At 46.2% G+C, this 57,671-nt stretch carries 46 protein-coding genes and 2 riboswitches (1 of these 48 only partly in view); of the genes, 27 read left to right on the top strand and 19 right to left on the bottom strand.

Going from position 1 to position 57,671, the window contains the following annotated elements; all coding sequences use genetic code 11:
• The 5 genes from ptsG to PUW25_RS19635 form a co-directional block, all read left to right on the top strand.
• A protein-coding gene (ptsG, locus tag PUW25_RS19655; RefSeq protein ID WP_047913274.1) for a glucose-specific PTS transporter subunit IIBC crosses the window boundary here: on the top strand, positions 1-935 show its 3' end. 1,117 nt of this gene lie to the left of the window's left edge; only the last 935 of its 2,052 coding nucleotides appear in the window; the start codon falls outside the window, past its left edge; the stop codon is at positions 933-935.
• 219 nt (positions 936-1,154) lie between these two features.
• Positions 1,155-1,430 carry an HPr family phosphocarrier protein gene (locus PUW25_RS19650; protein ID WP_047913273.1) on the top strand — a complete coding sequence of 92 codons (276 nt, stop codon included), beginning with the start codon at positions 1,155-1,157 and terminating at the stop codon, positions 1,428-1,430.
• A complete protein-coding gene (gene ptsP / locus PUW25_RS19645; protein WP_047913272.1) occupies positions 1,423-3,135 on the top strand; it encodes a phosphoenolpyruvate--protein phosphotransferase in 1,713 nt (570 codons plus the stop codon). The genes PUW25_RS19650 and ptsP overlap by 8 nt, the downstream gene beginning before the upstream one ends.
• A gap of 321 nt (positions 3,136-3,456) precedes the next feature.
• The gene (locus tag PUW25_RS19640; protein WP_047913271.1) at positions 3,457-3,987 is read left to right on the top strand and encodes a GNAT family N-acetyltransferase; all 531 of its coding nucleotides are present in this window, start codon (positions 3,457-3,459) and stop codon (positions 3,985-3,987) included.
• Between the two features lie 89 nt (positions 3,988-4,076).
• Positions 4,077-6,365 (top strand): preprotein translocase subunit SecA, encoded by a 2,289-nt coding sequence (locus PUW25_RS19635; RefSeq protein WP_205054842.1) that lies wholly within the window; start codon positions 4,077-4,079, stop codon positions 6,363-6,365.
• A 152-nt stretch (positions 6,366-6,517) separates the two neighbouring features.
• On the opposite strand, the gene PUW25_RS19630 is transcribed toward PUW25_RS19635, so the two are convergent.
• The 5 genes from PUW25_RS19630 to gcvT form a co-directional block, all read right to left on the bottom strand.
• Entirely contained in the window at positions 6,518-7,372 is an 855-nt protein-coding gene (locus PUW25_RS19630) for an IS3 family transposase (protein WP_081872853.1), read from the bottom strand.
• Positions 7,373-7,392: 20 nt separating this feature from the next.
• Complete coding sequence (locus PUW25_RS19625; RefSeq protein WP_047914513.1) at positions 7,393-8,082, bottom strand: helix-turn-helix domain-containing protein; 690 nt, start codon at positions 8,080-8,082, stop codon at positions 7,393-7,395.
• A 149-nt stretch (positions 8,083-8,231) separates the two neighbouring features.
• Positions 8,232-9,716, bottom strand: coding sequence for an aminomethyl-transferring glycine dehydrogenase subunit GcvPB (gene gcvPB, locus PUW25_RS19620; RefSeq protein WP_047913349.1), 1,485 nt, complete (start codon positions 9,714-9,716; stop codon positions 8,232-8,234).
• A gap of 47 nt (positions 9,717-9,763) precedes the next feature.
• A complete protein-coding gene (gene gcvPA, locus PUW25_RS19615) occupies positions 9,764-11,116 on the bottom strand; it encodes an aminomethyl-transferring glycine dehydrogenase subunit GcvPA (protein ID WP_047913269.1) in 1,353 nt (450 codons plus the stop codon).
• Positions 11,116-12,249, bottom strand: coding sequence for a glycine cleavage system aminomethyltransferase GcvT (gene gcvT, locus PUW25_RS19610; protein WP_274338432.1), 1,134 nt, complete (start codon positions 12,247-12,249; stop codon positions 11,116-11,118). Before gcvT ends, gcvPA begins: the two co-directional genes overlap by 1 nt.
• 170 nt (positions 12,250-12,419) lie before the next feature.
• A riboswitch (glycine riboswitch) is annotated at positions 12,420-12,544 on the bottom strand.
• 1 nt (position 12,545) lies between these two features.
• A riboswitch (glycine riboswitch) is annotated at positions 12,546-12,687 on the bottom strand.
• A gap of 235 nt (positions 12,688-12,922) precedes the next feature.
• On the opposite strand from gcvT, the gene gcvH reads away from it, so the two are divergent.
• Complete coding sequence (gene gcvH / locus PUW25_RS19605) at positions 12,923-13,315, top strand: glycine cleavage system protein GcvH (RefSeq protein ID WP_047913267.1); 393 nt, start codon at positions 12,923-12,925, stop codon at positions 13,313-13,315.
• 176 nt (positions 13,316-13,491) lie between these two features.
• Here gcvH and PUW25_RS19600 read toward each other — a convergent pair whose 3' ends face one another.
• From PUW25_RS19600 to PUW25_RS19585, 4 genes are all read right to left on the bottom strand, one after another.
• The gene (locus PUW25_RS19600; protein WP_274337436.1) at positions 13,492-14,004 is read right to left on the bottom strand and encodes a hypothetical protein; all 513 of its coding nucleotides are present in this window, start codon (positions 14,002-14,004) and stop codon (positions 13,492-13,494) included.
• A 108-nt stretch (positions 14,005-14,112) separates the two neighbouring features.
• The gene (locus tag PUW25_RS19595; RefSeq protein ID WP_274337435.1) at positions 14,113-14,337 is read right to left on the bottom strand and encodes a cysteine-rich CWC family protein; all 225 of its coding nucleotides are present in this window, start codon (positions 14,335-14,337) and stop codon (positions 14,113-14,115) included.
• Positions 14,338-14,393: 56 nt separating this feature from the next.
• A complete protein-coding gene (locus PUW25_RS19590) occupies positions 14,394-15,008 on the bottom strand; it encodes a hypothetical protein (RefSeq protein WP_274337434.1) in 615 nt (204 codons plus the stop codon).
• Positions 15,009-15,214: 206 nt separating this feature from the next.
• The gene (locus tag PUW25_RS19585; protein ID WP_274337433.1) at positions 15,215-17,215 is read right to left on the bottom strand and encodes an endonuclease MutS2; all 2,001 of its coding nucleotides are present in this window, start codon (positions 17,213-17,215) and stop codon (positions 15,215-15,217) included.
• Positions 17,216-18,005: 790 nt separating this feature from the next.
• Here PUW25_RS19585 and thiM point away from each other — a divergent pair.
• From thiM to PUW25_RS19485, 20 genes are all read left to right on the top strand, one after another.
• Positions 18,006-18,848 (top strand): hydroxyethylthiazole kinase, encoded by an 843-nt coding sequence (gene thiM, locus PUW25_RS19580; RefSeq protein WP_274337432.1) that lies wholly within the window; start codon positions 18,006-18,008, stop codon positions 18,846-18,848.
• 3 nt (positions 18,849-18,851) lie between these two features.
• On the top strand, positions 18,852-19,664 hold the full coding sequence (gene thiD, locus PUW25_RS19575) for a bifunctional hydroxymethylpyrimidine kinase/phosphomethylpyrimidine kinase (protein WP_274337431.1): 813 nt from the start codon (positions 18,852-18,854) through the stop codon (positions 19,662-19,664).
• Entirely contained in the window at positions 19,661-20,314 is a 654-nt protein-coding gene (thiE, locus tag PUW25_RS19570) for a thiamine phosphate synthase (RefSeq protein ID WP_274337430.1), read from the top strand. Before thiD ends, thiE begins: the two co-directional genes overlap by 4 nt.
• Before the next feature lie 350 nt (positions 20,315-20,664).
• Positions 20,665-21,480 carry a creatininase family protein gene (locus tag PUW25_RS19565; protein ID WP_274337429.1) on the top strand — a complete coding sequence of 272 codons (816 nt, stop codon included), beginning with the start codon at positions 20,665-20,667 and terminating at the stop codon, positions 21,478-21,480.
• Positions 21,481-21,497: 17 nt separating this feature from the next.
• Positions 21,498-22,304 carry an ABC transporter ATP-binding protein gene (locus PUW25_RS19560; RefSeq protein WP_274337428.1) on the top strand — a complete coding sequence of 269 codons (807 nt, stop codon included), beginning with the start codon at positions 21,498-21,500 and terminating at the stop codon, positions 22,302-22,304.
• 39 nt (positions 22,305-22,343) lie between these two features.
• On the top strand, positions 22,344-23,663 hold the full coding sequence (locus PUW25_RS19555; RefSeq protein WP_274337427.1) for an FAD-binding oxidoreductase: 1,320 nt from the start codon (positions 22,344-22,346) through the stop codon (positions 23,661-23,663).
• A 150-nt stretch (positions 23,664-23,813) separates the two neighbouring features.
• Positions 23,814-24,587, top strand: a complete 774-nt coding sequence (locus tag PUW25_RS19550; RefSeq protein WP_370510370.1) for an ABC transporter permease — start codon at positions 23,814-23,816, stop codon at positions 24,585-24,587.
• Positions 24,588-24,629: 42 nt separating this feature from the next.
• Positions 24,630-25,667: an ABC transporter substrate-binding protein gene (locus PUW25_RS19545; protein WP_274337426.1), complete on the top strand. Its 1,038-nt coding sequence runs from the start codon at positions 24,630-24,632 to the stop codon at positions 25,665-25,667.
• A 136-nt stretch (positions 25,668-25,803) separates the two neighbouring features.
• A complete protein-coding gene (locus tag PUW25_RS19540; RefSeq protein WP_274337424.1) occupies positions 25,804-27,186 on the top strand; it encodes an amidohydrolase family protein in 1,383 nt (460 codons plus the stop codon).
• Entirely contained in the window at positions 27,177-28,460 is a 1,284-nt protein-coding gene (locus tag PUW25_RS19535) for an amidohydrolase family protein (RefSeq protein ID WP_274337423.1), read from the top strand. Before PUW25_RS19540 ends, PUW25_RS19535 begins: the two co-directional genes overlap by 10 nt.
• A gap of 411 nt (positions 28,461-28,871) precedes the next feature.
• The gene (pulA, locus tag PUW25_RS19530) at positions 28,872-31,757 is read left to right on the top strand and encodes a type I pullulanase (RefSeq protein WP_274337422.1); all 2,886 of its coding nucleotides are present in this window, start codon (positions 28,872-28,874) and stop codon (positions 31,755-31,757) included.
• Positions 31,758-32,003: 246 nt separating this feature from the next.
• Positions 32,004-32,630 (top strand): 50S ribosomal protein L25, encoded by a 627-nt coding sequence (locus PUW25_RS19525; protein ID WP_047913253.1) that lies wholly within the window; start codon positions 32,004-32,006, stop codon positions 32,628-32,630.
• Positions 32,631-32,812: 182 nt separating this feature from the next.
• The gene (locus tag PUW25_RS19520; protein WP_274337421.1) at positions 32,813-33,283 is read left to right on the top strand and encodes an Imm26 family immunity protein; all 471 of its coding nucleotides are present in this window, start codon (positions 32,813-32,815) and stop codon (positions 33,281-33,283) included.
• Positions 33,284-33,452: 169 nt separating this feature from the next.
• Positions 33,453-34,421, top strand: coding sequence for a LacI family DNA-binding transcriptional regulator (locus tag PUW25_RS19515; RefSeq protein ID WP_274337420.1), 969 nt, complete (start codon positions 33,453-33,455; stop codon positions 34,419-34,421).
• A 183-nt stretch (positions 34,422-34,604) separates the two neighbouring features.
• Positions 34,605-35,555 carry an ABC transporter permease gene (locus PUW25_RS19510; protein WP_274337418.1) on the top strand — a complete coding sequence of 317 codons (951 nt, stop codon included), beginning with the start codon at positions 34,605-34,607 and terminating at the stop codon, positions 35,553-35,555.
• Positions 35,556-35,568: 13 nt separating this feature from the next.
• Positions 35,569-36,465, top strand: coding sequence for a carbohydrate ABC transporter permease (locus PUW25_RS19505; protein WP_274337416.1), 897 nt, complete (start codon positions 35,569-35,571; stop codon positions 36,463-36,465).
• A gap of 121 nt (positions 36,466-36,586) precedes the next feature.
• Entirely contained in the window at positions 36,587-38,209 is a 1,623-nt protein-coding gene (locus PUW25_RS19500) for an ABC transporter substrate-binding protein (RefSeq protein WP_274337415.1), read from the top strand.
• A 24-nt stretch (positions 38,210-38,233) separates the two neighbouring features.
• On the top strand, positions 38,234-40,702 hold the full coding sequence (locus PUW25_RS19495) for a PfkB family carbohydrate kinase (RefSeq protein WP_274337413.1): 2,469 nt from the start codon (positions 38,234-38,236) through the stop codon (positions 40,700-40,702).
• Positions 40,699-42,978, top strand: a complete 2,280-nt coding sequence (locus PUW25_RS19490; protein WP_274337412.1) for a GH32 C-terminal domain-containing protein — start codon at positions 40,699-40,701, stop codon at positions 42,976-42,978. Before PUW25_RS19495 ends, PUW25_RS19490 begins: the two co-directional genes overlap by 4 nt.
• Before the next feature lie 189 nt (positions 42,979-43,167).
• Complete coding sequence (locus PUW25_RS19485; protein WP_274337411.1) at positions 43,168-47,658, top strand: GH32 C-terminal domain-containing protein; 4,491 nt, start codon at positions 43,168-43,170, stop codon at positions 47,656-47,658.
• A gap of 163 nt (positions 47,659-47,821) precedes the next feature.
• Here PUW25_RS19485 and PUW25_RS19480 read toward each other — a convergent pair whose 3' ends face one another.
• From PUW25_RS19480 to PUW25_RS19470, 3 genes are read right to left on the bottom strand one after another with little or no spacing between them, the layout of a single operon-like run.
• A complete protein-coding gene (locus tag PUW25_RS19480) occupies positions 47,822-48,391 on the bottom strand; it encodes a manganese catalase family protein (RefSeq protein WP_090725167.1) in 570 nt (189 codons plus the stop codon).
• A 23-nt stretch (positions 48,392-48,414) separates the two neighbouring features.
• Positions 48,415-48,681: a spore coat protein CotJB gene (locus PUW25_RS19475; RefSeq protein ID WP_274337410.1), complete on the bottom strand. Its 267-nt coding sequence runs from the start codon at positions 48,679-48,681 to the stop codon at positions 48,415-48,417.
• Between the two features lie 40 nt (positions 48,682-48,721).
• Entirely contained in the window at positions 48,722-48,940 is a 219-nt protein-coding gene (locus PUW25_RS19470) for a spore coat associated protein CotJA (protein WP_081872672.1), read from the bottom strand.
• A gap of 314 nt (positions 48,941-49,254) precedes the next feature.
• Between PUW25_RS19470 and PUW25_RS19465 the strand changes: the two genes are divergently transcribed.
• On the top strand, positions 49,255-49,617 hold the full coding sequence (locus PUW25_RS19465) for an HIRAN domain-containing protein (protein ID WP_081872670.1): 363 nt from the start codon (positions 49,255-49,257) through the stop codon (positions 49,615-49,617).
• An 11-nt stretch (positions 49,618-49,628) separates the two neighbouring features.
• On the opposite strand, the gene PUW25_RS19460 is transcribed toward PUW25_RS19465, so the two are convergent.
• From PUW25_RS19460 to PUW25_RS19430, 7 genes are all read right to left on the bottom strand, one after another.
• Positions 49,629-50,747, bottom strand: a complete 1,119-nt coding sequence (locus PUW25_RS19460) for a glycosyltransferase family 4 protein (RefSeq protein ID WP_274337409.1) — start codon at positions 50,745-50,747, stop codon at positions 49,629-49,631.
• A 195-nt stretch (positions 50,748-50,942) separates the two neighbouring features.
• The gene (locus PUW25_RS19455; protein WP_274337408.1) at positions 50,943-52,229 is read right to left on the bottom strand and encodes a glycoside hydrolase family 27 protein; all 1,287 of its coding nucleotides are present in this window, start codon (positions 52,227-52,229) and stop codon (positions 50,943-50,945) included.
• A gap of 130 nt (positions 52,230-52,359) precedes the next feature.
• On the bottom strand, positions 52,360-53,244 hold the full coding sequence (locus tag PUW25_RS19450) for a helix-turn-helix transcriptional regulator (protein WP_205054832.1): 885 nt from the start codon (positions 53,242-53,244) through the stop codon (positions 52,360-52,362).
• A 128-nt stretch (positions 53,245-53,372) separates the two neighbouring features.
• On the bottom strand, positions 53,373-54,437 hold the full coding sequence (locus tag PUW25_RS19445) for an aliphatic sulfonate ABC transporter substrate-binding protein (protein ID WP_274337407.1): 1,065 nt from the start codon (positions 54,435-54,437) through the stop codon (positions 53,373-53,375).
• A gap of 20 nt (positions 54,438-54,457) precedes the next feature.
• Positions 54,458-55,306 (bottom strand): ABC transporter permease, encoded by an 849-nt coding sequence (locus PUW25_RS19440; protein ID WP_047913243.1) that lies wholly within the window; start codon positions 55,304-55,306, stop codon positions 54,458-54,460.
• Positions 55,307-55,625: 319 nt separating this feature from the next.
• Positions 55,626-56,828: an enoyl-ACP reductase FabV gene (gene fabV, locus PUW25_RS19435; protein WP_274337406.1), complete on the bottom strand. Its 1,203-nt coding sequence runs from the start codon at positions 56,826-56,828 to the stop codon at positions 55,626-55,628.
• Between the two features lie 104 nt (positions 56,829-56,932).
• Positions 56,933-57,523, bottom strand: a complete 591-nt coding sequence (locus tag PUW25_RS19430) for a TetR/AcrR family transcriptional regulator (protein WP_274337405.1) — start codon at positions 57,521-57,523, stop codon at positions 56,933-56,935.
• Positions 57,524-57,671: the final 148 nt, after the last annotated feature.

The following is a 57,671-nucleotide window of genomic DNA, read 5'->3' as shown; positions in this document are numbered from 1 at the left end:
TATTGCCAAACCGTACGCCTTGGTGGCTGGTTATTGTCGTAGGTCTTGTATTTGCGGTAATCTACTACTTCGGTTTCCGTTTCGTCATTCAGAAATTCAATCTGAAAACACCGGGACGCGAGGACAAAGTAGTAGAGACGGGATCGAACAATACAGGATCGAAGGACGAGCTCCCGCATCAAATTCTAAAAGCCTTTGGTGGTTCAGATAACATCAAGCATTTGGATGCATGTATCACAAGACTTCGTATCGAGGTTAAAGATAAAGGCAACGTCAATAAAGGGCGTTTGAAAGACCTTGGTGCTTCTGGAGTATTGGAAGTTGGTAACAACGTACAGGCGATCTTCGGGACACGTTCCGATACGATCAAGTCCCAAATGAAGGACATCATGGAGGGGCGTACACCGGCACCAGCTCCAGCAGCTGAAGAGCCTAAACCTGAAGAAGAGCAGGCACAAGGTGAAGCAGGTGAAGCGATCATCAACGAGCAGATCGTGATGCCGGTCAACGGTGAGCTTCTCGATATTACGACAGTTCCAGACCCTGTATTTTCGGAGAAAATGACAGGTGATGGATTCGCGATTCTGCCGCATGATGGAACGATTGTATCACCAGTGAACGGTAAAGTGTTCAATGTATTCCCAAGCAAGCATGCGGTCGGCATCATGTCTGACGGCGGCAAGGAAGTACTTGTTCACATTGGAGTTAACACGGTGAAGCTGAAAGGCCAAGGCTTTAATGTTCTGGTTGCTGAGGGAGATCTTGTCTCTGCAGGTCAACCGATCATGGAAGTTGACGTGAATTATGTTAAGGAGCATGCTCCTTCCATTATTTCACCAATTATTTTCTCTAACCTGCCGGAAGGATCCACAGTTACACTGAATAAATCCGGTGTACTGAAAGCAGGCGAAGAGGGAATTATAACAATCAAATAAGACGAGATTTTTACGTTTGAATGTATAGCGCCGTAAAAGAGCTCATGCAAGGTCTAGTTCAAACTTAAGGTTTGGCTAGATCTTGCACTCATTTACCAGCTGCATGATTCGATGTGAAAAATCAGTCTATTGTGGTTCGATACTCCTGTGTAACAGGTAATATACGTATATGACGTAATCACAACCAACTAAAAAAATGACGAAAGTGGGATGAAAACTATGCAACAAACATTCAGAATTACTGACGAAGATGGAATCCATGCACGCCCTGCAACAGCACTTGTAAACACAGCTAATAAATTTAAAGGTGCTGAGTCTTTTGCAGAAGCGAAAGGCAAAAAAGTAACATTGAAATCCATTCTGGGTGTTCTCTCCCTTGGTCTTGAAAAAGGCGACACAATCAGCATCATCGTTGAAGGCGAAGGAGAAGCACAAGCGATTCAAGCCCTGACAGACGTGATGGTTAACGAAGGGCTGGGCGAAGTTCATGCCTAATGTTTCCGGGATTGCTGCCTCGGCGGGTATTGCCATTGCCCGGGCGTTTATCTTGGAGCACCCTGATTACTCTGTAGAAAAACGCTCGATCACCGACGTTGATGCGGAGATTGCTAAACTGGAAGCGGCTTTGGAGAAATCCGAAGCCGAGCTCCAGGCAATCAAAGCACGTACCTTGCAAGAATTGGGTGAGAAAAAAGCAGAAATTTTTGAATCTCACTTGCTGATATTGAATGACCCAGAACTTATTGATCCTGTTAAATCGAAAATTTCGGATGAAAAAGTAAACGCTGAATTCGCTCTTGAAGAGACAGCTGCTACATTCATTCAAATGTTTGAAAATATGAAGAGTGCATATCTTCAAGAACGTGCAGCTGACATGCGCGACGTTACAAAACGTGTGCTTGGTCACTTGCTTGGATTACAAGTGGTCAATCCGGCAGAGATCAGTGAAGAAGTGATCGTACTTGCTGAGGATTTGACTCCATCCGATACAGCACAACTGAACCGTAAATACGTGCTTGGCTTTGCTACCAATATCGGTGGTCGTACTTCTCACTCCGCAATTATGGCCAGATCTCTTGAGATTCCTGCAGTCGTAGGAACGAAGGAAGTACTGACTCAAGCGAAGAATGGTGATCTAATCATCGTTGACGGCTTGGACGGACATGTACTGATTAATCCTGAGGATTCCGTTGTGGAAGAATACAAATCCAAGCAGGCTGCTTATGCTGCACAAGTTGCGGAATGGAGAAAACTGCGCGACGAGCCTACAGTTACGGTAGACGGCGTGCATGTTGAGCTTGCTGCAAACATTGGTACTCCTAATGATGTGGCGGGAGTGCTTGAGAACGGCGGAGAGGGCGTAGGTCTCTATCGTACAGAATTCCTGTACATGGGACGCGACAAGCTGCCATCTGAAGATGTGCAGTACAACGCCTACAAAACCGTTCTTGAGAAAATGGAAGGAAAACCCGTTGTCGTTCGTACGCTCGACATTGGTGGAGACAAGGAGCTTCCTTACCTTGATCTTCCAAAAGAAATGAATCCGTTCCTGGGCTTCCGTGCGGTTCGTCTATGCCTGGATCGTCAAGACATTTTCCGTACACAGCTTCGTGCCTTGCTTCGTGCGAGTGTACATGGCAACCTGCGTATTATGTTCCCGATGATTGCTACGCTTGGAGAATTCCGTGAAGCAAAAGCGATTCTTCTCGAAGAGAAGGAAAAGCTTGTAGCTGAAGGTACTCAAGTATCCGACAGCATTCAGCTTGGAATCATGGTTGAAATTCCTTCAACTGCGGTGCTTGCTGATCAATTTGCCAAGGAAGTGGACTTCTTCAGCATCGGTACAAACGATCTGATCCAGTACACAATGGCCGCTGACCGGATGAATGAACGCGTATCTTATCTGTACCAGCCTTATAACCCATCCATTCTTCGTTTGATTAAAATGGTCATTGATGCAGCGCATCGCGAAGGCCGTTGGGTTGGTATGTGCGGAGAGATGGCAGGGGATGCTACCGCAATTCCGCTGCTTCTGGGTCTTGGCCTGGATGAATTCAGCATGAGCGCAACTTCAATTCTGCCTGCACGCAGCCAGCTGACGAAGCTGTCTCAAGCAGACATGAAAGAGCTTGCTGCAAAAGCGCTGGATATGCAGACGGCTGAACAGGTAGTAGAGCTTGTTCAAAGCATCGAACAGTAATTTTTGATTTTCGGAAATTTTTGAAATCTCTATTTTCTAAATCAATTTCATAGATCATTAAGTTACAGGTATTATGAGATTGATTTCTAATTAATTCTTTATCTTTTCCAACACTTTCACGGTATTCGCTCCATGCGGATACCGTTTTTTTTATCTAATATCCCCTATACCACCATCCCATCCACTCTGTTTATCATGCATCCTCTTATTTGGTTTAAATCAATCTATACCTGGTGCCTGCTCCGTCTCTAAAATAGAATGAAATGGAGTGGTTACAGAAATTGTGAAATACATAGATATCATGATAATAAAGGAGATTCCATGTACAAAGATAAGGAAATTACGATCCGACCGATAGAACAGGGAGATTTGCCACGTTTATGGGAGCTGATCTACAAGGAAGAGAATCCGGAGTGGAAGCAGTGGGATGCACCTTACTTTGCTCATCATACAAAGAGCTGGGAAGAGTTTGCTGAGATGCAGGATAGCTGGATTGCATGCGATCATCGCTGGGTCATCACGACGCATGAAGAGATATGCGGCTTGGTTTCCTACTATTATGAGGATGAGCAGAAGAATTGGCTGGAGATGGGGATTGTGCTGCATCAGCCGAACAGCTGGAACAAGTTGGTGGGAACCAGAGCCTTAAGCTTATGGATCGATCATTTGTTTAATCATTTGCCTCTTGCTAGAGTGGGACTAACGACTTGGTCAGGGAACACCCGAATGATTCGGGTCGCTGAGAAGCTGGGGATGCAGATTGAAGGCCGTATCCGTAAGGTTAGATTCTATAATGGAAAGCACTATGATTCCATCCGGATGGGAATGCTGCGCGAAGAGTGGGAGATATGAGTTCGTAAATTCCAAAAATTGCTATTTTTAGCGGGCATGATTATACTTATCGATAGAATAGCTAATCCTATGAGGAGGATCCAATCCCAATGAATTTAGCCATTAAGATGATGCGAGAATTCAAAAACCGCGATACCCAAAATAAGCTGAAAAGCTATCAGGATAAAGTGGAACTCATAAGGAAATGGAATTTGGAAACATGGGACGATCAGCAGCTTCAAGTAGAATCACTCAGGTTGAGAACGAAAGCAAAATTGGGTATACCTTTGGACGAGCTGCTTGTGGATGCTTATGCGCTAGTCTGCGAGACGGCGAAGAGAACGCTTGGATTACAGCCCTACGATGTCCAGATAATAGGTGCAATCGCTCTGCATGAGGGCTATTTGATAGAGCAGCATACCGGCGAAGGAAAGACGCTTTCAGCTGTTATGCCTGCTTATCTAAATGCATTAACCGGTAAAGGCGTTCATGTGCTGACATTCAATGATTATTTGGCAAATCGGGATGCAGTGTGGATGGGACCGATCTATCGTCTTCTAGGGTTAACGGTAAGCTCAGTTCAAGCGGGTATGAGCTTCTCCGAGAAACGGGAAGCATACGCACAGGATATTACCTACGTTACGGCTAAAGAGGCAGGATTTGACTATTTGCGGGACACAATCGCACTGGATGAGGCGAATACTGTGCACCGTTCTTTCCACTATGTCATCGTTGACGAAGCGGATTCGCTTCTTCTCGATGAAGCAAGGGTACCGCTAGTCATTGCCGGAGAATCGGATTTTTTAAGTAGAGACGTTACTCGTTTCACAGAAGTAGCCAGGCAGCTCGAGCAAGATGAGCATTATGACTTCGATGAGTTCAAGCGGAATGTATATTTGAATGAAGCAGGCGCTGCGAAAGCGGAAGAGCTGCTCGGATGCGGCAATTTATATGAGAGCCATAATAGTCATATTTTATCTTCGTTAAATTGTGCGCTGCATGCAGAATATTTATTAGTAAAAGACGTCGATTACATCGTCCGGGACGGTGTAATTGAACAGATCGACGAATATACCGGCCGCGTGGCGGAGAACCGGCATCTGCCGGACGGGCTGCAAGCGGCGCTTGGGGCCAAAGAAGAGCTCGAACTCTTAGGCGGCGGGAAAATTCTTGGGACGATCACTCTCCAACACTTCCTTAGCCTTTATCCTAAGATTTGTGGAATGACGGCTACCGCGCATGCATCAGCCATGGAGTTCGAAGATATTTATGCATTGCAGGTTGTACAAATCCCGCCAAACCGTCCGAACATTCGAATTGATCAGCCGCATCGAATTTATACTCATAAAGAAGCCAAGCTTAAGGCACTTGTATATGAAATATCGTCCGTCCATAGGGAGGGACGCCCAATTCTAATTGGTACGTCAAGCGTCGAGGAGTCTGACATGCTGGCGAAGGCGCTGGCTGCTGCAAACGTACCTTGTCATGTTTTGAATGCGAAGAATGACGCTGAGGAAGCTGATGTTATCGCCAAAGCGGGAGAGATTGGTGCGGTGACCGTGTCTACGAATATGGCGGGACGCGGCGTCGATATTCGGCTCGGCGGGGGTAACCCCACGCAAGCAGAAGAAGTTGCTAAACTAGGCGGATTGTACGTGATTGGTACGCATGTGCACGAAAGTGTGCGGATCGACGACCAACTGCGCGGACGTTCCGGCCGCCAAGGGGACCCCGGAGGTTCGGTATTCTTCGTAAGCTTGGAGGATGAGTTGATGCTGCGGTTCGGCATTGATAAAGCAATTCGTGTTCCAAAGCAGGATGAGGCTCTCGATGATCCTGTGCTTCGTAACAAAATTACACATATCCAGCGTGTTATTATGGGGCAAAACTTTGATATCCAAAAGGAACTGAATTCATATTCGGATATGGTGGAGGATCAGCGGCGAATTCTGTTCGAGGAGCGGCTCCGAATTTTAAAAGGGGAGAAGTCAATGAGTCCTTCGGAACAGCGAGTTCGGCTTTTTTATATCGATCAGTTTTGGGCTGAACATCTGTCATACGTTTCGTACATTCGAGAAGGCATCCACCTAGAGAGCATTGCTAGCCGCAATCCGATTGACGAGTTTCATGCCCAAATCTCCGAAGCATATGAACAAATTCCGGCTAAAGTAAATCGCGAGACTGAGAATATGCTTATAAAACTTGAAGGTTCAAATGATCCGGCAGAATGGGAGAGGTTCGGACTAATGAGTCCTACTTCCACTCGGACTTATATTATTAACGATCAATACAGTCAGAATAAGCGCAGCTCATGGAGCACCACGACGATAATGGCTTATTATATCCGTAAAATCATGAGGCGGATATTGTGGCCGGTACATAAGCTGCCAAAATTGTGATGCAGCTTTCTTAAAGCTAAATTCTTTTTATACAAAATAAAGAGGTGCCCCTAAGTCAATATGAAGTGCCCCCTGTCAAGTGGACAGTGTAAAAAAACAAAAATAGTTTATCTAGATCCCTCAGTTTGTTTAACGGAACTGAGGGATCTTCCTTATGCAACTCGCCTGTATTCGTTGGGTGACAGACCCTCTAAACGTTCTGTATAGCGATGGTTATTGTAATAGCGAATATAATTGCTAACATCTTTCAGGACGTCTTCATAGGTATCATGCTTTGTAAGATAATAACTTTCCGATTTATAAGTACCCCAAAAGCGCTCAATAGGTTGGTTGTCCAAGCATCGGCTCACACGAGACATGCTTTTCATAAATCCATACTTTAGTTGGAGCCGATTATACTCGTGGGACGTGTACTGGAAACCTCTGTCGCTGTGTAGGAGTGGGGTTACACCGGGATTCTTCTCATAAGCCTGCTTCAGCGTATCCACCACGAGTTTAGTGTTGTTGGAATGGCTTAATACCCATGAAACAATGGAGTTATCATATACATCGATAATGGCGCTTAAATAGGCTTTGCGGCCATTTCCATACTTCAGTTCTGTCACATCTGTACACCACTTTGTATTTGGAGACTGGGCCTCAAAGTTACGATTCATTACATTTTCAACGACATGGGTCTCTGGGGCTTTCATATAGCTTGGTCGTTTCTTACGAATGACTGCTTTGAGGCCAAGCGCACGCATAATTCGGTAATAGCGCTTTTTGTTGTACTGCTTTTTGAGCTTTCGGTTTAATTGAGTACGCATTTGGCGGTAGCCAAGTATTCCGTTTCGCTTGTCATAACGAAGCTTTACTTCTTTGGCTAGCACTTGAATTTCAAGTTCCTTGGTAGATGGCGTCCAACCTAACCACTTGTAATAGGCAGATCGAGCAACCCCTGCTAACGCACACAACTTCTTAATTGCGTAACCTTTTTCTTTGTTCAGTTCTTGAATCGCTTGATACAAGTTTACTTGTCGAACAAGGGTTAGCGTGTATTTCGTCGCTTGATCTCCGCCAACTTTTTTGCGAAGGCATTCTCCATCTCCAGGTATTCGTTTCGAGCTTCTAATTCCTTGATCCGCAGCTTGAGACGTTCATGCTCATCCAGTTCCTCTACAGGCTTCTTTCGACCGCGATTGTCCTTAAGAGCATCTTCACTGCCTGCTTGATACTTCCGAACCCAGGCATACACTTGCTGATAAGATACACCGTACTTTTCGATGGCTTTCTGATAATCCAAACCATTAGCGATTGTATATTGCGCAATTTCAATACGTTCCTCGTAAGTTGTTTTACGTCCTTTGTTCATTTGAGATAGTCCTCTTCCTTTAAGAGTAGGTTTTAATTCTATCTCCTTAGTATACTTGTTAATCCATTTCCGCAACACACTGTTGCTGGAAATACGATGCTTCCTTGTCGCCTCTTCAAGGGAGCAATGTCCAGATAACACATCCTGAACAGCAGCAATTTTCAATTCCCTTGAATACGTTTTCCATGTTCTCGATTCCCCCAATCCATCCAAACCATCTGCTCTGTATTTTCTTATCCACTCTCTAACTGTGTGGGAACTAACCCCTAGTTGTCTCGCTTCATAGTTTGGATTTGACCTGTGCTCCAGGCATCGCTGTATGGCATGCAGTTTCGTTTCAATTGAAGTTGAACTTCTTCTAGACATAGAAATACTCCCATCGTTGTAGTAGTAGAAGTTTTTATTTTTTCTACTGTCTACTATGATGGGAGCATATCAATATGACGCTTCGGACACCTCTTGTTTATTTTAATTTACGTTCCAATATATCAAGCCGATGCTAACTACATATCGAATTAGCTGCAAGCGCAGTTAAGGACAGGCTTACGTGCAGCTGTCGTTTCATCCAAACGAGTCACCGGTGTACCGTATGGAGCATTAAGCACGAGCTCAGGATTCTCCTCGGCTTCCTTGGCAATGCGGATCATCGTGTCGATGAAGCCGTCGAGTGTTTCTTTGCTTTCGGTTTCTGTCGGTTCAATCATGATGCATTCTTCCACGTTCAGTGGGAAGTAGATCGTTGGCGGATGATAGCCGAAATCTAGCAGGCGTTTGGCCACATCAAGTGTACGTACACCATACTGCTTCAAGCCTTTGCCCGACATAACGAATTCATGTTTACATACACCAGGATATGGAACTTCGTAATAGGGCTCAAGACGTTTCATCATGTAGTTGGCATTAAGCACTGCATACTCGGAAACTTGACGCAGTCCAACCGGACCATAGGTACGGATATAGGCATACGCACGGACAAGAATGCCGAAGTTACCATAATAAGCTTTAACACGGCCGATGGATTGCCCTACTTCACGATCCAAGTAGAATGTTCCTTCTTCTGTACGTTTCACGTGTGGTTTCGGAAGGAACGGCACGAGCAGCTTCTTCACGCCGACCGGACCAGCACCCGGACCGCCGCCGCCATGAGGAGTACTCATCGTTTTATGCAGATTCAAGTGGACCACGTCAAAGCCCATATCGCCGGGACGAGCAATACCCATAATCGCGTTGGAGTTAGCTCCATCGTAATACAGAAGACCGCCGGCATCATGCACGATCTTGGCAATTTCCACAATTTGTTTCTCGAACAGACCGAGTGTATTCGGGTTCGTCAGCATGAGTGCGGCTGTATCATTACCTACAGCTGCACGCAGCTCATCCAGATCGACCAGTCCCTCAGCAGTTGAAGGAATCGTCACCGTCTCAAAGCCTGCCACTGTCGCACTGGCCGGGTTCGTACCATGGGAAGAGTCAGGTACGATGACCTTGGTACGAACTTCACCGCGGCTCTCATGATAAGCACGAATCATCATCAGTCCTGTCCACTCACCATGCGCACCGGCTGCCGGCTGAAGCGTCACTTCGTCCATTCCAGTAAGACCTGCGAGGTCGGATTGGAGCTGATACAGCAGCTCAAGTGCTCCCTGTACACTTTCTTCCGGCTGATAAGGGTGAATCTTGGCAAATCCGGTATAACGGGCGACATCCTCGTTTATCTTCGGATTGTATTTCATCGTACAAGAACCCAGCGGATAGAAGCCGTTATCTACACCAAAGTTACGGCGGGACAAGCTTGTATAGTGGCGAACGACATCCACTTCATATACTTCTGGCAATGCAGCTGCTTCCTTACGCAAAAATCCAGAAGGAATGAGCTCAGCCTGACTGACCTGAGGTACATCAAGCTCGGGCAAGGAGTATGCGACGCGACCTGGTTTGCTCAGTTCAAAAATCAGCTTCTGCTCAGGAGCCTCTGATCCAGCTGTTCTTGCAAAATCCAGTTCTGCTGTCTCGTTCTGAACCTGTGGTTTCTCTGCTTCAATCTTACTCACAGCAATCCCTCCAATACCGCTTTGAATTCATCGATTTCTTCTTTGCTCCGGCGTTCTGTAACGGCAATCAGCATATGACCGCTTAGTTCCGGGTATTCACGTCCCAAATCATATCCACCGATAAATCCTGCAGCGAGCAGCTTGCTCTGTACATCTTCCATGCTCGTATGGTCCGGCAGCTTAATCACAAATTCGTTAAATGTCGGTGAAGTGAAAGGAGTGCTTACCCCCTCAATAGAAGCTAATGTCTGCTTGGCATAATGACTCTTCTGCAAATTAAGCTCCGATACATCAAGCATGCCTTGTTTGCCGAGCAGCGACATATAGACCGATGCACTTAGTGCAAGCAGAGCCTGGTTGGAACAAATATTGGAGGTCGCTTTTTCGCGGCGGATATGCTGTTCACGAGCCTGCAGAGTAAGCACAAAGCCTCGTCTGCCATAACGATCCGTCGTTTGACCGACAATTCGTCCAGGAATTCTGCGCATGTGGGCCTGGGATACAGCAAAGTATCCACAAGTAGGGCCGCCATAGGAGCCTGCAATTCCTAACGGCTGAGCATCACCAACAACGATATCTGCACCAAGCTTACCCGGAGCTTCCAGAAGTCCGAGTGAAATTGGATTCGCACTGACGATAAGAAGTCCTTTATTGGGATGGATCAGATCAGCTGCCGCCTGAATATCTTCTACACTGCCGAAGAAGTTCGGGCTTTGAATCATCACTGCGGCTGTATCCTCACTGATTGCAGCTGCGAGTGCTTCCATATCAGTGACACCATTCTTATAGCCAATCTCTACGATTTCAAGATTCAGACCATGTGCGTAACTGGCAAGCACCTGACGGGATTCCGGATGCACGGTACTCGATACGACCAGCTTCTTACGACGAGTCGCACTTGCGGCCAGATTGCCGGCCTCTGCAAAAGCGGTTGCACCATCATACATACTGGCATTGGCTACAGCCATTCCGGTAAGCTCGCAGATATAGGATTGGAATTCAAAAATGGCCTGCAGCTCGCCTTGGCTGATCTCGGGCTGATAGGGTGTATAAGCGGTATAGAATTCGGAGCGGGAAATGACATGGTTAATGACAGAAGGTACATGATGGTCATAGATACCTGCACCGAGAAAGCTTGGATGTGTATCTGCGTTCACATTGCGTCCGGCAAGACGGGACATATGACGTGTGAGTGCATATTCGTCCAGCTTAGATGAAACAGGGAGTTCGCCTTTAAAGCGGATTTCTTCAGGAATGTCGGAGAAAAGATCCTCTATCGTTTCAGCTCCGATTGCTGCCAGCATTTCCGCCTGATCTTGTTCCGTCATCGGAAGATAACGATTTGTCATTACGAATTCGCTCCTTTTGCCGCTTGGGCTGTAGGTTTTGGTCTTCTATAAAATGGGGTTTTGATCACTTCTGCCTGGAGGCGTTTCCCCCGGATTTCGACTTCAACAGTGGTACCTGGTTCTGTAAACCGGATATCCAGCAGTGCAAGACCCAGATTGCGTTTGAGGGTAGGTGACTGGGTACCTGTGGTTACCTCACCGATTTGTTCTTCGTCTGCAAAGACCGGATAATGAGATCGCGGAATACCGCGGTCTGTAATCTCAATCCCGACGAGCTTGCGGGTCAGGCCTTCCTCTTTTTGCTTCAGCAGTGCATCCCGACCGATAAAGTCACCAGCTGCCAGCTTCACGAACATCCCGAGACCGGCTTCAAGCGGTGTAATCGTTGCTGAGAGCTCCTGTCCATATAACGGAAGCTTAGCTTCAAATCGAAGTGTATCTCTCGCACCAAGCCCGATAGGAAGCAACCCTTCATCTTCCCCTGCGGCCATAAGTGCAAGCCATACTTGCTGTGCGTCATCAGTACTGACATAAATTTCGAATCCATCCTCACCGGTATATCCCGTGCGCGATAGAATAACGCTGCTGCCGCTCACTTCTGCACCGTCGACAAAACGGAAAGACCCCAGCTCAGCAAGATTCACATCGGTTACTTTGGATAATATAGCTTCAGCCTTTGGACCTTGCAGTGCGAGCAGAGCGGTCGCATCCGATTCATTGACCATCTGTACGTTCTCCGGCAGATGCTCTTGCAGCCATGCCCAATCCTTATCAATATTGGATGCATTCACAACGAGCATGAACAACTGATCGCTGCGCTTGTAGACAAGTAAATCGTCCACAACACCACCGGTTGGGTAGCACATAAGTGTGTATTGTGCCTGACCAATTTCGAGCAGGGATATGTCATTGCTCAGCATTCCTTGCAGGAAGTCGGCTGCATTCTCGCCTTCTACTCGAAATTCACCCATATGGGATACATCGAACAATCCAGCCTGCTGTCTAACAGCCTCATGTTCTTTCTGGATTCCGCTGAAGGAAACCGGGAGCTCCCAGCCTCCAAAATCAATACAGCGTACATTTGGATATTGTTCATAAAGAGGGAAAAGCGGTGTTCTCAATAATTGGGACATAATTTTCACCTCGTCAAAAGCCGGCTTCCGGCTGTAGTTAGATAGAAGGAATGAAGAAGAATAATTAGAATAAAAAATTTAGGAAAAGGGAAAAAGGGCTATTGGAAAATGGAAAAAGAAAAGGACAGGCCAAAGAAAAATACACGCAAATAAAGCATGTGTTCTTCTTAGGCTCTGTCCTTGGTACCTGAGAGTTACCCCGTATGCTGCTCACGAGTTTCCCCTTGGGTGATCCTTTTATTAACAACGTTCGCTTCTAGTAGCAGGCGAACGGTTATGGATGCTCTCCAGAGTCGCGTCCGGTAAAAGTCCTTTTGCCTGAGAGATTCACCCTTTGCTTATCAATGGGCTTACTCCTTCGGCGTTACCATGCGGATAATGTCTCTGCTCAGAAGCTCAGAACAAGAATCCTGCGGTAATCTCTCCCTTTACGTTCAACCGCTTAATGAGCTAGAATGTTCGGAAATAGCGAACTCTTCCGCTCAATCTAACGCTTATACTACATTAATACGTGATTAAATCCGAAAAGTCAAGGAGTATATCCATAAAACATATTTTTTGTTAGCATTCTTGACATTGTGATGAGGATTGTTTTACGCTATGGGTGGAAAAAGGGCAGGAACCAGAGAAGAAACACAATTCTAACTTTTGAAAAAGCGAGGCTGACGAGATCATGAGCGAAGTAATTAACGGTTTGTTGTATAGTGAAGAGCATGAATGGGTTCAAACGTTAGAAGGAGATACGGTTCGTATCGGAATTACTGAATTTGCTCAGCATCAGCTGGGTGATATTGTGTTTGTGGAGCTGCCTGAAGTAGGAACGGACATTAATAGTGATGATAGTATTGGTACGATTGAATCGGTTAAGACGGTATCTGATTTGTTTGCACCGGTAAGCGGTACGATCGTTAGTGTGAATGAGAAGCTTCAAGACGAACCGGAGCTTGTGAATGCTTCACCCTATGGCGATGGCTGGATGATTGAAGTGAAGCTGAGTGGAGATTACAAGGCGGCACTTGCTAAACTGCTGGATGCCGATGCTTATCGTGCACATACTGAAGAGTAACAAGATATTATTTAATATATGACGTAATGATTTAAATTGTTTGAGCTGATCTTCCTGTCTAAAAGGGAGGTCAGCTCTTTTTATATAACGAAGCTTATAATCAATAGTCATAACGCATCATCGCTGTAGTGTCTATTGTGGAAAAAAATGTTTCTCGTGGAACGAATCTCATGGGGTTAATTAATTTTGTAGAAGCCATCATGATCTTGTACGATGTGAACAGAAGCAGACCCCGCAGCTGAATTCGAGTAAAGAGCTTGGCTCGTTACCGTGATGGTCGTTTCGCTTACGGGTGGAGATGCAAGAGGGGACCAATAAATGGTGCTGGGCTGTTTCACCTCAAGGGATGTACCCGATGACCTCACCTCATTGCCCGTCAAACCTTCCATAACCAGAAGTTTTCCTGAGGAAGCTGTAACGGTTAGCGGAAATGTATTGTTTTCTTCCGTTATTTCGATGGGGAATCCAGGAACACTGCTCATCACCATAGCATATTTATCAAGCGGAAATGTAATTTGAAGCGAGCTGTATTGATCGGACTCTGTCGAAATGCTTGCAGATGGAGATATAGCAGAAGGTACATTGGGCCACAGAAAAAACGCTGAGGCAAGAAGGATGAAAGAGGCAGTAACATAAGTGTTTTTGACTTTAGAGGGTGAGTGTGTTCTCATTACTTGCGTTTTCATCATGATAACCTCCCAGAAAGTTTAAGTATATATTCAATATAACGTTCACTAGCTGCAAAGGTTGTAACAAAATCTAATCTATTGGATGCAATCACATATAGGCCAAGGGCATTAGACTTTTTCTTCTCCCCTGGCATTAAACGCATTCACACAGGCTTCACACACACATGCCTTGCGTCTCTGCTCGTCTGGAATGCGTGCCAGTAGTTCCTTGGGTATAGACAGGCTCATACACCAGCATTCCGTGTGAGGCTTCCCGGCTGCATAGGCACACCTATTAGGCTTATGGCATAAAGGGCAGAGGAGCGGATTAATTTCAATAGAGGATGAAGGCATATTTCACCTGCTTTAGGATAGAGTCATTGTTGATCATGCATGTAAAATGTCGGATTCTATGTTGAGTTCGACTTGCTTGAATTGCGCTCTTGAATTTCAAAGAACAAGAAGCAAGCCAGGTTTAAGGCAAAAAACAAAATGTTAAGCCAGATCTGATTCATATAGAGGATGAAAGAGATCAGAATCAAGAATATGAGCATTAGAGCAGTAACAATAGCATATTCAAATTTAAGCTTAAGTTTATCATATGGATAGCTGAATCCGAAGTTGTATTTGTACATAAGCCAGGATATGATCATCAGCACAGCACTGCTGAAGGTTTGTAACAGAAAAAGGCTGCGTATGCTCTGTTCCAGTACATCTAAATCCCCGTAAATGATGATGATTAAGAAAGTTTGAATCGCACCGTACAGGACGGTAGCTAGTATGGTTCGAAAGGCCGAAGGCAGCAAAGGAATCTTAACCACAATAGTAAAGAATAAGGCTAGGATAATAATGGTAATAACTGGTACCAAATTAGCGACATTCAGCTCGTTCTGTAGAAAATAGCTCTGTAAATTAACAAGCATAAGGACAAGAAGGGCGCGCTTAGTATAACGGGCAGGATTAATCTTAAATAACGTAATAATAAAGATAAATAGTGCAAATGTCTCAAGTGATGAAAAAAGCATGAATGCTAGAAATTCCAGAATATTCTTCCCCCAGTAATATGTAAATATATGCAATACCCGAACAAAGCAGCTTGACCATAATAATATGTGCTTAACTGTGAAGTAAAGTCTTTTTTTATGGAAATATTAAAGATGGACGAGGAAGAGACATTCCCCGTCCATCTTTATACATTCATTTGCATCATATCACGTATTCAATGGCACACTTAAGACTCATCTCTTGGCATTTCTATGGTGAGTCCCGGAACATGCTTCTTGGACATTTGCTTTCGTTTTTTTCGATTCTCCTTGGTCTGGGATACAACGTCAAAATCATAGTCGTCCGGATACAGCTCTTCACCTGCAATGTGCAGCTTCACTCGCTGCTTGGCAATTTTCAGTTTTTTTCCTCGAACAAGTACGGTAAGCTTGCCTTTTGGATCCTCTGCTTCGACAATAATTCCTCCTTCCTGCATATAAGGGATGTGAACCCTGTCACCCACCTGCAGCGGCCGGACCGGCTGTGCTTCCATATCACTTGGTTCAGTTCTTTTGGCAGGGGCAGCTCTCGACTCTCGGCGATCGTTATCTACCCAAATTGGATGGTCAGGTATTGGTTCTTGAGAATCTGTATGGTGATGCACGATGCTACTCTTCTCCGTGTTACTGCCGACTCCCCGTTGTCCTGACAAATCAGTTACCGTCAACGATGTGGCAGAGATCTGTTTGGAGCGCTCAATAATATATGGTGGAATTCCGAGCTTCAGAGCAATGGCATATGCATAGCTGTTTCCTGCTTCCCCGATTGTCAGGCGATACAACGGCTTAAAAGATTCTGTATCAAATTCCATGCGGGCATTCTCAAATCCGTCAGCCGAAGCTGCGAAATTTTTGATCTCCGAAAAATGAGTCGTTGCCACGACCGTCGCCTGCCTTCTATGCATCTCTTCGAGCAGAGCGATAGACAATCCGGTTCCTTCTCCAGGATCTGTACCTGACGCCATCTCATCAATAAGAATAAGCGTGGAAGGGTTCGCCATCTTCAGAATCTCGATAATGTTCTTGATGTGGGCAGAGAACGTACTCAGCTGATGCTCAATACTCTGACCATCCCCGATATCGACGGCGACTTGTTCAAATACGCTCAGCTGACTGTCTTCTCCGACAGGAACGAGAAGTCCGGACTGGGCCATGAGTGTTAGCAGCCCAATGGTCTTAAGACATAAGGTTTTGCCGCCGGTATTGGGACCTGTAATAATCAAGGACTTGAATGCCTCACCTATGTGGAAATCGAGCGGAACCATATTGTTCACGAGCGGATGCCGTGCGGACCTTAATCGAATGACTCCATGATCAACGAGATGAACGGACCGTCCCTGATAGGAGAGGGCATAGCGTGCTTTGGCGAACAAAAAGTCATATATGCCCACGGTATCCGTATTCACACGCAGCTCGTATTCAGCTTGGTCTGCTAAACGCGTCAATTCACTGAGTATCTTCATCTCCTCTCGCTGCTCCGCTGCACGATGCAGGCTGAGCTCCATCTGAAGACTGGCGATCTCGTCTGGCTCGATAAATACGGTTTGGCCACTGGCGGATTCACCGTGGACCGTTCCCCTGATCAGCTTGCGGAACTCCTTCTGAACAGGTAGGCAGTAGCGATCCCCGCGTCTTGTAATGAGCTGGTCCTGCAGAATAGCACGGTGCTTGGACAGTAGAGTATCCAGCTTCTTTTTCAGCCGTTCCTCGATGACCTGAGCCTGTTTTCTCGTCTTGAGCAGTTCTTTGCTGGCATGATCGGTAATCCGTCCTAAGTAAATACAGCGTTCCACCTCTTCACGTAGGGGATCAAGGGTGTACATGGAGCCAGCATAAGCGCTTATACTGGGGGCGATCTCCCGTTTGGACTGCATGTACTTCATAAGCTGGGTGCAGCTCCGCAGAAATTGCAGCAGATGCATGAAATCCTGTTCCGTAAATAGATAGCCGGTGTCCAGCAGATTCATAATATTTTCGATTCCTGACAATGAAGGAAGTGGGACGCTTGCTCCGTGCCGGATCAGTCCTAGTGCTTCCTCTGTTTCAGCGAGTGCCTGACGAATCTGGGTTAGACGGGTCATGGGAGTCAGTGAATCGATCTGCCGTTCTCCAAGGTAGGATACCGCGTAAGATCGCAGTTGTTCTTTGACAGTACTGTATTCGAGTCTTTGCATGCTTTGATGATTCATGGGTTATTACTCCTTTTTTTTGTAGTTATGAATGACGTTGAAGCGGATAAAACAAAAAAAGACGCAAGAAGCGAACAGTAGGGTTCGTTCTTACGTCTGTATGCATGGGTTAATTTATGGATCGGCAAAGGATGCTGCCAAGCCATACAATATAACCTGTGAATCGTCCCGGCCATCAATAAATTGTCCACTACAGAGCATAGATCTCTGGAAAATTGATGGTTTAACGGGTACAAAAAAACCGCGCTGCAAAAACAGCGCGGATGAGTTCACAAGTCAATTGGTACATCACTCATGTTCATAGAGAGTTTGATTATCCGCTGTTCTTAACTGATTTCATGAGGCATCTAAAGTCTACACATATAAATGTGCATTAAAAAATAAACATCGCAATTTCAGGCGATGAAACCATAGACAAGCCTCTGTATGAAATTTGATTAGTTAAGAACGATCACCGACATCAAAAATCTCTCCTTTTTGGATGAGTTACTTCGTATCATATGCTACAGGGCAGCGAAAGTCAACAAATTGAATGTTGGGAAGATGTACTATACAATGAAGAGGTAAGAGCAATTTTAAATAATTATATAGATACGGGAGCCTGCGGAAGCAAGCTGAGAGTACAACTAATCTGTTGTTGACCGGTTGAACCTGCCATGGATAATGCCAGCGTAGGGAGCGAACATGATGATGACGCATGCTTTCGCATGCGTTTTTTTAGTTTTGCGACACCCCTCTCAGTTCCAAGATCGGCTCCTGTGTACCTTCCAAAAAGAAAGGTCTGATCCCAATGTCTAATGTTGAACTTGAACTATCATCTCTTATTACTCGTATCCACGAAGAACAACCTTTGATCCATAACATAACGAATACGGTCGTTACGAATTTCACGGCGAACGGCTTGCTAGCTCTAGGCGCTTCCCCGGTCATGGCCTATGCGGAGGAGGAAGTGGCTGATATGGTTCAGCATGCCCGTGCGCTGGTGCTCAATATCGGAACACTTACCACAGACCTAGTCCATACGATGATTACAGCAGGCAAGGCGGCAAATGTATACGGGGTTCCTGTGCTTCTGGATCCGGTCGGAGCGGGGGCTACACCTTATCGGACGGATGCGGCACTTCGGCTTCTTCGAGAAGTAGAGATCACGCTCATTAGAGGCAATGCAGGCGAAATCAGTCATTTAATCGGGGAAGGGATGACCGTAAAAGGTGTAGACGCAGGTCAATCTGAGGTCATAGATCGAGCGCAAATGGCGGTGCGTGCAGCCCGAACACTCGGAACAACCGTCGTTGTATCTGGTCCAGAAGACGTCATTACGAATGGAGATTTAGGATTAATTATTAAATCCGGCCATCCTTTACTTACACGTGTAACAGGGACAGGCTGTCTCTTAACCTCGGTCATCGGTGCTTTTCTTGCAGTTCATGACTCGGTATGGGAAGCGGGAGCCGCAGGTCTTGGGTTTTATGGAGCGGCGGCAAGCCTCGCGGGGCAGAAGACAGAGCAGAAGGGGACCGGCAGCTTCCAGGTTGCATTCTTGGATGAGCTGTCCAAGCTTGAGCCGTCTGCATTTGAGAAGTATGTTGAAATTACCGACATGAACGAGCTGTTTATTCGGGAGGAGTCATAGTCGATGAGTATACCTAAGGCGCTTACCATTGCAGGCTCAGACAGCGGAGGCGGTGCTGGAATTCAGGCCGATATCAAAACCTTTCAGGAGCTGAATGTCTACGGTATGTCGGCACTCACTGCGGTTACTGCCCAAAATACCCTTGGCGTGCAAGGCGTACATTCTCTGCCGGTTCCATTTGTAGCCCAGCAGATCGATTCCGTTTATGCGGATCTGAGACCAAATGCCGTGAAGACAGGGATGTTATTCAGCAGCGAAATTATTGCAGAGGTTGCAAGCCAGGCTGCACGGCATCGAATAGATAAGCTGGTTATCGATCCAGTGATGATTGCAAAAGGCGGTGCGTCCTTACTTCAGTCGGAAGCAGTGACGGCGCTGGTTCAGCAGCTGCTTCCGCTTGCACTTGTCGTTACACCGAATATTCCCGAGGCGGAGGTGATGACAGGGTGCACTATTCATTCGCTGACAGACCGCAAGGAGGCGGCTAAACGAATACATGATTATGGTCCTGCCTACGTCATTGTAAAAGGAGGCCATGATGCAGGCAGTGATACGGTTACGGACCTGTTATATGATGGGACAGGCTTTACGGAGTTTGCAGGGCCAAGAGTAGACACGGTTCATTCCCATGGAACAGGCTGTACGTTCTCCGCGGCGCTTACCGCAGAATTGGCAAAAGGAAAGGATGTCCTGTCAGCGGCGAGGACAGCCAGAGATTTTGTCCAAGCTGCACTTACTGATGCACTGGGCATCGGAGGAGGACATGGCCCGACGAATCACTGGGCTTATCGCAGGCAAAAAGGAGTGAGCGTATGAGCCGGATTTCGAGTGTCCGTATGAAGGAGCTGCTTCGGGTCTATTTTGTAATGGGTAGTAGAAACTGTGTTCAAGCACCGGAGGATACACTGGAGTCTGCACTCACCGGCGGGGTGACATTATTCCAGTTCAGAGAGAAAGGTCCCGGCTGCCTTGAAGGCGCTGAGCGGATCGAACTCGCCCGGAGTTTGCAGAAGCTGTGCAGAGAGCATAATGTACCGTTTATTGTGAATGATGACGTTGACTTGGCGCTGGAAGTGGATGCGGACGGTGTCCATGTCGGTCAGGAGGACGAGGAAGCGGGCTTGGTGAGACAAAGAATTGGAGATCGAATCCTCGGCATATCGGCTCATACTATTCAAGAAGCGGCGAGAGCTTATGCGCAAGGGGCCGATTATATCGGAGTAGGCCCCATTTATCCAACAAAATCAAAGGATGATGCACAGGCCGTGCAAGGTCCGGAGATCATTAAGGCTATGCGGAACGCGAATATTACACTTCCCATTGTTGGCATCGGAGGAATTGCAGCCGACAATGCCAAGGATGTGTTTGCTTCAGGAGCAGATGGGATTGCCGTCATTTCCGCGATCAGCTATGCAGAGGATATTGCAGGCCGTGTGAGACAGCTTCAACATAACTTTAAAGCTTAACGATGAAAAAAAAGAGAAGGATAGCTGACATAATTCAGTCATCCTTCTCTTTTTTTATTTGCAAAGCATGAAAACGAAGGTTGTATTACATTCATACTTTACATAACAAATTTAAACCTCTTTTATTGCTAATCCCTCCTTAATAACGAACAATATTAAGTTTTTTCTTCTGATTTTTCGTATATAGACCCTTGAACCTAACATTAAAATAACATGGTCAAGTGCTCGAAGCACAAAATAAAGTTGTCATTTTATATAAAAAACCAAAACGACGTAAATTTTGTTTACATCATCTCCTCCTCCCATTACATTGTTTCTAACAACAATACATAACTGAGGGGTGGATATGAATGACCGCACGTTATCAAGGAATGGCTTACAACGAGTTGTTCCTCCCCAGACTGTCCGGGCCGGAGATCGGTGAACTTGCCAAGACGGGAGCTATGCTGATCCTGCCCATCGGTGCAATGGAACAGCACGGGCCGCATCTTCCTGTTTATACCGACACGCTGATTGGAGAAGGGATGTTAACGGAGGCATTCAGGCATCTGACTCCAGAGGATAATATATGGCTATTGCCGCATCTCCCTTATGGAAAAAGTAATGAGCATGCAGGGTGGAGCGGAACGGTGACTTTATCAGCGACGACTCTACTTGCCGTGTTGATGGACATCGCGGACAGCCTTGCCAGATCCGGCTTTGACAGGCTCGTATTATTTAATACACACGGCGGAAATGCAGATCTGCTTAACCTGGCTGCCAGAGATATTAGAGAGAAGACAGGGATGATGGTGTTCAGGATTGATGGAGGCGGACTCGATAATGACAAGGAGCTCCTCACACCTGAGGAGCGCATGTACGGAATTCACGCGGGTGATTCGGAAACATCGATGATCATGCACCTCCATAACGATTGGGTGCATCGCGATTTGCTTCCAAATGAATACCCGCCTGTTACTCCAGAAATGAAGCTTCAATTCAGTAACAAACGGTTTGCATGGGTGATGAAGGATTTATCGGAATCCGGTGTTTGTGGAAATGCACAGCTGGCTGCTGCCGAGAAGGGCAGCACACTGCTGTCATCCGCAGGCAGGAATGCAGCGGAGCTGTTTAAATTGATGCTTGAGTTCCAGTTCGATAAGAAAATGCAAATGGAATCCGTGTAAAAGGGAGAGATGAAACGATGAGCAGTTTGATTACAGCACAGGGAAATAAGGCAAATCTTATCCCAGGAACGACGCCGCTGGTGGAGATGGAAGGGATCAGCAAGATCTATCAGACCGGCACCATCGCGCTGCAGGACGTCAATCTCAGCATACCGGAAGGCGAGTTTGTCAGCTTTGTAGGTCCATCCGGATGCGGTAAATCTACGATATTCCGTATGATTGCCGGACTTGGAGATCCGACAGCCGGCAAAATGCGCCTGATGGGCATGGAGCCTGCCGAGGCGAGAAAAAAGAGTGACATTTCCTTCGTATTTCAGGATGCAACACTGCTTCCCTGGTGCAAGGTGATCGACAATGTGACGCTGCCGATGGAGCTGCGCAAGATCCCGAAGAAGGAAAGAGTGGAGAAGGCGATGCATGTGCTTGAAATGGTTGGACTGCAGGATTATGCGAACGCCCTTCCGCGTCAGCTCTCAGGCGGGATGAAGATGCGGGTATCGATCGCAAGAGCGCTGGCATCAGATCCGAAGCTGCTTCTTATGGATGAGCCTTTTGGAGCGCTCGATGAAATGACCAGACAGACGCTTCAGGATGAGCTGCTCGGTATATGGCAGAAGGATAAGAAAATGACGGTATTATTCGTTACACATAACGTTTTTGAAGCGGTATACCTCTCGACCTCCATCGTTGTCATGACAGCAAGACCTGGTAAAATCGCGAGCACAATTCCGGTTCCGGTTCCGTTCCCGAGAGACGAAACGTTCCGTACCGCGCCGGAGTTCAGTAAGCTGGTGGGTCAAGTATCAGAGGTGCTGCATCACTAGGATAAGTGAAAAAAATCCGTGCTCAAGGAGGATGAAGAGATGGCTGTTGAGATCGAGAAGGTGTGTATTGACGGGCTTGGAATAGATAAGGTGCTGCTTGATCTTGATTCGAGGGAAAAGCTCTCGAAAGATTACTACTGGTATTCTCCTGTCCTTGAAAAACGGCTGAAGGATAAGATTGCGGACAGTATTGTTCGACCTGAGACGGATGCTGAAGTCGAGACATTGCTCAAAATTGCATATCACCATAAAGTTCCTGTAACGGTCAGAGGGGCAGGCACTGGAAACTACGGTCAGGCGATCCCGCTCGAAGGCGGCATTGTACTCGATCTAAGCAAGCTGGATCAAATCCTGGAATGGGGAGAGAATTCAGTCCGCGTGCAATGTGGAGTCAGACTTGGAGCACTGGAGCGAGCGGCCCGGGAGCGAGAGCTTGAGCTGCGAATTTATCCGAGCACATTCATGAAGGCGACTGTTGGAGGCTATGTATGCGGTGGTTCAGGAGGGATCGGTTCCATCACCTGGGGGGACCTGTGGGACGGCAATGTAACGGAGGTCGTCGTCTATACCCTGGAAGAGGAACCGAGAAGACTGGTTGTGTCCGGCGAAGATCTTCCGGCCTATATCCATAACTATGGCACAACCGGAATTCTGACCGAGCTTGTTATTCCGCTTGCACCCAAGACCGAATGGGAGCAGTCTATCGTATTCTTTGATGATTTTATGCAGGCGATGGAATTCTCCCATGACCTGTCTCACGATGATTCCATTCGCAAGAGACTGATCTCTCCCCACGAGTGGCCCATACCTTCCTATTTCAGACCATTAAAAAAGGTAGTCCTCCCCGAGAAAGCGGCGGTTCTGTTAGAGACAGAGGAGGGAAGCCAGCCTGCCCTTGCACGTCTTGCGGAGCTGCATGGCGGAACAGTCGGCCATTACATTCCGGCTGAGAAGTACAGATCAGGCATTGGCTTGTCTGACTTTGGCTGGAATCACACCACATTATGGGCGCTTAAATGCGAGAACAATATTACCTATTTGCAGGCCGGATTCTCCTTAGCGCATTTCAGAGAACAAGTAAGGCTAGTTAAAGAAACATTTGGAGATGAAGTATTGCTTCATTTTGAATGGATGAGAAGCCGTGGCGCAGTCACTCCGTCTTCACTGCCTGTCGTGCGTTATACGACCGAGGAGCGCTTGAACGAAATCATTGATTTCTTTAACGCTAACGGAATTTATGTGGCCAACCCGCATACGTATTCATTGGACTCCGGGGGACGAGGGATATTGCCGCTCATGAAACAGAAGAAACAGGAGAATGATCCGTTAAGGCTGCTTAACCCTGGCAAGATCGATTAGAATAGGCTCTCTTGATAGAAAGGACGTGCTTAGACAATGGCAATGAATCAGCCGAAGCTTGCATATGAAAAAAAGGGTCAGAAAGAGGACAGTAATGCGCCTTCTGCCTCAGCTGTCCAAACCCCGAAAGCAGCGAAGAGCAACAATTTCATGCAAAAATTTCTTCCTCCCGCCATCGCCTTCATCGTTGTTGTCGGCCTATGGGAGATCGTAACGAGATTGCTCGGATACGCTCCCTATTTGCTTCCTAAGCCATCAGATATCGTATTATCGGCCGTGGAGAATTGGAGCAACCTGATGACATCGGTCATGACGACGGTGTATGAATCGGTGTTTGGATTCTTGCTCAGTATCGTCATCGGGGTATCCGGCGCCATACTGCTTGCCAGTTCCAAAATCATCGAAAAAGCAGTCTATCCCTATGCAATCGTGCTGCAAACGATTCCAGTTGTCGCGATCGCCCCGATTATCGTCATCTGGTTTGGTGCCGGCGTGAATTCGATTGTCATCATTGCCTTCCTGATTGGCTTCTTCCCGATGATATCCAACACCTTAATTGGTCTTAATTCTACCGATGGCAACATGCAGAACCTGTTTAAGCTATACAATGCATCACGCTGGCAGATCATGTGGAGACTGCGTCTGCCTGCCGCAATGCCTTACATTATTGCAGGACTGAAAATATCCTGTACCCTGTCTGTCGTAGGAGCTATTGTCGGTGAATACATTGCAGGCATTGGCGGGGGAGAAGGAGGTCTTGGTTATGCCATTACAGTTGCTTCTTCAAGACTCCAGACCCCTTATTTGTTCGCCTGCGGACTGTGCGCCTCCATTCTTGGGATTACCTTCTATCTGCTCGTAAGTGCCTTCTCCAAGTGGGCGCTCAGCTCCTGGCATGAGTCTGAAATGAAATCCGAGAACTAAGATAAGATTCCTGAAATCAAAATATAAGGGGGATTCAAGAGAATGAACAATTTATGGAAGAAGAAAATGTCAGGTCTCACAGTAACGATGGCACTCGCCCTTATATTTTCAGCATGCAGCAGCTCAGGCTCTGGCAGCAGTACAACCGAAGGAAGCGCCAGCGCGAGTGAAGAAGGCGACAAGGAGCCGGTAAAAATCACCCAGGTGACGAACTGGTTTGCACAGCCTGAGCATGGAGGGCAGTATACCGCTCTAGCGCAAGGCTACTACGAGGAGGCCGGTATCGATATGACCATCGAACCTGGTGGACCTCAGGTATCCTCTATGCAGATCGTGGCCTCCGGCAAAGCCCAGTTCGGTATGGGGCAAGCGGATGAAGTGCTCACTGCCAGAGACAACGGGATTCCGGTTGTAGCCATTGCAGCGATCTTCCAAAAGAGCCCGCAGGCGATGCTGTTCCATGCAGATGCGGATATTCAGGATTTTGAGGATTTAGACGGACGTAACGTATATATTGCACCAGGGTCTGGCTATTGGGACTTTATCAAGAAGAAATATGATCTGACAGAAGTGAAGGATCAGACCTATACAGGGCAATTCGTTAACTTCATTGAGGATAAGGATGCGGTCACACAGTCCTATGTCACATCAGAGCCCTATACACTCGAGCAGCAAGGGATTGAGACCCGTCATTTACTGACTTATGATGCAGGATTTCAGCCTTATTCCAATGTGCTGTTTACTACAGAAGAGTTCCTTGAGAAGAATCCTGAGGTTGTAAAATCGTTCCTTGCCGCCTCTATCAAAGGCTGGAATTATTACAAGGACAATTACGAAGAGATGAACGAGTTTCTGAAGGAAAGAAATCCGGATCTCACGCTGGAAGGGATGAAGTATGGAGCGGAGCAGGAATTTGAGCTGATTTTTACAGACGAGACGGAATCAAACGGGCTGCTCAGCATGACAGAAGAACGTTGGACGAAGCTTCAGGAGGATATGTACAGTCTTGGATTACTGAAATCCAAAGAGGATATAGGAAATGTCTTCACGACCGAATATCTTCCCGGTCCCAGCGAATAATGGATTGACAGCTTATTAAGAGCTGCAGCCTCCTGGCTTATCGGACGCCGGCCTATTGGGCAGCTGACGCATAAGCTGCAGGGGGTTTTTTGATGAGAGTGAGATATAGGGCTGTCCTGAATAGGAGGAGCGAAGCATGACAGGAACACTGCGTTTTATGAATGCCTCACTGCACGATCTTAAGAGCCGGGGCAAGCTCTATGATATTCGGATTCGTGATGGGAAATTTGAATCTGTTCAGGAGCAGACCTCAGGCGAGGAAAGGGTCCAAGCTGCGGACATTGCGTCATTTGCGCTTCCCATGGGGAGGGATATGAGCAATGAGCAGAAGGTGTTTGATCTGAAGGGACGAATGATGCTTCCTGGCCTGGTAGATATACATATGCATCTAGATAAAGCCTTCAGCCTGCCCCAGGTAGGTAATCAAACGGGGACACTGCTTGAAGCCATTCAAAATTACAGCCGTGCAGCTGCATCCTTCTCGAAGGAGACGATTCGTGCACGGATCGTACGGACCGCTCTGCAGGCGGTCTCTTATGGATCGACCAGGCTGAGATCCCATCTCGATTTTAATGTGAGTGCAGGGGAAGATGTTGCAATTCGTACAGTGGAAGCTGCACTGGAAGCTAGAGCGTTACTGAGCGGTGTGGTGGATCTGGAGCTGTATCCCATGGTTCCTTATCGCGATCTTGGAAGAAGGGGCATGGAGCTGATTGAGGAGTCGCTCAGAATGGGACTTGACGGCATTGGTGGTGCGCCGCATTTATCCCATCACCCCGATGCAGATATTGAAGGCATATTTGAGCTGGCGGTACGTCTTGGAGTACCTATTGATCTGCACTGCGATGAGACGGACAATCCTGAGATGAAGACAGTACTTAAAGTAGCTCAGGAATCACTGAAATATGATTATCATGGAAAGGTCACTGCCGGACATTTATGCTCTCTGTCTTCCATGCCCCCAGCTGAGGCTGAAGAGCTGATCGCGATGATGTCACTCGCTGGAGTTCATGCGGTTACTCTTCCGGCGGCCAATCTGTATCTTCAAGGCAGAGCAGACTTGGGTCCTGTAAGACGCGGAGTGACCCGGGTCCGTGAGCTGATGGAGGAGGGAGTTGCTCTCGCCGCGGCATCGGACAATATCCACGATCCATTCCATCCCTTCGGGAGAGGAGATCTGCTGCAAATTGCGCAGCTTACAGGCTATGCCGCCCATTATGGCAGTCCTGAGGATATGGTGCAGCTTCTCGATATGGTAACGGTGAAGCCTGCTATCATAGCCGGCATGGAGAATTACGGTATTCGCAGAGGTGGAGCAGCCGACTTCGTTATTGTGGATGCGAGGAATCCGGAGGAAGTGTTCACACATCTGCCAGCCGGCCGCTGGGTCGCGAAATCAGGAGCATGGGTCAGTGTGACCAGGGCAGCAAGCCGTTTTGGAGAGGAACGAATTCAAAGGCTGTGGGAGGCGTCGGTGTTAGAAACAGAAGGAATGGGAGGGAGAGCCGTATGGAAATGACGATGTTAAAAAATGTAATGACACAGGAAGGCCGTCATGTGGATGTATTCCTCACGTCCGGGCGCATTCATTCCATTGAGCCATCTAACGGCAGCGACGCCTGGAAAAGTGATCAGGAAGTAGAACATATTATAGATGGGCAAGGGGGACTTGTGCTCCCTGCGTTTGTAGAACCTCATATCCATTTGGATACGGTGCTCACCGCAGGTGAACCGGACTGGAACCGAAGCGGCACCTTGCTGGAAGGGATTCGGCTGTGGGGTGAACGCAAGAAGCAGCTCACCCCGGAAGATGTGCGGCAGCGGGCGAACGAAGTCATGTGTCTTCTGGTCGGACATGGAGTACTCTATATTCGGACCCACGCAGATATTTCCGATCCCCGCATGACAGCGTTAAAGACACTTCTTGCATTGAAGGAGGAATGGGCGTCTGTTGTCCAGCTTCAGGTCATCGCTTTTCCTCAGGACGGCATCGTCGCCTGTCCTGGGAATGCAGAGCGCATGGAGGAGGCGCTGCGGCTCGGTGCTGACGGTGTAGGGGCGATCCCGCATGGAGAACGAACCCGGGAGGATGGGGTAGAGTCACTTGAGATTTGCTTCGAGCTAGCGAAGAAGTACAGTGCATTCGTTCACGTCTTCTGTGATGAAACAGACGACGAGCAGTCCCGCTTCCTGGAGTGCACAGCAGCGCTTGCCATTAAGCATGAGCTGTACGGCAAAGTAACTGCCAGTCATTGCAGTGCTACCGCTTATTATAATGAGTCGTATTTTCAGAAGCTGCTTGGACTTGTCAAAGCCTCGCGTATCCATATTATTGCCTGCCCGCTGATTAACAGCTCGATGCAGGGACGATTCGATGCATACCCAAGAGGCAGAGGGATCGCGCGAATCCGGGATATGTCGAGAGCCGGCATTCCGGTTGCCATTGCCCACGATGACATGCTGACACCCTTCTATCCCTACGGAGACGGCAATCTGCTGCAGGCGGTTCATATGGCGGCACATTTGGAGCATATGACCGGAAGAGATGATGCTGCCTTGCTGCTAGATATGGTCACGAAGCATGGAGCCGGTGTTCTCGGTCTGGAGGACCATTACGGAATCGATCCTGGACATCCGGCTAATCTGGTTGTTCTTCCCGTCCAGCAGGCCGCAGACGCCATTCGGCTTCGTCCGAAGCCGCTGTATGTTATTCGCCAAGGCAGAGTTATTGCTCATACCCCTCCTATGGAGACTGAATTCTCCTTCCCTCCCTCCTATTTACAGGTCTACTAGAACTTCGATATTATGGCAAGCGGCGTCCTGATGCATATTTGCTGGGACGTCTTTTTTTGTAATGTGCATAAGCCTTTTTTTGTGGAGCAGGTATCATTAGCCGACAACCTTTGTAGGATGGTGTCATATACTATTGTGTAAGCGTTTTCTGATTTTACAATATCAGCTCTGCTCATTTCTTTCTCGTTTGGGCGGTTATAGTTTCTCTATGAAAGTGGCATAAATGATAGTAATGACGATAGAGTCATTACTCTGTAGTTTATATATTTGAGGATTTGGTTTATTAAATCCTCAACAACTTGGAATCGATCACCGTGTGCAGGGAGAAGCAGGCGAGTCTAAGAGTCATAACGCACAAACGGGTAAGACTGCAGGGTCCGTACATTATTACAATCACGGGCGGTGAGCTTGATGCAGGATTTGAATAACGTTTATTATGACAAACATGATCTCGGGTTGATTTATACACGTGAGAGCAGTGCTTTTAAGATTTGGGCTCCTACAGCGTGCAAGGTTGAAGTGGTTCTCTATGAAGATGCGGGTCAGTATGATGCTAACGGCTTGGTTATGAATCATGAGGACGGAATGGCCTATGTCATGAACCAGATGCAGGCAGGCACATGGGGGCTGACGCTTCAGGGGAATTGGGAAGGGAAATTCTATATGTACAAAGTCAGTTTCTCAGACGGACAGGTACATTATGCAGTTGACCCTTATGCAAAAGCAGTTGCAGCTGGAGGTGTACGTTCTGCAATCATCGATATGAGCAAGACCGATCCGGACGATTGGGAGGATGATGTACGTCCTCCACTGATTAAGTCAACGGATTCCATCATTTATGAGCTTCATGTACGGGATTTCTCAATGGACGAGGAATCATCCTTTCAGAAGAAAGGGCTCTACAGTGCTTTTTCGGAAGAGGGCTTAACCGATCGAGAGGGACATCGTATTGGAATAGACCATCTGAAGGAGCTTGGGGTAACCCATGTCCATCTGCTTCCGGTGTTTGACTTCAAGACGGTTAACGAATTAACAGTTCATGATGCAGAGGCAGCGGATAATAAATACAACTGGGGCTATGACCCGCAGAACTTCAATGTACCGGAGGGCTCCTATTCGAGTGATCCTTCCAATCCATATACAAGAATTCGAGAGTTCAAGGAAATGATTCGTGCCCTGCATCGCTGCGGCATTCGGGTCATTATGGACGTCGTATATAACCACACCTATGGCGTGGACGATGGACCTTTTGATGGCATTGTACCCGGGTATTATTACCGTAAAAATGGTCACGGATTTCTGTCCAATGGTTCAGGTGTAGGGAATGAGCTGGCAACAGAAAGACCGATGGTTCGAAAGTATATTAAGGATTCCGTTCGATATTGGACGGAGGAGTATCACATCGATGGCTTCCGTTTTGATCTCATGGGGCTAATCGATACACAGACGATGACCGAAATTACGGAGATGCTCAGACAGGAGCTGGATTCTTCCATCCTGGTATACGGCGAGCCTTGGACTGGCGGCGATTCACCGCTTCCGGACAAAACGCTTAAGGGTGCACAGCGAGGCAAAGGATTTGCGGTATTTAACGACCATTATCGTGCAGCGGTCAAGGGTGACAGCGATGGGTCTGGAAGCGGATTTGCGACAGGCTGGTGGGGAGTGGAAGGTGCAGTGCTGGCTGGAGTGCAGGGAGCGATACATGACTTTGCGTATTCACCGGCAGAGACGATCAATTATGTGACAGCCCACGATAACCTGAATCTCTGGGACAAAATTGTTACATCCCAAGGCATCAGAGATCTGGTAGCCTTCCCTGAATGGAGGGATGGCCGTCCAACGAGCGGAATCAGTGCTGCGGAGGCCGTTAAGCATGCGGATCCTTATCGTCATGTAGATCCAATGAACTTGTTAGACAACGATACGGTAAGACGTTCCCTGCTTGCGAATGGTGTAATTCTCACTTCACAAGGGATTCCTTTTATTCATGCAGGGGATGAGCTGCTCCGCTCCAAATTCGGAGACCATAACAGTTATCGGAGCGGAGATGCAGTGAATGCGCTGAGGTGGAGTAATAAGGCGAGGTTTCGTGCCGTATTTGATTATTACAAGGGGCTCATTGCGCTTCGGAAACAGCATGCTGCCTTTCGTTTGGAGCACCGGGATCAGGTCGAGCAGTATTTGAAAGTGCTTGAGTGCGGTAACGGGGTTCTGGCCTATATGCTGGAAGGCTATCGTGCAGGCGATGCATGGAACCGGATCATTGTTATCTATAATGGGAAAGAGCAGGATGAAAATGTAGCCGTACCGCAGGATACTTCCTGGAACATCGTTGTCAGTGATCGTGCAGCCGGTGAGAAGGTGCTGGCGCAAGTGACTTCGCAGGTTGTCGTCCCAAGGCTGTCCATTATGGTGCTCTATGATCGAATGAGCGGGATCGAAGTGCCTGTGCTGTCTTCCATTGAAATTATGACCAAGAGAAGAGCGGTGGCAGCAGGAGAACATTTTCAATTCGAAGCGGTTTATCGAGATCAGCACGGCAAGCGAATGGACGGAATGACAGCGGTCTGGCGCTCCTCGGATGATCGAGTAATCCAGGTAAGACAGACGGGCAAAGCGAGGAGTCTCATGAATGGACAATGCTTCATCACTGCAGCTCATGGAGAAATATCCTCGTCGGTTCAGATGTGGGTCGATGATCTATATCCTGCCCGCATTGAAATCGGTGTCGACAAATCCATCTATGCCACTCAGACTTATCGTCCTCATGTAACGGTCTGGAACCAATATGAAGAAGTGATGGTTGGTGCTCCTTATACACTGGAGACAACGACACCCCGAGTGATTGCGCTGGATAATGGCAGAGTCAAAGCCATCCGCCCCGGCACAGCAGTGGTGGCTGCAAGTGCAGGTGAGGTCAGGGCAGAGCATCATTTTCAAGTTCAGCCGTATTATGTGCGCACGGTGGAAATAGAATATTCCCGGCCAGATGGGCATTACGAAGGCTGGAACGTCTGGGTATGGGGCACGGGTATCCACGACGGCAAAATCCCTTTACATGCTGAGGGTGGTCATTCTGTGAAGGCAAGGATCAGAGTGGCACCCGGCATTAAACGGATCGGGTATATCATTCGGTTGAATGAGTGGGAGAAGCGAGAAGGGGATCGCGATTACTTCTTAGATATTCCGCCTTCTCCTGAACGAATCAAGGTTCATGTACACAGCGGGACAAGAGAAGTGGTCGTTGCCGTCGGCGGTCAGAAGATACGCTTGCATGGACTTAGCAGTGCATGATGATGGGAATAGAAATGCTGGATTTAATAAGTCGTTATTGTGGGAGAAATAGTGGTGTTTAAGTAATGACACTTGAAGTTCAGGCTGTCGAGAGAGACTCGGCAGCTATTTTTATTTCTTTTTTATGAGAAAATCGAGATTCAATCCCGTTCATAGGGGTAGTTATACATATGGCCCTGATTCTATTTTGTTATTTGTTATTGGGGGCAAATTCGAACCATGGACTTGTAAGGAGGATGTTTAGATATGAAATCCAACGGAGAAACGGTCCAACTAATTGCCGAGCAAAGGACACAGAAAAAAGGTTCAGGTTTACGAAATCTAAGACAGAGCGGACGCGTTCCGGCTGTTGTATACGGACAGCAATTTGACAGCATTCCGATTCATGTGGATGCGAAGGAATTTTCCCGCGTATCCCACACGGGACGCTCCGAGCTGTTCGAGCTGAAATTGGACGGCAAAACGGTGCCGGTGCTGATCAAGGATATGCAGAAACAAAACGATCGACTGCTTCATGTTGACTTTATAAAAATTGCCAAAAATAAACCAATTCAGGTCTCGATCTCAATCGATTTCCAAGGTACAGCGGTGGGTTCCAAGGCAGGCGGCGTATTCCAGACGCTGTTGACAGAACTCGAAGTCGAAGGATTGCCAAATGATCTTCCAGCTGTCATTGAAGTGGATATCTCCAAGCTGGAGGTAGGGGACAAGCTGGCTGCATCCGAAATTCAGTTGCCGAAGGGTGTGTCACTCGTTACGCCTGAAGATACTCTCGTTGCTTCTGTAGGGGTATTGCGTGCAGCGGATACGGATACAGGCGAGGCAGCGGAATCTAGCGCTGATGAAGAGGTAGCGGCATCCGAAGAAGAATAATTAAGATGTTGAATAAAATATAGAGTAAGCTAGAGGACTCTGCGCATTTGAATGTGCAGGGTCCATTTTTTACCGTCTGCGAGCTAAAAAAACTTGCGATATACTATTCTCAATTAATGGCTTTGGTTATGTTGTTAATTTACCAAGACGATATTTAAACGAGCTAGTGGAGTGATTGAATTATGCGAAAGAAGAAAGTTAATATCGGGGATGTATTTGTAATCCCGATTAAAGAAAATCGTTACGGTTATGGACAAGTAGTATTATTTGGCTCATTTTTTAAGATTTTTATTGCTTTTGATTTTATTACTGATGAAAAAATTACAGATATAAAAGAAATTTTAAGTAAGGATATTATTATTCTTATAAGATCGAATTTGGTATTTATAGAGGATGGGTATTGGACTATATTGGGAAATGCTGAACTACCTGTTGATTTAGCTTTACCTGAGTATTATATACGAGAGGGCCTTGATGATTCCGAACTAGTTACTGCTGAAGAAGATTATGTTCGGATTGCTACAGAAGAAGACCTGAAAAAATACTCGATAAACGCAACGTATACTCCTGGTGTTCTTGAAGATATTCTAAATGCTATTGTCGACGGAGAAGACTGGAAAGAGGAGTATGGGGATGTAGTATATAAACCATAAATGATTTTCTATTCTGAAAATCACTAGATCAAATTTTTTACTGTTCGAGTTCGAAACTAGTTGAGTTATGCATCATTTTGAGTATATCTAATTATTTTCAAATAAATATTGAAACGTTTCCAATTCAGTGTTATTATGTTTTTCATAACAGAGCTAAGTGGGGGGTTAGATGCCTAGTATTAAAGATGTTGCCAGTCTAGCTGGTGTAGCTGTTGGAACCGTGTCCCGTGTTATTAACAATTCGGGCGCCGTAAAACCTGATACTCGCAGAAGAGTAGAGGAGGCCATACAAGAACTAAATTACTTTCCAAATGAAATCGCTCGCAATTTAAAGATGCAGAGATCAAAGACAGTAGCACTGCTTCTGCCTAGCATCTGGAATCCTTTCTTTTCTGAGCTCGCCTATTACATAGAAGATGAGTTGGATCAAGAAGGCTTTAAGCTCATGCTGTGCAATAGCGGTGGCAAGCCTGAAAAAGAATTGTATTATTTAGATATGCTACAGCAAAATAAAGTAGCAGGTATTGTTGGGATTACTTACAATGATATCGAAAGCAGTGTGAGTAATCATATTCCCATCGTAAGTATCGACAGACATTTTGATAAAAAAATCACGTGTGTGACTTCGGACAATTACGAGGGAGGACGTCTGGCTCTAAAGGAACTTATTAAAGCGGGTGCCCGCAATCCGGCATTCATTGGAAGTGTCACCTCCGTTTTTAGTGAAACGATGAATCGAAGAAAAGGATTCGTTGATGAAGCGAAAAGTTTGGGAGTCAACTATGTAGTATATGAGAAGCCAGACCCGATTGAGGACGAAGATGCTTATTTTGATGAGTTTTTTAATACTCATCATGATGTAGACGGGATTTTCGCTATTACTGATCTGCTTGCCGCAAGCTATATAGAAAGAGCAAGAAAACGGGGGATTCGTGTTCCAGAGGACGTTAAGGTCATTGGATATGATGGAATTCAGGATCATCCATATTTTCATCCGATACTGTCTACAATCAGGCAGCCTGTGGAGGAGATGGCGCGAATGACGATCAGGCTTCTTTTTAAAAAGTTTGAAGGTGGAAAATTAGGCAAGGACGTGTATCATCTACCTGTACAATTCAGGCAGGGTGAGACTACATAACCTTATAAAAATTGATCGTTAGCGGTAACTCCTCTAACGATCAAAGTCAACCCAGTCTATTTGTCTAACTTGGAAAGCTAAAGTGATGCAGGTTGTTTTTCTTATGTAAAATTGGAAACGTTTCAACTTAATTGGAAACGTTTCAATATCACTTGAATATAACAGGAAAGAGGGAATATAAGGGTGAACTCAAGAGACTCTGCAGGATATCAACCCAATAGCCAAGTCAAACGGAAAACTTGGACTCGAATCAAACGTGACTATGAACTGTATCTGTTTCTATTGCCAATCATCATTATTTATGCCGTATTCAAGTATTATCCGATGTACGGAGTGCAAATTGCATTCAAGGACTTTTCGCCAAGCCAAGGGATTTGGGGGAGTGAGTGGGTAGGATTCCAGCATTTTATTGATTTTTTCAATTCCTATAACTTCTGGACGATCATAACCAATACACTGACGCTCAGCTTTCTATCACTCCTATTCAGCTTCCCAGTTCCAATTATCATCGCCATTATGCTGAATCAGATGTTAGGCAAGCGATATAAGAAATTTATTCAAACTGTCATCTATGCACCACACTTTATATCTACCGTTGTTCTCGTTGGTATGCTCCATGTTTTTTTATCCCCTAACAGCGGAATTGTGAATCATATCATCACTTGGTTTGGGGGGGACCCAGTTCTGTTTATGGCAGATGAAGGCTGGTTTCGTCCTTTATATATACTGTCAGGAATTTGGCAAGAAACCGGGTTCTCCACAATTATATATTTGGCAGCTCTGGCGGGAGTCAATCCTGAATTGCATGAAGCGGCAATTATGGATGGAGCAAGTAAATGGAAAAGAGTATGGTATGTCGATATCCCAAGTATCCTGCCGACAATCGTGATCTTGCTGATTTTAGCACTCGGTAACATCATGAGTATTGGTTTTGAAAAGGCGTTTCTCATGCAGAACGATTTGAACTACGCCACTTCCAATATTCTTCCGACTTATGTTTATGAGATGGGAATTCAGAAGGCGCAATACAGCTTTTCTACCGCAGTGGGACTGTTCAATTCCGTCATCAATATCATCTTGATTGTCACCGTCAACCGGATTGCTAAAAGATTGACAGAGACCAGCCTTTGGTAAGGGGGAGTTTACTTTGAATCAATTATTGAAAAGAAAAAGCAGAGGGGACGTTATATTTGACGTTATTAACATAGTTTTATTGACCATGGTTATGCTGCTTGTTTTATTCCCGTTGTATTTTGTACTCATTGCTTCATTCAGCGATCCAAACTATATCTATTCCGGGGAAGTGTGGCTGTTTCCAAAAGGTTTTACATTAGATGGATATGTACGAATATTCAGTGACTCATCGATTTGGATAGGATATGCCAATTCCATTCTTTATGCCGGTTTAGGAACATTGATCGGAGTAGCTGTGACTGTGTTTGCGGCCTATCCATTAGCTCGTAAAAACTTGGCGGGCAAATCTGTTATTATGTGGTTTTTAATGCTTACCATGTTTTTTAGCGGCGGGCTGATACCTACTTATCTGTTGATTAAGGATCTTCACATGTTGGATACCATTTGGGCTCTTGTTATCCCTGGAGCGGGCGGTATATTCAATGTCATTATTGTGAGAACGTTCTTTCAATCATCCATCCCGGATGAAATGTGGGAAGCTGCTTCAATTGACGGCTGCTCCAACACCAGGTTTTTCTGGAGCTTTATACTGCCGTTATCAAAATCAATTATTGCTGTCATGGTCCTGTACCATGTGGTTGGTTTCTGGAACGGATTTTTTGATGCTTTAATTTATATGAACGACGAAAACAAATATCCGTTACAGCTGGTGCTTCGCAATATCCTCGTCCAGAATCAAGTGAACTCCGGAATGATGGTAGATGTTGAATCCTATGCGGCGAAAATGCGTGTTACGGAGCTTATTAAATATGGCGTTATCATCGTATCCAGCCTACCGCTGCTAATATTGTACCCCTTCTTACAAAAGTACTTTGTTAAAGGTGTCATGATCGGTTCAATTAAGGGATAATGATCATTTTTTGGGTACCTGAGAGGGGGGATGTACGGCAGAAGCATATTCTGCAATCCAATCACTGAATTAGCAATCAGCTTATGCTAGATTAGCAAGATCCTAAGGGAGGTTCATGTACATGAAATTTGTATTCAAGAGTACGGGGATTCTATTACTTTCTGGAGCGATTGTAATAAGTGGATGCTCTGGAGGCAGTGGCGATTCAAACAATACCGAACAAGCTGTCGACTTCAACAAGACGGGTCTTCCGATTGTCGAAGAAACGATATCGTTAAAAATGGTATCCCCAAAAGCTGCGTTAGCACCAGAATATTCGGAGATGGAAATCTTCAAACGTCTGGAAGAAGAAACTAACGTTAACATCGAATGGGAGAACATTCCGGATACTGACTTTGCAGAGAAGAAAAATTTGCTGCTGGCCAGCGGCAATCTACCAGATGCGTTCTATGGAGCCGGATTTTCGGATTATGAATTAATTAATTACGGTGAAGACGGAACCATCATACCTTTAGAAGAATTAATTGAGCAATACGCTCCTAATTTGAAAGCGCTCTTAGATCGAAGACCAGATATTAAAACATCGATCACAGCACCGGACGGACATATTTATGGTCTTCCTTCATGGGAAGAAAATAACCTTGGAACGAACCCTTTCTTCCATATTATCAACAAAAAATGGCTCGACAAATTAGGCCTCAACATGCCAAAGACGTTGGATGAATATACGGAGGCCCTCGTTGCATTTAAAACACAAGATCCGAACGGAAACGACAAAGCCGATGAGATACCGTTAAGCTTCATGCATATGCAATGGTGTATGGACATTGCAGGAATGTTCGGAGCATTTGGGCTTCCGGATAACTTGGAACACCGGATCGTCCGTGATGGGAAAGTTATTTTTACAGCTACTCAGCCCGAATACAAGGAAGCTCTCAAATATTTTCATGAAAAATGGTATAAGCAAGGATTGATTGACCCCGAATCCTTTACTCAGGATGCAGCACAATATCTCGCCAAGGGTAAAACAACAGATGAAACACTGGGCTCTTATATTTGGTGGGAAAAAGAGGAAGTTGTGGGGCCTGAACGGGCTCAAGATTATGAGCTGTTAGCTCCTCTAATCGGGCCAGATGGATCCCAAACTATTGGACGAAGCAACGGAGGAGGTCCGGGTCGTGGTGCATTTGTAATCACAAAAGAAAATCAAAACCCTGAGATTACGATGCGTTGGATCGATCAGCAGTATGAACCCTACATGGCAGCGCAAATTCACTGGGGACCGCTGGATGTCGTGTTTGAAAAGGACGAGAACGGAAAATTAGTCAATTTACCTCTTCCTGATGGAACCTCAGCAGGCGAATTCCGTCAAAAAGTCGCTCCTGGAACAGGGGGTCCAGGCGTTATTACGAACGAAGACTTCGGAAAAGTGGTGGATATGGAGCCTCGGGCCCAGCAGCGTGCTAAAGATTTGGAGAAATATTACGATCCTTACATGGAAAAGGAAAACTATCCAAGCATCTTCTTTGAGCCTGAAGAGCTGGATAATATCAATAAGATTGAGACGGAACTCATTAAATATGTGAATACAGAGCGAGGAAAATTTATTGTTGATGGCGGTATAGATGAACAGTGGGATCGTTATGTAGAGACTCTTGAGAAGATGGGACTCAATGAACTGATGGAAATCTACCAAAATGCGTTGGATCGTTACAATGCAAATTTAAACAATAACAATAATTAATTAGATGATGGGTGGAGAGAAACTGTGCTTGATGCAATAGCCATTGGGGAAGTGTTAATAGACTTTACTCCTGCTGGTCTTACAGAGGGAGGAAACGAGCAGTTTGAGTGCAATCCTGGAGGAGCTCCAGCTAACGTAGCCGTGGCTCTCTCTCGATTGGGAACCAAAACTGCATTAATTAGTAAGGTTGGACAAGATCGTTTCGGTTCATTGCTGCGCGACACTTTGCTGAGCAGTGGGGTTGATGTGTCAGGTATTTCTTCTACTAATGAAGCTAATACAACGCTCGCATTTGTCCATTTGAATAATGACGGAGACCGATCGTTCAGCTTTTACCGGAAGCCAGGAGCGGATACCTTTTTGTGCCCGCAAGATATCCCTCTAGATCGGATTGAATCCTGCCGGTTACTGCATTTTGGATCGTTGTCAATGACTCATGAGCCGGCAAGTTCGGCAACAAGAGCGGCAGTAATTAAGGCTAAAGAAGCTGGAGCCCTGATTTCTTTTGACCCGAACATCCGGTTTGCGCTATGGGAGACGAAAGATGCAGCGAAAGAGAGTATTCTTTGGGGCATGAAATATGCAGACATTCTGAAAATTTCAGAGGAAGAGCTCTCCTTTATTACGGATTTAACAGATATAGAAAAAGGAGCACAAGAACTGCAACAACAATACGGCATCGCTTTGGTTGTTGTCACGTTGGCCGATAAAGGCTGCTATTACCGATTGACTGCTCATGATGGGTATGTTCCGGGTTTACCAGTGAAGGCTATCGACACGACAGGAGCTGGCGACGCTTTTCTGGGCTGCTTACTATTTAAGGTACTGGAATATGGAATCTCCTTGAATCAGTTCACTCAACAACAAATGATCGACATGTTGAGATTTGCTAATGCGGGAGGGGCATTCGTAACAACACGGAAGGGAGCACTTCAATCTATGCCAACAACAGATGAGATAAACAAAATGATGGACTCGTATAAACAGCTCAATAATGATGGTTGGAGACCAGGATATCATTTTTCGCCATCCTCCCATTGGCTCAATGACCCGAACGGATTGGTTTATTACGAAGGAGAATATCACCTCTTTTATCAATACCATCCCTTCAGTAATAAATGGGGGCCGATGCACTGGGGCCATGCTATAAGCCAAGATCTTATTCATTGGCAGCATGAGCCAATCGCTCTGTTCCCAGATGAACATGGAGCCATTTTCTCCGGTTGCTGTGTGGTGGACTGGAATAATAGCAGCGGACTTTTTGTCGGTTCTCCTGGCTTAGTTGCCATCTTTACCCATGCGGATACATATCCGGAGACCGGTCAGCCGAGGCAGCGTCAAAGCTTGGCATATAGCAGCGATAAAGGGCGCACCTGGCACAAATATGAGGAGAATCCAGTTCTATCTGAGCCTGATCTGGTTGATTTCCGCGATCCTAAAGTATTCTGGCATCCTGAAAGTAAACGGTGGGTGATGGCTATTGTCGCGGGAGACCATGTTCGGTTTTATGGGTCAGAAAATTTGCGTGAATGGTCGCTGACAGGCGAATTCGGTCACAGAGAAGGCTCGCATGATGGGGTTTGGGAATGCCCTGATCTTTTTGAACTGTCAATTGATGACACAGGACGTACCAAATGGGTGCTTGTTATAAGTATTGGAGACAACGCTTCTTGTCCAGAAGGCTCACGCACACAATATTTTATCGGTGAATTCGATGGAAATACATTTATCAACGATAACGCGGCTGATCATATCATGTGGCTGGATTACGGTCGGGATAACTACGCCGGGGTAACCTGGTCAGATGTACCTGAACAAGACGGACGTCGAGTGATGATGGGTTGGATGAGTAACTGGAAATATGCCAACGAGACACCAACAGGTTCATGGAGAGGGTCAATGACGCTTCCTCGTACCTTGTCATTAACCAATCGGGATGAAGGAGTGGTATTGACTCAGATGCCCGTTCGGGAAATAGAGCAGTTACGGAAGCGTTCTATGAGTTGGTCTGAAGTCATGATTAATCCGGAGATACCGTTTAGCCAGAAGATGAGTGACAATCTGCTTGAGATTGAAGCGGACATTGATATTAGTTCCTCTGACGAAGTCCATATCACATTGAAGTCTTCCGAGGACAGTGAAACAGTGATTGGTTATGACCCTGTGCGCCAATGGTTGTATATCGACCGTTCGAAGTCCGGTCTGACTGACTTCCACTCCTCATTTCCTTGTCATCACGGTGCGAGCATGATTCCGGATAATGGAAAGATTAAGCTGCATATCTGGTTGGATCGCAATGCAGTTGAAGTGTATGGGAACGAAGGTTTAGTTGTACTGACCGACCAAATTTTCCCTAAATCTTCGATTAATATGATTTCCATTAACTCCAGATCAGGACAATTACTACTGAACTCATTGCATATCCATGCTCTTCAATCCATTCATGATTCTGAGAGGAAGCCGGAGCAGTTATCAAGGAGGAGAGATGGATGATCAATACATCAGGTAACAGGGGATTAATGATGTCTTGGACCTTCGATGAAGGAACAGGGACCGGAACTATAGAGAGTGTGGCCCATGTTAGGAATGAAATTCAGTACGTGTTTAATCAAGCCGAGTTCAACGAACCGCAAGAACCTCAGTGGAGAAAGGGCGTGATGGGAAGCGGTCTCCTATTCGATGGTTATTCGACTTATATTGCCCATACCGTCCATGAGGGAAAGCAGAACATGAAGGAAGAGTATCAAGATGCTCTAAGTATTGGAGTATGGGTGGCACCGCGTTTCTATGGATGGGGTTCTGAAGGCAAGTTGTCTGCTATTGTGAGCAACCATGATTTCGATCGCAAGCAGGGATATTTGCTTGGGATGTTCCGTCATGGCTCTTGGTCCTTTCAGGTCGGCCTAGAAGGTGGGCCCTGGAGGGAAGTCTGGTCTCCGGATGGTTTTGAACTGCCCAAAAATGAATGGTCTTACGTAAATGCTGTATTTGATGGTAACCAGGGTCAAATGAAGCTGTATCTAAACGGCAGTGAGATTGCATCGGCGGATCTCCCTCGTGGTTCCCGTCTAGCTAAGGCTTCGGACACAGAACTGTTCATCGGTAAAAATAACCACAGCAGCCTGCTGGCCGACATGTTCAGCCTTCACATGTTTAGCGGTATCTTGGATGAGCTCAAAATTTATAATCGTGCTCAGAGCCCGGAAGAGGTAATCAATTCTTATCGATATGTGCTGGATACCGCCTATCAAGGATCCCATCCGCGATTACCCTATGATGAAATCAAGCTGGATCGAACTCCACTGCTGACGGATCGGCATAGACCTCAGTATCATGTCAGTCCACCGGCCCATTGGATGAATGAGCCCCATGCTCCCATCTATTTTGACGGGCATTATCATTTATTCTATCAGCATAACCCCCTTGGGCCGTTTTTTCATCAGATTCATTGGGGACATTGGGTAAGCAAGGATCTCGTACATTGGCGTGATCTTCCTGTGGCCCTGGCTCCAGAAAAGGATCAGCTCGCCCCGGACGGAATATGGTCAGGAAGTGCAACCTACGATGCAGACGGACTCCCTGTTTTGTTTTTTACGGCGGGCAATGACAGTGCTTCACCGAACCAAAGTGTGGCACTTGCCCGAAGTACCTATTCCCTCGATAAGAATCCAGATCTAGTTCAATGGGTCAAACATCCGGAGCCGCTAATCGTACAGAAAAAAGGAATGGGGGCATTCGGAGATTTCCGGGATCCATTCGTATGGAAGGACGATGGTGAATGGTTTGCTTTGGTTGGATCGGGAATCGAAGGTGAAGGCGGAGCGGCACTGGCCTTTTCATCACAGGACATGATGAATTGGACTTACAAAGGACATTTGTTTAAAGCGGATATCATTAAATTCCCTTATCTTGGACCCATCTGGGAGCTTCCTGTACTTCTTCCTCTAGGCAGTGACAAGGAGGGGAAACACAAACATCTTCTTCTCGTCAGCCCTGTGGGACAGGGAGCAGATGTCGAGGTATTCTATTGGATCGGGCAACTCGACAAGCAAAATTTATCATTCATTCCCGATCAAGAGGAGCCTCAGTTGATTGACGTCGGTGATTTCCATTTTACTGGCCCAAGCGGAATGGTTGATCCCAAGACGGGGAGGAATATTATATTTACAATAGCTCAAGGTGATCGGACTTCTGAAATGGAATATAAATCGGGCTGGGCTCACAATGGTGGCTTGCCTATCAGTGTGTATTTGAGAGATGATGGACGGCTTGGAATCGAACCGATTCAGGAGCTTCAATCTTTACGTGGCAATAAGCTCTTATCCCTACATGATAAGTTACTAACTGAAACTAACGAACTACTTCAGGATGTTCAAGGCGACATGCTTGAGATTCAGATGGAAGTGGAGTCTTTAAGCGCCAAACAACTGGGAGTTAAAGTCCGTCGAACTCCTGATGGAGAGGAAGAGACCCTGTTGTTTTATGATATGAACGACTCCATGTTCTCTGTAGATCGAACTAAAACCAGCCTTCATCCGGGAGAAAAGTGCCGAGGAATACAAGGCGGTAAGCTGGAGTTGAGTGAGGAAAATCTAAGGCTTCACATCTATATAGACCGTTCCATGGTTGAAGCCTATGCCAACGGATTAAAAAGCCTGACGACCCGGGTATATCCAAGCCGAAAGGATGCTTTGGGACTTGAAATCTGGGGAGATGGGGATCTGTTAGTTAAATCTTTGGATATATGGGAAATGCAATCCATTTGGTAAGAAGAGCGCTTATGCGCTCCTTACTTTCTGCATAAAGGACTAAAACAACCTGTGTATTTGTAAAAAGCGCTTCGTTTATTTACTTTTTTTCCTCCGTCTCCATTATGACTCTTCATCCTTGTAACAGGGGGAGCTGTTGAACTCTGATATCGATTTATCTGGATACGAAATCATGAAGGAGGCTCTTGAATGAGAAAAATAAAAGCAAGGAAAAACTGGATCACGGGATTGGTCGTAGGGACAATGGCTCTCCAGCTTGTAGCTCCTGGAATATCATTTGCTGCCGAAAATGAAGCGGGTAGCGCGATGACTTCTAAGAATGATGTAGATATATCTGTTACGGATGCAGTTTATCAAATCCAGAACCCTGGATTTGAAACTGGAGATCTAACGGGATGGACAGTCATCGAAGGTGAAGCATTTGGTCCGAACAGCGTATCAGATGAAACCGTTTGGTGGGCAGAAGAAATACCATATAACCAGGAAGGCGGTTATCATCTAAACGGTTGGAGGTATGACGAAGCTGCGACAGGTGTGATTCGTTCGAGCAGCTTCGAGCTAGGCGGAAGCGGCTGGATCAGCTTCAAGCTTGGTGGGGGTAAAAACTCAAATAAGGTATATGTAAATATCGTGGAAGCCGATACGGGACAAATCATTTCCCGGTACGGAAACAGTGCTTTCGCTGATGTTGGCTTCCCAGATCCTGAGGAGGGCATGCGGCTTGCTAACATGGAACAGTATAAGGCGGATCTTTCCGAACATATAGGGAAAAGTCTGTATGTGGAGATCGTCGATAATGCAACCACAGACTGGGGAGTGACATTTGCAGATGCATTCTTCATGTATCATGAATCCGAACCGGCTGAAGGAATTGTCGCAAAGGATATCAAACCTGATTTCAAACGTTATCAAATCCAGAACCCTAGTTTTGAAAGTGGGGATTTGACGGGATGGACAGTCATCGAAGGAGAAGCATTCGGCCCGAACAGCGTAACGGATGAAACCACTTGGTGGTCGGAACAAATACCATATAACCAGGAAGGCGATTATCATTTGAACGGATGGAAGTATGACGAAGCTGCGACTGGTGTACTTCGTTCGAGTACTTTCGAGTTGGGGGGAACAGGTTGGATTAGTTTCAGACTGGGTGGAGGTAAGCATACGGATCAAGTGTATGTAGACGTTATTGAAGCGGATACAGGTGATGTGATTGCTAGATACGGAAACACTGAGTTCAATGAGTCGGGGTTCCCAGATCTGGATCAGGGATTAAGAACAGCAAATATGGTCCAGTATAAAGCAGATTTATCCAAGTTCATCGGCAAAAAAATGTATGTGGAAATCATTGATTATGCAACTGCGGATTGGGGACTCATTTTTGCAGACGGCTTCAACACCTTCAACGAAATTGTACCAGAAGCAGGCGTCATGGCGGATAACATTTTACCGCTCGAAATTCTGAATCCCGGCTATGAGACCGGAGATTTGGAAGGCTGGAGAGTTGAAGGTAATACTTTTCAAGTGACTGATAAGGCACATCCGGATAAAGAGGGTAGCTATTATGTCGAATCCTCTGTGGAAGAACAGGGTACCCTGACCTCCAATACTTTTACCTTGCACGGAACCGGAAACATTAACTTCACCGTATTGGACATCATAGGCAACTCTGAAGAAGTATTCGTCGGACTATATGATGCCATTAGCAATGAGTTGCTTATCAAGACTGGAGATGCCAGCGACAAAGGGGAAATTTCCTGGAACGTGAGAGAGCACTATAACAAAAGGCTTTATTTAAAGGTTGTGGATCAATCCAGTGAGGCAAGTATTGCCGTTGATGCCTTCCAAGCTCATGGCAAGGGGGACATTTTCTACATCAATTTTGATGAAGGCACAGGAAAGAAGGTCCTTGAGAAAGTAAGTAATCTGGAACATGAGGTGAATTATGTATTTAACAATGCCAGATATATGGACTCCAAGGATCCGAGATGGACTCCGCGTGGGGTGAAAGGAGGTGCCCTGTTATTTGATGGTTACTCGAATGATATTGAGATCAATGAACAGGATGTCATTCCTGTAACCGATGCTTTAACGATAGAAGCATGGGTTGCACCACGCAGCTACGAATGGGGAGACGGAAATAAGTTATCTGCAATTGTAAACCAGTCCGATCAGGATACAGCGGAAGGTTTTTCTCTAGGCATGTACCGACACGGCACCTGGTCCTTTCAGGTCGGGATTGGTGGTCAATGGATTCAGGTTTGGGTAGAAGATCATCCACTTGAAAAATACAAATGGAACTATGTGGCAGCTACTTTTGATAAAAAGGATGGAATGATCAAGTTGTATCTAAACGGTGAGGAAGTCGCTTCTAAAGCGACACCGGTTAATATACCGATCACACCGTCTACAGAAAGTCTGATTATCGGTAAGAATAATAAACCGGTGGAGTTGGCAGGACTGTTCTCTTACAATATGTTCTCCGGACTTATAGATGAAGTGAAACTGCAAAATAAAGCACTTACTCATCAAGATATCCTTACTGAATATGAGAGTGTTCAAACACTTCACGGAGGTTCGATTCCTGAAATTCCAGATGGTGATATTGATGAAGATCCAAGTGTATTCAATGGTGATCAGCATCGTCCACAGTACCATGCGATCGCTCCGCAAAATTGGATGAATGAAGCCCATGCACCAATCTACTATAACGGCAAATACCATTTATTCTACCAACATAACCCGCAAGGACCTTTCTGGCATCAAATCCATTGGGGACATTGGGTAAGTGACGATATGGTTCATTGGAAAAATATGAGGCCTGCTCTTGCCCCAGAAGCCGGTACGCTTGATCCGGACGGTACATGGTCAGGCAGTGCAGCGTATGATCGAAACGGAAATCCCGTTCTATTTTATACTGCCGGTAATGATTCGCAGTCACCAAACCAAAGAACAGGGCTTGCCATGCCGGCCGATTTGTCCGATCCCAATCTGGAACAATGGGTAAAGCATCCTAATCCCGTAACGGAGCAGAACGGTAACGGTATTCATAATGAGTTCCGGGATCCATTCGTTTGGTATGACAAAGAGGTAGACAAGTGGTACCAGTTAGTTACTTCTGGTATTCAAGATTTCAGCAGCGGCACAGCCTTGGTATATGTATCGGACGATATGTACAACTGGGAGTATAAGGGACCGTTATACGTTAGTGACAGAAGCCTTTATCCGGAGCTAGGTACTGTATGGGAACTGCCGGTCTTGCTCCCTTTAGGCAAGGATAGTACGGGCAAGGAAAAGCATATTTTTATGATCAATCCACATGAGAAGCCGGAGCATGTTCCTCCAGTAAATGATGTGCAAAGGGATGTTGAGGTCTTTTACTGGATCGGTACCTGGGACCGGGATAATTTCAGGTTTATTCCTGATCAAGACGCTCCATCAAAAATGGATGTAGGGGACGGTTACTTAACTGCAGAGAGTGGAATGGTGACTCCTGACGGAAGAACGGTCGTTTTCTCTATGGTGCAAAATGTAAGAACACCGCAAGCCGAATACCAAGCCGGATGGGCTCATAATTTAGCTTTGCCGGTCTCACTTAGCTTAGATGAGCATGATCAATTGCGTATCGAGCCAATTGAGGAATTAGAGAGTCTCCGAGGAGATAAGGCAGTTGATTTTACAGACAAAAATTTGGCTGATGCTAACCGGTTAATCGAGAATGTTAAAGGTGACATGTTAGAGATTGTTATGGAAGTCGATCCAGGTGAAGCCCAGAAATTTGGGTTAAAGGTTCGACGCTCTGATAATGGACAGGAAGAAACGCTGATATATTACGACAAGTCCGATGGGACCTTTAATGTGGATCGGAGTAAAAGCAGCATTGATCCGGATGTCCGTGTAGATGGAATTCAGGGAGGATATGTGGATTTGGATGGAGAGAATTTGAAGCTTCACATTTTCCTCGACCGTTCTGTTGTTGAAGCTTTCGCAAATTACAAGAAAAAGCTGACAACCCGCGTCTATGTAGGCCGATATGACTCCTTAGGATTACAGGTCTGGGCCGATAAAGATATTACCGTGAATTCGATGGAAGTATGGGAAATGAATGCTTTAACGGGCAATCCTGCTCCTCCTGTCGATGTACCTAACAACTGGGACAACTCCGTATATACGGATATTACAGATCTTCCGAATCATGATTTTGCTACAGGTGATTTAACAGGCTGGATTACGGAGGGAGATGCTTTCCAAGATATCCATGTAACGGATATGCCGTTTTTTTGGGACACGATTTATTTCAACCCATCGCAAAAAATCCCAGGTGGCTATCACTTATGGGGCTTCAGTGAGGAAGCCGGGGGTGACAGCTTGACGGGAACATTAAAGACACAAAACTTCGTCCTAGGCGGAAATGGTAAGATTGACTTTCTCATTAGCGGCGGCCGTGATATAGATAAACTCTATGTTTCATTGGTTCGAGTGCGGGACGGTAAAGAATTGTTTAAAGAAACGGCAACAAATTATGAAGAGTATCAACGAAAAATTTGGGATGCGTCTGAATACATTGGAGACGAATTGTATATTAAGGTCGTAGATCAATCCACAGGTGGTTTTGGGCATATTAATGTCGATGATTTTAACGTACCGGTTAAGGAGCAGAATTCGAGTTCTCATTTAGAGTAAGATGAATTTCATTATCTTTTGCTGCTTTGAAGTCTAATCCCTTCTTCTAATTAAAATGCAAAAGTGGAATGCTTGATAAATAAATAACCAGCTGATCAATGCGATCAGCTGGTTATTTATTAAACTTACAGGTTATGTCACTCAGATTCTTGATATCTTAATGCTAAAAGTACTTCTGATGACTCCGATCATCCTTAATGATCTCGACCGCTTCACGGAAGCGCTGGGAATGTACGACCTCCCGCTCTCTGAGGTACTTGAGACCGTCCTGCAGATCCACATCATCGGTCATGTCAATGAGCCACTGATAGGTCGCCCGCGCCTTCTCCTCAGCAGCAATATCCTCATACAGATCAGCAATCGGATCACCTTTGGCCTGAATATAGGTAGCCGTCCATGGCACACCAGATGCATTCTGGTAGAACAAGGCATGATCGTGATTGACAAAGTGATCTCCAAGTCCCGCCGCCTTCATCTGTTCTGGTGTCGCATCCTTCGTTAGTTTGTACACCATGGTGGCAATCATCTCCAGGTGGGCAAACTCTTCAGTTCCGATATCCGTGAGCAGTCCGATGACTTTGTCGGGAATGGTATACCGTTGATTCAAGTAACGCAGCGCTGCAGCCAGCTCTCCGTCAGCACCTCCGTATTGCTCAAGAAGAAATTTGGCCATCATGGGATCGCATTTGCTTACGCGAACGGGATATTGCAGTTTTTTATCGTATACCCACATGGTATGAATTTGCCTCCTTTACGTTAGACTTGCCATGGCCAAGGGGATTTGGCCCATTGCCAGGAAGACTGCTGTGCTCCGCTTTGACCGTATTGAAGCAGTGGACCGTACAGAGCCTCAAACTGATCGGCCAGCTCTCTTCTCGTTTTGGCATACAGATTGAACTGCTCAAGTGCAGCAGGGTCATCGGGGTGCGTATCCAAATACAAAGTCAACTCGACAAGCACAAAATCCAGCGCCTGCAGCTCGTGCAGCAATTTGTAATAGTTCTCGTCAACCGTAGGATTCACATCTACTCGCCCCTTTCTTATCAGGTTGTTGCTCTACAAGTTACTTGCTCTTTGGCGGATCATACGGGCTATATAGTGCTTTCCACAACGTACCGTATTTCAACGCGTCAAATGCACTGAACTGGGGCAGGTTAGGCGGCTGAAATCCTAGATATAGATTGGGCGGTGTGCTGTAGTATTTCACACGAATCGGAGGGCACGGATCAAACGGACCAACAAAGGGCTCATACGATTTAAACTGTGTGTGGGAAGAATTCATGAAGCTTGATCAACACCTTTCTCTAAAGTAGAGAGCAATGGAATCTGTAAGATGTATATGCCAGTCAGTTTTGTCCACATACGTATAATAAAAAGGATTGAACTATTTGCGTATTTGCTAAAGTTTAACATGGTAATACGATAAAATATGAAATACAAACTCCGTATCTTTTATATAATATCAGGTCTTAAGGTCCGTATTTTCGATTTATATTTTTATAAAATAGTTCAAAAGTTTTGTTTTTTCTGTAAAAAAACCTAAAACGGTTACCGATAAACTTATCATTGACTACTACGAGCAAAGGAGGTATTTACGTGCATAAAAAAGTTTATGCCGCAATAACAGATATGAAGAACCATCGGTACTCCTCTAAATTACGAGTAGGAGAGCCTGTTTTTCTAATTAAAGATCCAGATAACTTGTCCGACTCTGAAGCGATTCGCGTTGTTCTGCCTCCTCATGGACAAATCGGTTACATAGCAAATAGTCCGGAAATCGTACCCAGAGGCTGCTGCAGCGCAGGAAGAATATACGATACCTTCAAGCAGCAAACACTGGGTATAGTACAGTTTATTTTTCAAGATATGGCGATTATCGAGCTTAGAGAAGTGACCTCTATGCCAGGGGCGGAAGAGAAGGAAGTCTTCATTATGTATCGAACATCCGAAAGGATCTAGAGATTGAAGCCTTATCCTTCGTTGCCCGTTAAGTGCTGGTAGGTGGCTTCCAGCCGCGAAGCCGTTGCTTGCCAGGTATAATGGAGCAGTGCTTTCTCTCTCCCGTTTGCTCCCATGGACTGAGCCAGCTCAGGGTGCTTAGCAAGCCTAGCAAGCCGATTAGCAAAGCCAAGCGGATTCTTATAATGTGTAACTAAAAATCCGTCATGACCATCTTCGATGATTTCACGGATCCCTCCATTTTTGGAAGCAATGACGGGGATGCCCGAAGCTAGCGCCTCTACATTAACCAGTCCAAATGCCTCATGCTTCTGAGAAGGGCATACGATGCAGTCCGCAAGCGAATACAGCTGGTGGATTTGTTCATGCTGAATTTCACCTAGAAAAAGGAGCTCAATTCGGAGTGTTTTGGCAAGCTGTTTAAGCCGGGCAGGATAAGCTGCGTTCTTGCTCTTGCCGGCAATGATGAGCCGGGTCTTGATGGAAGGCTGTATTCGATGGAGGGCCCGCAGGATAACCGGAATTCCTTTTTGAGGGATGACTCTGCCAACAAACAGTACGTTAAAACGATCACGGGATATACCGTAGCGCTCCATATGAATTTGTTTTTCTTCCATAGTTAGAGGTCTGAAGCGAAGAACATCGACACCCAAAGGTATTGTTATGATGCGATCGGAAGGCAGGGAGAATCGGCTTATAATCCGTCTTTTTAAGGAGCGGCTGTTTGCGATAATAAGATCAGCTCTTTGAAGCAGGGAAGAGATTGAAGCGGATTTTGGAACAAAGGTGAGGGAATGCAGAAAGAGAGCTACAGGCTTATCCGGATAAGCCTGTTTAATCTTTGCCATGCAGCGGGGACGGTTATCTACTTGAATGAGATCCACATGATCCAGCGTTTGGATGCACTTAATTACCTCTACTGCATAATCCTTTCTGCTCAGAGCAGGTACTCTTTTGATAACGAGATGATCATTAATAGATGTCTCAGGAGGAAGCTGCGGTGTTAATTTGCTGATAATCGTAATTTGATGGTGTACAGAGAGCTCCCTGGCGATGGCGAGCATGCAGATTTCTACAGAACCGCTACCCGGCAGGGGGAATTGCTCAGGGCTAACCATCACGATATGCATGTATATTGCTCCTTTCCGTTTGTCATCCATTAGAACACTCACTTGAGAAGTGTGTATCATCTTCAGTTATATATATGCTGCTGAACAATGAGGAGTTAGCAAATCGGGCAGACATTAGAGTGAGCGCTAATAATGGCATAAGAAAACCGTACCCCAGGAGCTAACAGAGAGTACGGTTTATTTGTGTTATCTCATTTAAAAGGAGATTCGGTATAATACCGCACCATGGGCGGGAACTTCCGCTTTAATGACTCCGGTCTCAGAACGTGTCCCACTTCCACTCCACAGATCCACAAGCTCTACATCCTGACCCTGAATACCCAACGCGTTGAGACTAACGACGATTTCATTCGCCGTTTCCCCGATGTTAAACAATGCAGCATAAACGATATTGTCACCTTCCTGCGCGGACCATACGATGCTATGCTCTGTACGGCTAATCTGTCTGGCATCATGACTGTGCTGGTGCATATGCAGTACTTCTTGATTCGTGATCAGGGATAATGTCCAGTCATCGTTGTCGCGAAGTTCCCCGCCAAACATAAGCGGTGAGCGGAAGATAGACCATAAGGTCATCATCGTAATCTGCTCGTCTTTGGTAAATCGGGTCCATCGATCACTTCCTCCGCCATCCACTGAACGAATTCCAATATGTCCAAGCGGCAGCATATCACAATCCGGCCAGTTGCCGGGAGCAGGGCGTCCTTCCCAGGCCTTACAGCGGTCGAACATATCCAGCAGCAGACTCCAATGATCCCAGAAATCATCTGTCATTCGCCACATGTTGGCGTGCTGTTCCAGATCATCGGCATGCTCTACTTTAGCAGGACCCGGTGAGAGACTAAGTACAATATCCCGACCGCAATGCTCAATCGCATCATGAATCAGCTGGATCTCCGGGAGGTGAGGTTCATACAGGCGAGAGGCTGCGATATCGTCGACTTTAACAAAATCAACGCCCCATTCGGCATACAGTTCAAACAGTGAGCGATAATAGGCGGCTGCGCCTTCCTGCGAGGCATCGACACCGTACATATCCGTATTCCAGGGACAGATGGAGTTCGGATGGGCGATATCTCTTGCATTCTGCTCGGAGCCCTTGATCTTCGTTGCCGCGTGAGCAGCTTGTCTAGGAATCCCCCGCATGATATGAATTCCAAATTTGAGCCCAAGGCTATGTACATAATCTGCGAGCGGTTTGAAGCCAGCCCCGCCCTGTGCAGAAGGGAAGCGATTGACGGCCGGGATCAGACGTGAATATTCATCCATTTCAAGCGGGACAAATTTCCGGTAGATGGATGAATTGGCATGCGGCTCATACCACTGTATATCGACAACAACGTATTCCCAGCCATAAGGCTTTAAGTGCTTGGCCATATATTCCGCATTGCCTCTGATCTCGGCTTCTGTGACTGCTGCTCCGTAACAATCCCAGCTGTTCCAGCCCATAGGCGGTGTCTTGGCATAATCTCGCTGTGACATATTGATCTTCTCCTTTGCCTCTCATGTATTGAAATCTAAATAATAAAAAATAGCTCTTATTCAATATTGTAGAAGGCAGGGAGTACAGAAATCTATAATAATAAAACGTGTTTAATAGTAAAATATTGCTCTAATCAAAGAAGAGGCGGTCATAATTTAACCGGTGGTCTCGTTCACGGAACGATCCTGGGGTTTGTCCCGTTTTGTGATGAAAGACTCGGATGAAATAGCTGCTGCTCGAAAAACCTACTGCTTCAGCGACCTGTGCAACACTCAATTCTGGTCTTCTCAGCAGTTCCACGGCCCTTTCGAGTCTGACCTTGTTTAGATATTCATTTGGAGTCATACCCACCGTACGAGAGAAGAGTCTGAGCAAGTGATATTTGGAGATGTGAAGCTCATTTGCAAGTTGATCCAGGCTGATCATTTGGTCGTAATTGGACTCGAGATAATCTACAGCAAGCCGGATGCTGTCTGGCCAGCCGTCACGATGCTTGTGCTCATGACTCGCATATCTGCTGAGCTCTAGTATAAATTGATAGACCAGTGAGGATGCATAATAAGGATCTGTAATTCGTCCAGCTCTTGCTTCGGTATATATTTCACGCAGCAGCTTTACCGGACGGCTTACCGGAGGAAAAGAGGGGACGCTGCCGAGCTTATGCTTTATTTCTTCCCAGAAAGGTGCAATCAGGGCAGGACGGATGAGCAAGAAATAAAATTCCCACGGTTCACTCCCTTCACTCCAATAATACTCGTGAGCACTTGGAATTTCCGCCAGAAAAGCACTGCCAGAAGTCATTTCGAAGGCTTGTTCATTTGATCTGAATACGCCTTGGCCTTCGGTGGTGTATTGGATTAGAAATAACGGGCCGTCCGTACGCTCCAGCCCATTCCAGTAGTAATCGGCATGGTTGATCTTGTCATAGCCAACCGCATAGAGGTAGCAGAAAGGATGCTGTAGAGTTTCTGTGAAGCGGAACCCATAGATGCCATAAGGTTTATCTGTTTTCATCAGGTGCCTCCATTGTCATGGAAATACCCCTGCTGTCTTTAATATGCAGGGGTGAACATACATGATCCTATTTTAAGGGAATGGAAGAAGAAAACAAATGGGACTAAAGCGAATTCCTCTTTAACTCTTTAATTTGTATCTGTTTCTAGCTTTCCTTCCTCTTCGAGCTCCTTAAGTGCCTGTTCGATATATTTGTTCTCAAGGACTAAGGAGGTGTCGAGCTGTTTGTCGATTGCATTAATGGAATAGAGGAAGTCTGCCTGCTCCTGATGTGCGGCTGCAAATTCAGGTGTAATTGGGGACAGGAGAGAGGTGTTGTTATTCATAATTTTCACGAGCATGTCCGCATCTACGTTTTTTGTTTGTCCAAAATGGGCTGCAACCTCCTCGACATGACTCTCATAATACTGCCTTAGCTGTTCGTAGGTCTTGAGGAAAGTCACGGTCAGCTCCGGATGAGTCTCAATGAAGCCGGTGCGTGCGATAAGAAAACCGGGTGCCAGTATGTTTAATTGTTCACCGTCAACAAGAACCTGCGCGCCTGTCTGCGTGGTAGCTGTAGTCACATAAGGCTCCCAGACAGACCATGCGTCCACTGCTTTGGAGTCGAGGGCAGGCCTCGCTTCATCCGGCTGAAGCTGGATCAGCTCGATGTCATCTCCAGTGAGTCCCACGGTATTAATGACCTGGAACAGAAAATTGTAGGCACTGCTGCCTTTGGCTACGGCAATTTTCTTTCCTTTCAAATCCTCGATGCGCTGGATATCACTACCCTCAGGTACGAGAATGGCATTTCCTTTCTTACCGTCACCGGTGACAGCAATCGCTTTGAAGTCGATCCCTCCGGTCTGACCTGCAATGACGGGTGTACCGCCCGTACTGCCAAAATCCAGTCTGCCGGATGCGAGTGCTTCAAAATGGGGTGGAACGCTCGCGAACTCATGCCATTTCACCTCGGCACCCACCTGTTCAAATGCTTTTTCAAAAGCCTTCGTGTCTCTTGCATAGGAGAAAATGCCGGTGGCGCCTTGAACACCAATATTGATGACAACCTTATCTCCGGGGCTGACGGCTCCTGCCACATCGGCAGTGCTGCCGCCTTGATTGGCACAACCACTCATCATGAGAAGGACCATGAGCGCTGCCAGTAAAATGGTGATACTGTGTCGTTTTTTCTTTAATTGTTCAGACATCGTTATCAAGCTCCTCTCATTTATCCATTGAAGCTGTCCCGCCAGCGAAGCAGCCTTCTTTCTAAGTACCGGACGAAGGAGTCCGTGATTTTTCCTACTGCGGCAAAGATGATAATACCGACAAACACCACAGACGTCTGCGTGAATTGACGTGCATCCTGTATCATGTATCCGATTCCCTCACTGGAGCCCATCAGCTCAGCTACAACAAGTCCCAGCCAGGCAACGCCGAGAGATAGACGAAGTCCAAGCAGGATGTTAGGCAGTGCAGCGGGTAATACGAGCCGGATCAACTGCTTGAAACGACTGAACTCGAGCACCTTGGCAACCTCAAACAGCTTAAGGTCAACACCACGAATACCTAGAAAGGTATTTACATACATCGGGAAAAAGGCGCCTTTGGCAATGAGCAATATTTTGGAGGTCTCACCAAAACCAAACCACAGAATAAATAACGGAGTGAGTGCCAGGTGGGGGATCATACGCAGCATTTGAAAGGTGGGGTCTAAGGTCTGCTCGAACCGGCGCAGGAAGCCGACAAGGGTCCCGAATACGAGACCTAGCCCAGCACCCAACAGAAAACCGCTTGCTGCTCTAGCGATACTGATTTGCATGTGACCAAACAGCTCGCCCGAGATGATCAGGTCTCTGAAGGATAATGCAATTTGCAGCGGGGTAGGGAGCATGGTGCTTGAGATCCATCCGAAGCCTCCTGCGATCTGCCATAGAATCAGAATGGAGCCTGGAACGAGAACGCCTAACAGAATGGAGCTGAGTTGACTTGTTCTTGAAGGTTTAGCCTTACGGTGTTTATTACTTGTAGCTGCAGGCTTTATTTTGGTGCCTAAAGATTTTCCTTGCTCAATCATAAGCTGACCTCCTTAATGGGGTGGATGATGGGAGATACGGTGTGTGAGGAAAAATGGGCACAAAAAAGAGGCATCTTCATGAATCGAAAATGCCTCCGTTTGTACGGTAGACGGTGAGAACCATGTCAAATCTTATAATTCCCATCGAATTGATATGTTATTGAGGTAAATCATACCAACGGATATGGAGCATGTCAATCCTTATTTTCATATGAAATTCATCACTTGCTTATCATAGATATGGAATCGGCGTGCAAAAAAAAGCCCTCTGGATTATGATCCAGAGGGGCGATTGCGGGTCACACAGCAGCTTGCTGGCCTATTCTACTTTGTAGGCACCCGGTATTTGGACGTCTGGATTTACATCGCTCTCATAGTCGACACCATCCGTCTCGAATCCAAACAGCTGGAAGAACTCCTGGTTATATCCCTTCAGGTCCGAGATGTCATAGATGTTGTCACTGTTGACCTCAGACCAGATACGAAGAACCTCTTCCTGTACATCTTCTTGCAGCTCCCAATCATCGATACGAATACGTCCTGCTTCATCAACCAGAGCTGGCTCGCTATGATACAGACGATCTGCAAATAAGCGGTACATCTGTTCAATGGTACCTTCATGCAATCCTTTTTCCTTCATCACCTTGTACAAGGCAGATACATATAGAGGAACGATCGGAATTGCCGAGCTGGACTGGGTCACCAGTGCTTTGCTTACAGCAACATAAGCACGTCCGCCCGTACTGGACAGCTCCTCGTTCAGCTGATGTGCTGTCGCCTCCAGATGATCCTTCGCCTGACCGATGGATCCTTCACGGTAAATAGCACGGGTAATCTCAGAGCCGATATAGGAATAGGCAATTGTCGTCGCATGGTCTGCCAGCACACCTCCGTCCTTCAGCGCCTTAATCCACAGCTTCCAATCCTCACCGCCCATTACGGTTACGGTATTGCGCACTTCTTCCTCGGTTGCGGGCTCAATCGTTACTTCGGTAACTTCACCGGTATGGAAGTTAACCGTTTTGTTCGTGAAGGCGTCTCCGATCGGTTTCAGTACAGAGTTCACCATTTCTCCTGTAGCAGGATCCAGGCGTCTTGGCGCAGCGACACTATAGACGACAAGATCGACCTGTCCCAGCTGCTCACGAATGACCTCTACTGTTTTTTGTTTTGTTTCGTCCGTGAAGGCATCTCCGTTCACACTATAAGACTTAAGACCAGCGGCGTTAGCGGCCTGCTCGAATGCAGCGGAGTTATACCAGCCCGCCGATGCTGTTCTTTTCTCACTTCCTGCACTTGGACGGTATACTCCGATCGTGTTCGCACCTGCACCAAAGGCAGCAACGATGCGGGAGGACAGGCCGTAGCCTGTAGAAGCGCCAAGTACTAGCACGTTCTTCGGTCCGCCATTGATTTGCGGCTGAGCCTGTACGTATTTAATTTGCTCCTCCACCTGGCGCGCGCATCCGACTGGATGTGCGGTTGTACATATAAAGCCGCGTGTTCTAGGTTTTATAATCATATTTGTAATATTCCTCACTTTCACTTTCGTTAGACATTTCATGGCCATGATTTAGATACAGCCACACCCTATTGTAACAATTTTTCGAGAAAGTAAAACCATATTCATCGATTCTTGAACTCAATGTAATTCAGATTTTGATTCGTTTGAATCATCACCTGCTCTGCCATATAGCTGGCTGAGTATTTAAAGTCGGTGTCGGCCCAGTACATAATGACACCTACAAAAGCGGACATGCGGTAGCTGAGCATGATCTCATAGTCTATCGTTCTGGCGGAATCGTCCATCACAATATGCATATCATTCCTCATCGCGTCTTTCAGCAGATTGTAGATATCGTATGAAAGATCGTTGCTGACAGAGAGAAGGGCTTTGAACTGATCCTTGTGATGCTCAATATGCTCCAAGAGACGTAGAGTAGAGGGGTAGATCTTGTCCGCATCAACCCGTTCCATACCTTCATATGGGGCAAGTAATGCGATTGAAACCCCTTGCAAAAACTCCCCTTTGATATCTCTAAGCAAGTCCTCTTTATCTATATAGTGGTTATAAAATGTTCCTCGATTGTAGTCTGCACGGCTGGCAATGTCCATAATCGTGGTGGCCTCATATCCTTTTTCAAGCACCAGCTCGATAAAAGCGACTTTGAGGGCAAGCCGTGTTCGTTTGCTTCTTCTGTCGTTCGTATCTTCCATTTGCCTGTAGACTCCTGTCCTATTCGTACATCGTTGAATCCATTTCATAACCTATTAAAAGGTAGTGTGAGATGGATTACGCTGCTCATTATTATATCGTAAGTCTTCATGGTTCCCAAATTACGGGGATCAAAATTTGAACATGTGG

The sequence above is a fragment of the Paenibacillus urinalis genome (assembly GCF_028747985.1).
Taxonomy (GTDB): Bacteria; Bacillota; Bacilli; order Paenibacillales; family Paenibacillaceae; genus Paenibacillus; species Paenibacillus urinalis.
Note: the sequence above shows the minus strand (reverse complement) of the source record. Positions and strands in the feature narration are given on the sequence as shown.

What these genes read in the sequence shown, in the direction of transcription:
- PUW25_RS19650 (WP_047913273.1), top strand. Translation starts at nt 1,155, where the DNA reads ATGCAACAAACATTCAGAATTACTGACGAAGATGGAATCCATGCACGC.
- ptsP (WP_047913272.1), top strand. Translation starts at nt 1,423, where the DNA reads ATGCCTAATGTTTCCGGGATTGCTGCCTCGGCGGGTATTGCCATTGCC.
- PUW25_RS19640 (WP_047913271.1), top strand. Translation starts at nt 3,457, where the DNA reads ATGTACAAAGATAAGGAAATTACGATCCGACCGATAGAACAGGGAGAT.
- PUW25_RS19635 (WP_205054842.1), top strand. Translation starts at nt 4,077, where the DNA reads ATGAATTTAGCCATTAAGATGATGCGAGAATTCAAAAACCGCGATACC.
- PUW25_RS19625 (WP_047914513.1), bottom strand. Translation starts at nt 8,082, where the DNA reads ATGTCTAGAAGAAGTTCAACTTCAATTGAAACGAAACTGCATGCCATA.
- gcvPA (WP_047913269.1), bottom strand. Translation starts at nt 11,116, where the DNA reads ATGACAAATCGTTATCTTCCGATGACGGAACAAGATCAGGCGGAAATG.
- gcvT (WP_274338432.1), bottom strand. Translation starts at nt 12,249, where the DNA reads ATGTCCCAATTATTGAGAACACCGCTTTTCCCTCTTTATGAACAATAT.
- gcvH (WP_047913267.1), top strand. Translation starts at nt 12,923, where the DNA reads ATGAGCGAAGTAATTAACGGTTTGTTGTATAGTGAAGAGCATGAATGG.
- PUW25_RS19600 (WP_274337436.1), bottom strand. Translation starts at nt 14,004, where the DNA reads ATGATGAAAACGCAAGTAATGAGAACACACTCACCCTCTAAAGTCAAA.
- PUW25_RS19595 (WP_274337435.1), bottom strand. Translation starts at nt 14,337, where the DNA reads ATGCCTTCATCCTCTATTGAAATTAATCCGCTCCTCTGCCCTTTATGC.
- PUW25_RS19590 (WP_274337434.1), bottom strand. Translation starts at nt 15,008, where the DNA reads ATGCTTTTTTCATCACTTGAGACATTTGCACTATTTATCTTTATTATT.
- PUW25_RS19585 (WP_274337433.1), bottom strand. Translation starts at nt 17,215, where the DNA reads ATGAATCATCAAAGCATGCAAAGACTCGAATACAGTACTGTCAAAGAA.
- thiM (WP_274337432.1), top strand. Translation starts at nt 18,006, where the DNA reads ATGTCTAATGTTGAACTTGAACTATCATCTCTTATTACTCGTATCCAC.
- thiD (WP_274337431.1), top strand. Translation starts at nt 18,852, where the DNA reads ATGAGTATACCTAAGGCGCTTACCATTGCAGGCTCAGACAGCGGAGGC.
- thiE (WP_274337430.1), top strand. Translation starts at nt 19,661, where the DNA reads ATGAGCCGGATTTCGAGTGTCCGTATGAAGGAGCTGCTTCGGGTCTAT.
- PUW25_RS19565 (WP_274337429.1), top strand. Translation starts at nt 20,665, where the DNA reads ATGACCGCACGTTATCAAGGAATGGCTTACAACGAGTTGTTCCTCCCC.
- PUW25_RS19560 (WP_274337428.1), top strand. Translation starts at nt 21,498, where the DNA reads ATGAGCAGTTTGATTACAGCACAGGGAAATAAGGCAAATCTTATCCCA.
- PUW25_RS19555 (WP_274337427.1), top strand. Translation starts at nt 22,344, where the DNA reads ATGGCTGTTGAGATCGAGAAGGTGTGTATTGACGGGCTTGGAATAGAT.
- PUW25_RS19550 (WP_370510370.1), top strand. Translation starts at nt 23,814, where the DNA reads ATGCAAAAATTTCTTCCTCCCGCCATCGCCTTCATCGTTGTTGTCGGC.
- PUW25_RS19545 (WP_274337426.1), top strand. Translation starts at nt 24,630, where the DNA reads ATGAACAATTTATGGAAGAAGAAAATGTCAGGTCTCACAGTAACGATG.
- PUW25_RS19540 (WP_274337424.1), top strand. Translation starts at nt 25,804, where the DNA reads ATGACAGGAACACTGCGTTTTATGAATGCCTCACTGCACGATCTTAAG.
- PUW25_RS19535 (WP_274337423.1), top strand. Translation starts at nt 27,177, where the DNA reads ATGGAAATGACGATGTTAAAAAATGTAATGACACAGGAAGGCCGTCAT.
- pulA (WP_274337422.1), top strand. Translation starts at nt 28,872, where the DNA reads ATGCAGGATTTGAATAACGTTTATTATGACAAACATGATCTCGGGTTG.
- PUW25_RS19525 (WP_047913253.1), top strand. Translation starts at nt 32,004, where the DNA reads ATGAAATCCAACGGAGAAACGGTCCAACTAATTGCCGAGCAAAGGACA.
- PUW25_RS19520 (WP_274337421.1), top strand. Translation starts at nt 32,813, where the DNA reads ATGCGAAAGAAGAAAGTTAATATCGGGGATGTATTTGTAATCCCGATT.
- PUW25_RS19515 (WP_274337420.1), top strand. Translation starts at nt 33,453, where the DNA reads ATGCCTAGTATTAAAGATGTTGCCAGTCTAGCTGGTGTAGCTGTTGGA.
- PUW25_RS19500 (WP_274337415.1), top strand. Translation starts at nt 36,587, where the DNA reads ATGAAATTTGTATTCAAGAGTACGGGGATTCTATTACTTTCTGGAGCG.
- PUW25_RS19490 (WP_274337412.1), top strand. Translation starts at nt 40,699, where the DNA reads ATGATCAATACATCAGGTAACAGGGGATTAATGATGTCTTGGACCTTC.
- PUW25_RS19485 (WP_274337411.1), top strand. Translation starts at nt 43,168, where the DNA reads ATGAGAAAAATAAAAGCAAGGAAAAACTGGATCACGGGATTGGTCGTA.
- PUW25_RS19480 (WP_090725167.1), bottom strand. Translation starts at nt 48,391, where the DNA reads ATGTGGGTATACGATAAAAAACTGCAATATCCCGTTCGCGTAAGCAAA.
- PUW25_RS19470 (WP_081872672.1), bottom strand. Translation starts at nt 48,940, where the DNA reads ATGAATTCTTCCCACACACAGTTTAAATCGTATGAGCCCTTTGTTGGT.
- PUW25_RS19460 (WP_274337409.1), bottom strand. Translation starts at nt 50,747, where the DNA reads ATGCATATCGTGATGGTTAGCCCTGAGCAATTCCCCCTGCCGGGTAGC.
- PUW25_RS19455 (WP_274337408.1), bottom strand. Translation starts at nt 52,229, where the DNA reads ATGTCACAGCGAGATTATGCCAAGACACCGCCTATGGGCTGGAACAGC.
- PUW25_RS19450 (WP_205054832.1), bottom strand. Translation starts at nt 53,244, where the DNA reads ATGAAAACAGATAAACCTTATGGCATCTATGGGTTCCGCTTCACAGAA.
- PUW25_RS19445 (WP_274337407.1), bottom strand. Translation starts at nt 54,437, where the DNA reads ATGTCTGAACAATTAAAGAAAAAACGACACAGTATCACCATTTTACTG.
- PUW25_RS19440 (WP_047913243.1), bottom strand. Translation starts at nt 55,306, where the DNA reads ATGATTGAGCAAGGAAAATCTTTAGGCACCAAAATAAAGCCTGCAGCT.
- fabV (WP_274337406.1), bottom strand. Translation starts at nt 56,828, where the DNA reads ATGATTATAAAACCTAGAACACGCGGCTTTATATGTACAACCGCACAT.
- PUW25_RS19430 (WP_274337405.1), bottom strand. Translation starts at nt 57,523, where the DNA reads ATGGAAGATACGAACGACAGAAGAAGCAAACGAACACGGCTTGCCCTC.